Consider the following 56595-nt stretch of genomic DNA (forward strand, 5'->3'; position numbering starts at 1 on the left):
ACGGATGATCCACCTGCTGCCGGTGATCGATGCCCTCGACGACGCGCTCTACGCCCTTGAACGCAGAACGCCCGAGCTTGTGGATAAGTTCGCGCCGCTACTGACTGCGACCACCGAATGGCTGAATCACAAGGATGCCGACCTCGGCCGCTGGCAAACGCTGAGAAATCAACTTGAGGCCTTACAACCGTCCGCCGAAGCGCTGGATGACCGTAAGCAACTGCTGTTTTCCAACGCCCTGTATCGCCTCGGCGAGTGGATCGATGTGTGGCAAGACTGCCGCAGCCTGCAATACGCCATTCAGTGCGAAAGCCAGGACAGTTGGCGCGCGGTGTATCGGCATTGGCGCCTCGGTCGCCTGTCACCGTTTCTCGACCGTGGGCTGATGCTCTATTCGGCGGCGTCCACGGTGACCGCAATCATCGTCGCCTCGGTGCTGTGGATTCTGCTTGGCTGGACCGATGGCGGTTCCGCGGTGATTCTGGCGGCGGTGGCGTGCAGTTTCTTCGCCTCGATGGACGATCCGGCGCCACAGATTTTCCGGTTCTTTTTCTGGACCGCGATGTCGGTGGTGTTCGCCAGTCTTTATCTGTTCCTGGTCCTGCCCAACCTACATGACTTCCCGATGCTGGTGTTGGCGTTTGCCGTGCCGTTCATTTGCATCGGCACCCTGACGGTCAAGCCACAGTTTTACCTGGGCATGCTGCTGACCCTGGTCAACACCTCGTCGTTCATCAGCATTCAAGGCGCTTATGACGCGGATTTTCTCAGCTTTGCCAACTCCAACCTCGCCGGCCCCGTCGGCTTGCTGTTTGCTTTTGTCTGGACCTTGATCGCCCGGCCGTTCGGTGCGGAACTGGCGGCCAAACGCCTGACCCGTTTCAGCTGGCGCGACATTGTCAGCCTGACCGAGCCGGCCACGCTGGCCGAACACCGGCACCTGGGCGTGCAGATGCTCGATCGCCTGATGCAGCATCTACCGCGCCTGGCCATGACCGGACAAGACACCGGCATCGCGCTGCGGGAGGTGCGCGTAGCGCTGAACCTGCTCGACTTGCTGGCTTACACGCCGCGAGTGCTCGGCGCCCCGCAAGTGCTGCTGCATCAAGTGGTGGCCGAGGTTGGCGAGTACTTCAAGGCCTGCCTCAAGGCCGGCGAGCGATTGCCGGCACCGAGTCCGCTGTTGATGACCCTCGACCGCACCCGCCGCGCCCTCAGCACCGACTGCGATGACGGCGCGCGTCTGCACCTGTTGCATGCCCTGAGCGGTCTGCGCCTGTCGCTGCTGCCAGGGGTGGAATTCGTCGCCTCGGGCGAACTCGATGAACCGCTGCCCCATGGCATCGATGGAGCGCCTTTATGATCGGTGATCTGGATATCAGCGGGGTGTTCCTGCCCACGCTGCTGGTGCTGATGGGCATTACGTATCTGTTGTTCCTGTTGGTGCACGGGTTGCTGACGCGCCTGCACTTTTACCGTCTGGTCTGGCACCGGGCATTGTTCAACGTGGCTCTCTACGCCTTGCTACTTGGCGCTGTGGACTCACTCAGTCGATACCTGATGACATGAAAAAGCCTTTTTTGACCCTCGGCCGCGTGGTCCTGACCCTGCTGATCGTGACCTTCGCCGTCGTCGTGGTCTGGCGCATGGTGATGTATTACATGTTCGCGCCCTGGACCCGGGACGGGCACATCCGTGCCGACATCGTGCAGATCGCGCCGGACGTCTCCGGGCTGATCCAGAAAGTGCAGGTGCGTGACAACCAGTTGGTCAAACGTGGGCAGGTGCTGTTCAGCATCGACCAGGACCGATTCAAACTGGCCTTGCGTCAGGCGAAAGCGGCGGTCGCTGACCGTCAGGAAACCCTGGCCCAGGCGCAACGGGAAGCCAAGCGTAACCGTGGCTTGGGTAATCTGGTGCCGGGCGAGCAGCTGGAAGAAAGCCAGTCGCGGGTCGCTCGCGCCGAAGTGGCCTTGATGGAAGCCCAAGTGGCAGTGGACAGCGCCCAGCTCAACCTCGACCGCTCGACCATTCGCAGCCCGGTGGACGGTTACGTCAATGACCGCGCACCGCGTGCGCAGGAATTCGTCACCGCCGGGCGTCCGGTGTTGTCGGTGGTGGACAGCAATTCGTTTCATATCGACGGCTATTTCGAAGAAACCAAACTCGACGGCATTCATGTCGGCCAATCGGTCGACATTCGAGTGGTCGGCGACCGCGCGCGTTTGCGCGGTCATGTGGAAAGCATCGTCGCCGGCATCGAGGACCGAGACCGCAGCAGCGGCAGCAATCTGCTGCCCAACGTCAATCCGGCGTTCAGCTGGGTGCGCCTGGCCCAGCGGATTCCGGTGCGGATTGCCTTCGACGACGTACCGGCGGACTTCCGCATGATCGCCGGGCGCACCGCCACGGTATCGATCATGGAAGACCAGCCGCAGGAGCCCGCGAAATGAGCAGGGCCTCGGGTTTGGCCGTCGTCGGATTAGGCGTGTTGCTGTCGGCCTGTCAGGTGGTCGGGCCGGATTATCATCTGCCGGACGAGGCGGCCATCCACCGTGAAGACTTGCAGGGCAACTTGGCGGTGAACGGTAAAAACGTCGTTTCGGCCCCGGTGCCCGCCGATTGGTGGCGCCTGTATCAGGATCCGCGCCTCGATCAACTGGTGCAGCAGGCCATGGTCACCAATACCGATTTACGCGTGGCGGCGGCGAGCCTTTCCCGGGCCCGCGCTCAGGTTGACGAAGCGCAGGCGGCGGGCGGCTGGAGCGGCGGTGTGAAGATGGGCGCCCAGCGTTTGCAGGAGTCCGGTGAAGCCTTCTTGCTGCCGGAGAAAGTGCCGGTGGCCAACGTCGGCGACATTGGCATTACCACCTCGTATCAGTTCGACCTGTTTGGCACGTTGCAGCGCGGTATCGAAGCGGCCAAAGCCAATGCCGACGCGACTCAGGCTGCCGCCGATACCGCACGCATCACCTTGGTAGCGGATGTGGTCCGGGCGTACACCCAAGTGTGCGCGGCCAATGAAGAACGGGAAATCGCCCAGCATTCCCTCGACCTGCAAGCCCAAGGCACGACCCTGATCCAGCGTCTGCGCGACGCCGGGCGCGGCGATGAAACACAGGTCACTCGCTCGCAAACCCAATTCAAATCCTTGCGCGCCGACATGCCGCGTTATGAGGCCGCACGTCAGGCCGGGTTGTTCCGTTTGTCGATGCTGTTGGCCAAACCGGTCGATCAGTTGCCGGATGGGACTGCCACCTGCAACGAACTGCCGAAAATCACTCAATTACTGCCCGTCGGTGACGGCGCCACCTTGCTCAAGCGCCGCCCCGATGTGCGCCAGGCTGAACGCCGCCTGGCCGCCGCGACCGCCGGCATCGGCATTGCCACGGGCGAGTTGTACCCGGACATCAGCATCGGCGCGACGGTCGGCACCGTTGGTATCCTTGAAAACCTCGGCAAACCGGCAACCAACCGCTGGGGCTTCGGTCCGTTGCTGACCTGGACCGTGCCGTCCAACGGTTCCCGGGCGCGAATCCGTGAGGCAGAAGCGACGACCCAAGGCACGCTGGCGCATTTCGACGGCGTGGTGCTCAACGCCATCCGCGAAACCCAGACCAGCCTGGCGCAGTACTCCGCGCTGCTGCAACGCCGCGATGCGCTGGCCGATGCCGAACAATCGGCACAACTGGCCGCCGACCAGACCCACCGCTTTTTCCAGGCCGGTCGCGCATCGTTCCTGGCGGACCTGCAAGCGACCCGCACCTACACCGATGTGCGGGCGCAATTGGCCTCCGCGAACACGCAAGTTGCCATGAGCCAGATCGATCTGTTCCTCGCCTTGGGCGGCGGCTGGGAAAGCGGACGAACGCAAGCGTCACGGCCCGGCAAACCCTGAGGCCGTTGCTATGCTTTGATTTGATGAGGTCGCGCGTCGGGCTCATCAATCAAGGCTCGTGTTGGTCATGGGGATCTAATAATGAAAAACCCTTATGCTCCCGGCTTCTGGTGCGCTATTGCGGCATTGGTTTTGCTGTCGGCCACCTATTTCTACGGCATCATGCTGGCCCACCAGATCGACAAGGCTTTGGTGTTCCTCGACAGCGCAGCCGCGCTGATTGCGGTGATGGCAATCGTCGTGGTGGCCTGGGCTTCAGTCCAGGGCCAGCGCATCAAGAAAAGACAACTCGAACAAGGCAAGACCCTGGTGCTGATCTGGGACACCAAGGTGGCTTTGCGTCGCGTCGAAACGGTGTTCGACCGCTATTTCTGGGGCAGTTACTGGCAACCGGGGCGCACGTTCCAGGAAGTCATGGGCGAACTCACCGGCACGCCGCTGGAAAAAAGTCTCGAGACCCTTAAAAAGCAATGCCTGGCCTTGGATAAACAGGTTTCAGAAGACGGCCGGCACTGGCTCAGCAACGCCAGAGAACTCTCCGATGTCGCCACTGCCATGGCCCGCGAACGTTATCAGCTGGATTTCTGCGACCCGCGTGCGGACGTGACGGGCGGGGCGGTCATTAATCGCGATTTTGAAGTGCTGGTGTATACCTGGACGGCGCGGCTGAAAAGCTTTGATCATCAGCTGGATGAGATTGAGGTCCAGTATTCATGAGCCTGTGTTGTCGGGTCTGACGTCTTCGCGAGCAAGCCCGCTCCCACATTTACCGCGTCCTTATCCAGCGACTCGGTGAAATGTGGGAGCGGGCTTGCTCGCGAAGGCAGTCTAATGACCACTGAAACTCTCGACCCCTGTCAGTGGTCCACAAGCATCAGGGTTCTCTAGACACTCTTTAACCTTTAAACATTGGGCCGCCCGGTGCGCCTGATGCTAATCTCCCTCGCACTTTCAGCGCAGTCGTGACCGCAACCCGTCATGGGTTCAGGGAAGACGACCACATTTTCAACAACGGACATTGATCGGGTAATTCATGAATAAATCAGCAGGCGTGCTTCTTGGAATCGTCGTTGCCATCGGTGCAATCAGCGCTGGTGGAGCCTGGTACACCGGCACCAAAATCGAAGGCGTACTAAACACCTCGATCGCCGACGCCAACAAAGAGCTGAAAGCCGCGCTGGTCGGTTCCAATGGCACGGCATCGCTGGAACTGGTCTCTCTGGAGCGTCACATTTTCAGCAGCACCGCGCACTACCGCCTCAAGGGCGAAGGCGAAATGTTTGGCGAAGCGCCGGTCGAGTTACTGTTCGTCGACCGCCTCGAACACGGCCCGCTGCCGTTCTCGCGCCTGATGTCGCTGAAATGGTTGCCGGTCATGGCCACCAGTCATTACGAACTGGAAAGAACCCCGACGACGGAAAAATGGTTTGCCGCCGCCAAGGACCAATCGCCGCTCAAGGGCCTGGTCAATATCGGTTACGACAACTCCACCAACGGCACCCTTGAATTGCTGCCGCTGGACGTCGCGCTGGATGACAAGTCCAACTTGAAATTCTCCGGTCTGAACCTCGACGTCGCCGCCAGCGCCCAGGCGCAGAAGGTCAAGGCCAACGGCTACATGGACAGCATGACGTTGACCACGGTGGCTGAAGACCAGACGCCGGTGAAGGTCGAACTGAACGGCCTGACCGTGGCCAGTAACCTGACCAAAAGCCCCTACGGCTATTACATCGGCGACAACACCCTGGAGCTGACCGACAGCAAAACCACCTTCGGCGCCAAGCAATCGATTCTGGGTTTCAAGAAATTTGAAATGAAGAACCTGACCGAGGAAACGGGCACCAGTGGTTCGGGGCGTGCGGATTACAAGGTTGGCGAAGTGTCGCTGAATGGCAAGGCTGTCGGCTCGGCGCAGATGGCCATGAGCCTGAAAAACCTCGACATGCCGGCGGCCATGGCCTTGATGCAGATTTACCAGACCAAACTGCAGCCTTACGAAAAGGCTGCCGCTGAAGCCGCTGCCGCCGGTGAGCCGGCCCCGGAACTGGTCTTGACCCCGGAAGAAGAGGCGCAGGTCAAAACCGGCCTGGAAAAACTGCTCGCCGCTGGCCCGCAGGTGGCCCTGGAGAATCTGTCGTTCAAATCCACCAACGGTGAAAGCCGCGCCAACCTGGTGCTCGACCTGACCAAACCGAAGTCCATGGACCTGCCGCCAGACCAACTGACCCAACAGCTGATTGCACTGCTGGATTTCAATCTGAAAGTGTCCAAGCCAATGCTCGTTGACCTGCTCACCGTGCAATCGGAAATTGAGGGTCAGACTGACGCCAAGCTCGTTGCCGATCAGGCGACGGCGACTGCGGACATGTTCAGCAGCATGGCGGTCGGCACGCAATTGGCCAAACTGGAAGGCAACGACATCGTCACCCAGTTGCACTACGCCAACAATCAGGTGGAATTCAATGGCCAGAAAATGACAGTTGAACAATTTGTCGGCTTCGTGATGAGCAAGCTTGGCGGCGTTGCACCGATTCAGTAAAAACGCTCGCTTCAATGGAACGCCCGGCCTCTGCCCTACGCAGAGGCCGGGCGTTTTGCTGTCGGGCGTTTAAAACCTAATCCACGACCCGAATCAACAGCCATGCCTCATCCACCGGCAGCGGTTGTTTCATTCGTTCAGCGAGCATCGCCATTGCTCGCTCTTTTTCGCAGGCAACTGCCGCCGCAACCACGCCGTTCTTGCTGAACAGGCCGATAAAGGGTGGATGGTCAGGGTCACCCTTGAACTCGACTTCGTCCCAGGCTTCGGCATGTCCGAGGTAGTCGTAGTTTTTGCCGAAATGCCAGGTCCAGAAATACGGTACGTCGAGATAGTGTTCGTCGCCGCCCAGCATGTTCGCCGCGGCGATCCGCGCCTGTTGCTGGGCCAGGCGCCAGTGCTCGATCCGTTGTGGCTGGCCGTTGAGCGGGAAGGTCGCGATATCACCCGCCGCCCAGAGCCCTTCGGCCACGCGCATGCCGCCGTCTGCCAGCAGTGAACGGTCTTTTTCCTTGGGCAGGTCGGCAAACGGTTCCGTTGCCGGGCTGACACCGATCCCGACCAACACCAGATCGGCTGGCAAACGTTGACCGTTGTTCAGTTTCACCGCGTCGACCTTGTCCGTGCCTTCGATCTGTGCGGCTTCGCCATCGGTATGAAACACCACGCCGTTGGCTTCATGCAGGGCGCGAATCGCCTTGCCGACCGCCTCGCCGAACTGCTTGGCAAACGGCACCGCGTGACGGGCCAGCACGGTGACCTCCAAACCGTATTGGCGCAGGGCCGACGCGGACTCCAGGGCAATGAAGCTGTCGCCGATGATCACCGCCCGTTGGCCGGGTTTTGCAGCGTTCAGAATCCGCGTCGCCTGATCCTTGGAGCGCAGCAAAAAGACTTGTGGCAAGTCGGCGCCGGGGAGCTTGAGGGAGTTGGGTTTGCCGCCGGTCGCGAGTAACGCAGCGTCATAGGTCAGTGACTGACCGTCGGCCAGGCGCAGTGTTTTGTTGGCCGTATCCAGGCTCGCCACTTCACCGTTTATTCGCTCGATGCGCTGCTCGCGGTAAAAGCTTTCCTCTCGTAGCGGCGGGATTTCTGCTGGTGGCATTTCCCCGGCAATCACGAATTTGCTCAGCACCGTGCGGTCGTAACCGGCATCGGCTTCACGGTCGATCAATACGACGCGGCCGCCGAAGCCTTTCTCGCGCAATGCCGCCGCCCCCGCCGTGCCGGCGGCACCGGCACCGACGATCACAAACGTGCGCTCATCATCGGCCGGCGGGGTGTGGGGATCCGATAGCGGCTGATCGTCGACCCAGACCTCGTCATCGCGCATTTCCAGGGGGTAACGCTTGAGACTGTCCAGAGACGGCGGTTCACACAACCCGCCATCCTCGATCCGATACGCGGCCTTGTGCCACGGGCAGATCAGGCGCCCATGACACAGCGCACCCTCGGCCAGCGGGGCCCCGGCGTGGGGGCATTCGCCTTGATAGGCGCGCAATTGATCGCCGACCCGTAGCAAAACAATCTTGGTGTCCGCGATCCGTACTTCCAGGCCTCGGTTTTCGGGCACATCGGTAAAACGGGCGACGCGGTGCAGGGCCATGATCACTCTCCAGGCGGGCGTTTCACTTAAGAGTTTGGCGCGTAACCCGAGGTTCAGCCAATTCCCACTGCCACCGCACCAACGGTACGGCTATAGTTCGCAGGCCGACGAAGGCCCCATCCGCACAAGGTGCTTTGGAATGACCCGATTGACCTCTCTGAACCCTTGGCTGGCGGCCGTTGCAGTCGCCTTTTGCGTGCAATTTCCGGCGCAGGCCCAGGAGCGCTTTACCCTGAATATCCCGGGTGTTACGGATGACCGACTGTTCACCTCGGCCGCCGCCAGCGATGCCCCGGGTTGCGGCGGACACAATGCGTCACCGGCGCTGAACTGGAACGCTGGCCCGGCGGGCACTTTGAGCTACGCCATCGTCATGCACGATCCCGACGGCCAGAAAGGCCAGGGCGTCGATCACTGGGTGCATTACGGCATCAAAGCCACGACGCACCAGATTGCGGCGGGTGTTGGCGCAAAATCCGCCCTTGAAGGCGTCGGCGGCACCAACAGCAAAGGCACCACCGGTTACGTCGGTCCTTGCCCGCCCGTTGGCGACAGTGCGCATCACTACATTATTCAACTGTACGCCCTGGACTTCGCTCCGGACTCCTTGCCCGCCGGCCTGACGCGTGCGCAGCTGCTGGAGAAAATCAAAGGCCATGTGCTGAAAAACAGCAGCGTGGTACGGCGTTATCACCGCTGAGATTTATTTCTTGGCCGGGTTAACCCGAACCTGAACGGGGGCTCGTCTCAGAGGATGAATGGATCAATTTCCTCCTGAGGTCAGCCCCATGTCCCTCCCTCTGCATTTCCTCCGCCCGGCCGCCCAGGGTTTCACCGTCGGGTTGCTGCTGGCCGTTGCCGGTTGCGGCGTTTCCTCTAAACCTGAGTCCGCCGCTGTGTCGCCCCCGGCTCAAGGTGCAATGAAGACTGAAGCGTTGGTGCGCAGCGAGTCCGTTGCGGCGGATGCCACGATGGTCAAACGCAGCGCACGGCCGGCCCCCATGGCGGGCTTTGCGCCTGAGATGGCTGCGCCGGGTTATCGGGATGAGCAGCGCGAGCAATATCAGGCTCTGGCGGATAACCCGATTCACAGCGTGGCCGAGGCGCCGGTTTCGACCTTCAGTGCCGACGTCGATACCGGCGCTTACGCCAATGTCCGGCGCTTGCTGAATCAGGGACGCCTGCCCCCCGAAGGCGCGGTGCGCCTGGAAGAAATGGTCAATTACTTCCCCTACGACTACGCGCTGCCCACAGACGGCTCGCCGTTCGGCGTGACCACTGAACTGGCGCCATCGCCGTGGAATCCGCATACCCGTCTGCTGCGCATCGGCATCAAGGCCTCGGACCGTGCAGTCGCGGAACTGGCCCCGGCCAACCTGGTGTTTCTGGTAGACGTATCCGGCTCGATGGACCGTCGCGAAGGTTTGCCGCTGGTCAAAAGCACCCTGAAATTGTTGGTCGATCAACTGCGCGAGCAGGATCGGGTGTCGCTGGTGGTCTATGCCGGCGATTCGCGTGTGGTTCTTGAGCCAACTTCCGGACGCGAGAAAGCGAAGATTCGTACAGCGATTGATCAATTGACTGCCGGTGGCTCGACGGCGGGTGCCTCGGGCATCGAACTGGCCTATCAGATGGCGCAACAGGCCTTCATCCCCAAAGGCATCAACCGCATCCTGCTGGCCACGGACGGTGACTTCAACGTCGGCATCAGCGACTTCGACAGCCTCAAGCAAATGGCTGTGGATAAACGCAAGACCGGCGTTTCCCTGACCACCTTGGGTTTTGGTGTGGATAACTACAATGAACACCTGATGGAACAACTGGCCGACGCGGGCGATGGCAACTACGCCTACATCGACAACCTGCGCGAGGCGCGCAAGGTGTTGGTGGATCAGCTCGGTTCGACCCTCGCGGTGGTGGCGAAGAACGTGAAGCTGCAAGTGGAGTTCAACCCGGCGCAGGTCAGCGAATATCGGCTGCTGGGGTATGAGAATCGGGCGTTGAAACGTGAGGATTTCAGCAATGACAAAGTCGACGCCGGAGAAATCGGTGCAGGACACACAGTGACGGCGTTGTACGAAATCGTGCCCAAGGGCGAGAAGGGCTGGTTGGAGCCGTTGCGGTACGGCCAGTCTGGGTCGGTCGCTTCCGGTACAACCGGAGAATTGGCGATGCTGCGTGTGCGTTATCAGCTGCCGGAAGGTGGGAAAAGTCGCTTGATCGAACGGCCGATCGCAGGTGGTTCGGAAAGCAAGGCCAGTGACGACCTGCGATTTGCAGCGGCCGTGGCAGCGTTTTCCCAGCAGCTCAAGGACGGGCGTTACACCGGTGATTTCAGCCTGAAGGACACCGAAGCCTTGGCTCGCGGTGCCCGGGGCGATGATCGATTCGGTCTGCGTGCAGAGTTCGTGCAATTGGTGGAGTTGGCGCAGAGCCTGCGGACCACGACCGCCTCCAACAGTGAGCCGCTTAAAGGAGGCTACAACTGACATGTCAGCGCTTGAACCGAGCGACGAATCACTGCTGGCCCGGTATCGCGCAGGCGACGGGCCAGCGTTTGAGATTTTATACGCCCGTCATCGCCAGGGCCTCTACCGGTTCCTCTTCAGTTTGAGCGGCAAGCCCGAACTGGCCGAAGAGGTTTACCAGGACACCTGGCTGAGCCTCATCCGTAGCACCAGTCAGCCACAAGGCCGGGCGAATTTCCGTACCTGGCTCTATCAGATTGCCCGCAACCGATTGATCGATCACTGGCGCAAACATGGCATTCACAACCCTTTGCACGACAGCTACGACGAACAGACCCACGCCGTGATTGATGAGGCGACCGATCCCGAGCAACTGCTGAGCCTGAGCCGCGATAGCCAACGCCTCGAAACCGCGTTGCAAGACCTGCCGGCCGACCAGCGCGAAGTGTTCCTGCTCCGCGCCCATGGCGATCTCGACCTGCCGCAGATCGCCGCCCTCACCGAAACACCCCTGGAAACCGTCAAGAGTCGCATGCGCTACGCCCAGCAAAAACTGCGTCGGCTGCTGGCCGAGGAGGTACTGACATGACTGACGCCCGCAAAACACCAGAAGACGATGTGGTGAAGCATTTTCGTGAACACGCGGCGGGTGAACCACCGGCTCATCTGGATGCATTCATCCTGGCCACCGCACTCCGTGAAACGCCTGCTCACAAACCGAACCTGTGGCAACGCTGGGTCCAGGCCTGCCAGAAGCCTCGTTGGCAAGTCGCGTTCGCCAGCCTCGTTGGTGTGGCGCTGATGCTGGCGCTGGTGCAACGTACGCCTGAGCAAGTGCCCACCTACGATTCCACCCCGGCGCCCAAAACTTCGTCTTTTGCAGCCAAGAAAGAAGCCGCAGAAGCACCTGCATCAGTTGCCCGCTCCCTGGCGGCCCCGGCCGGCGCGATGTCCGCGCCTGCGCCTGTCGCGCCAATGGCCGACTTTGCCGCACCGGCGCAGAGCGAATCGATCAGCGCTGACAGGGCGGAAGAAGCAAAGGTGAGCAAGCGCCCGGCGGCAGCTCCGGCGAAGTTTATCGACGACCAATTACGTGAGGTCATTCGCCTGCAAAATGCCGGTCAAACCAAAGCAGCTGATGAGCTGATGGCGACCTTGCACAAACGCTTTCCCAAGGAAAACCTCACCGTGAAACTCAAGGAATTGCGGGGAAACTGATCGGCAGGGCGGTCAGCCATTTGGCAACGAGCCCCGAAAGCGCGCACTATCGGCCTATAGCCGATGCGTTGGAGGATGCCGTGGCAAAAAAAATCGACCGCATCGCCCAAATGCTCAACTGCCCGGAAAAGGGCGAGGAATTGCGGCGTGCTGTGACTGAGAGTCGTAAGGAGTTTCTGCTGGCGAAGCAGGCAGAGGAAGCGCTGGAGGAAGACGTCCTTGATGAGGAAGAGGTTGAGGACGAAGAGGATGATGAATACGACGAATTTGATTGGACGACTGAATGAAACAACCGCTTAGGCGGTTGTTGACCGGTGCAGTAGTTCGGTTAAACCGAACAACTGAATCTGTACTCAGTACGCCTTGGTCAGAGCGAACCAGCACCCACAAAAAAGCCCCAGACCCTACGGCCTGAGGCTTTCTCGTTTCTACTATATGGTGCACCAGGCGGGATTCGAACCCACGACCCCTGCCTTCGGAGGGCAGTACTCTATCCAGCTGAGCTACTGGTGCAAGCGGGCGCCATGATACTCATATGCACTGCGGGCGTCCATGCTGCTGAATCGACTGCGGTTTTAGCAACCGTAACAACCGTTTGCTACGTTGATCAGAAAAAATAGGCAAATGCGCCGTTTTCGTTCTTTTTTTCGAACGCCCTATTGTCCTTTCCCGGCATTGATCCTAGGATTCGTTCGAGATTTCAAACGCTCTTGTCTGGGTGCTGAACCGCACGAGTTTCGAACAGTGCGCTATTTATGTGCTTCAGCCCGGTGAATGATTTCCCTGACGGCAGCCTACAAGGCGCCTTTCTACAATCATAATTCGCTCCGCGCTGGCCGCGGTGCTGTTAAGGAAAGCCGACATGCAGCTTAAAGACACCCAGTTGTTCCGCCAGCAAGCCTTTATCGATGGCGCTTGGGTTGATGCGGACAATGGTCTGACGATCAAGGTCAACAACCCGGCAACGGGCGAAATTCTGGGCACTGTGCCGAAAATGGGCGCTGCCGAAACCCGCCGTGCAATCGAAGCCGCTGACAAAGCGCTGCCGGCCTGGCGTGCACTGACCGCCAAGGACCGCGCGAACAAGCTGCGTCGCTGGTTCGAGCTGATCATCGAAAACCAGGACGACCTCGCTCGCCTGATGACCCTGGAACAAGGCAAGCCATTGGCCGAAGCCAAGGGCGAAATCGTTTACGCCGCTTCCTTTATCGAGTGGTTCGCCGAAGAAGCCAAGCGCATCTACGGTGACGTGATTCCGGGCCACCAGCCAGACAAGCGCCTGATCGTGATCAAGCAGCCTATCGGCGTGACCGCTGCCATCACCCCGTGGAACTTCCCGGCCGCGATGATCACCCGTAAAGCCGGCCCGGCCTTGGCCGCCGGTTGCACCATGGTGCTCAAGCCTGCGTCGCAAACTCCTTTTTCCGCATTCGCGTTGGCTGAACTGGCTCAGCGTGCCGGCATCCCTGCCGGTGTGTTCAGCGTGGTGACCGGCAGCGCCGGCGACATCGGCAGCGAGCTGACCAGCAACCCGATCGTGCGTAAATTGTCTTTCACTGGCTCGACCGAAATCGGTCGTCAGTTGATGGCTGAATGCGCCAAGGACATCAAGAAAGTGTCCCTGGAACTGGGCGGCAACGCGCCGTTCATCGTGTTCGACGACGCGGACCTGGATAAGGCCGTGGAAGGCGCGATCATTTCCAAGTACCGCAACAACGGCCAGACCTGCGTATGCGCCAACCGTCTGTACATCCAGGATTCGGTCTACGACGCGTTCGCCGAGAAGTTGAAAGTGGCTGTGGCCAAACTCAAGATCGGTAACGGTCTGGAAGAAGGCACCACCACTGGCCCGCTGATCGACGAAAAAGCCGTGGCCAAGGTTCAAGAGCATATTGCTGACGCGATCAGCAAAGGCGCAACCGTTCTGGCGGGTGGCAAGGTCATGGAAGGCAACTTCTTCGAGCCGACCATCCTGACCAACGTGCCGAAGAACGCTGCCGTGGCCAAGGAAGAAACCTTCGGTCCATTGGCGCCTCTGTTCCGCTTCAAAGACGAAGCCGAAGTGATCGCGATGTCCAACGACACCGAGTTCGGCCTGGCCTCGTACTTCTATGCTCGCGACCTGGGTCGTGTGTTCCGTGTGGCCGAAGCCCTGGAATACGGCATGGTCGGCGTCAACACCGGGTTGATCTCCAACGAAGTCGCGCCGTTCGGCGGCATCAAGGCGTCGGGCCTGGGCCGTGAAGGCTCCAAGTACGGCATCGAAGATTACCTGGAAATCAAATACCTCTGCCTGGGCATCTAAGCCCGGCTAGGCATTGTTTCAAGCGGAAAGGGCACGAGAGCGCTGTCCCTTTCTGCGCTTCAAACGGAATTTTCTCTGTGGCCGGGAAAGCTGTGGCAGTCGATCATCGCATGCTGCCGTAGTTGCCTCCCCGCTGCATTTTCCTTGAACCACGCCGCCCGATGAGCGGTGAATGAGGACTTTATGAGCAAGACTAACGCATCCCTGATGAAACGCCGCGAAGCCGCTGTACCACGCGGTGTTGGCCAGATTCACCCGATCTTCGCCGAGTCCGCGAAGAACGCCACCGTGACCGACGTTGAAGGTCGTGAGTTCATCGACTTCGCCGGCGGTATCGCCGTACTGAACACCGGTCACGTACACCCGAAAATCATCGCCGCCGTGACCGAGCAGCTGAACAAGCTGACTCACACCTGCTTCCAGGTGCTGGCCTACGAACCCTACGTAGAACTGTGCGAAAAAATCAACGCCAAGGTGCCAGGTGATTTCGCCAAGAAAACCCTGCTGGTGACCACCGGTTCCGAAGCGGTAGAAAACGCCGTGAAAATCGCACGAGCCGCCACTGGCCGCGCCGGCGTGATCGCGTTCACCGGTGCTTACCACGGTCGCACCATGATGACTTTGGGCCTGACCGGTAAAGTCGTGCCTTACTCGGCCGGCATGGGCCTGATGCCAGGCGGCATCTTCCGCGCGCTGTACCCGAACGAACTGCACGGTGTGAGCGTCGACGACTCGATCGCCAGCATCGAACGTATCTTCAAGAACGACGCCGAGCCGCGTGACATCGCAGCCATCATCATCGAGCCGGTTCAGGGCGAAGGCGGTTTCTACGTCGCGCCTAAAGAGTTCATGAAGCGTCTGCGTGCCCTGTGCGACCAGCACGGCATCCTGCTGATCGCCGACGAAGTACAGACTGGCGCTGGCCGTACCGGCACCTTCTTCGCCATGGAACAGATGGGCGTTTCTGCCGACCTGACCACTTTCGCCAAATCCATCGCTGGCGGCTTCCCGTTGGCCGGTGTGTGCGGCAAGGCCGAATACATGGACGCCATTGCTCCAGGCGGCCTGGGCGGCACCTACGCCGGTAGCCCGATTGCGTGCGCCGCGGCCCTGGCCGTGATGGAAGTGTTCGAAGAAGAGCACCTGCTGGACCGTTGCAAGGCAGTCGGCGAGCGTCTGGTGACTGGCCTCAAGGCCATCCAGGCCAAATACCCGGTGATCGGTGAAGTCCGTGCCTTGGGCGCGATGATCGCGGTCGAGCTGTTCGTCGACGGTGACAGCCACAAGCCGAACGCTGCCGCGGTGGCATCGGTGGTGGCCAAGGCTCGCGACAAGGGTCTGATCCTGCTGTCCTGCGGCACTTATGGCAACGTTCTGCGCGTTCTGGTACCGCTGACCTCGCCGGATGAGCAATTGGACCAAGGTCTGGCAATCATCGAAGAGTGCTTCTCGGAACTCTGATCTAAAATGCTCACATGAGTGTGTGAGCTGATCGACAAAAAACCCGCTTCGGCGGGTTTTTTTGTACCCGAGACAAACTGCACCGTCCCGAATGCCCCGCATTGACTAAGGTACAAGCATCGCAAAGGGAGTATGCAGATGACCGCTGTGGTTTTACCTGCTGTACCGCGTGTGTTGATTGCCGAGCCTGACCCTTGGTCTCGTGACCTGATCAAACAAGTGTTGTTGAGCGTGCGCTGCGACGCACGACTTGATCTGTGTGCCGACGGTCAGGAAGCGTTGCGGCTGTTGGCGGAAAATCCTTACGACTTGGTGATCGTCGACTGGGAGCTGCCCGGTGTCGATGGCCTGAATGTCTTGCGCAACGTCCGCCAGCGCAAACGCAATCCGCCGCTGCCCTTCATTTTGATGAGCAGCCGTAACGACAGCGCCAGTGTGCGCGAAGCCTTGCCCCTGGCGCCCACGGCGTACCTGACCAAACCCCTGAACATGGAAAGCCTGACCCAGCGTCTGCAGGATCTGCTGCTGAACGCCGGTGAAGAGGTTTTCTGTGAAATGCCGACACTGGCGGCCGGCATGACTTTGTCGGTGTATCTGGAGCGCCGTCGCGAACTGGCGGAGGGGGCGCCGCTGATGGCCGATGTGCAGGTGGCGGTCAAAGCCAGCCTGAACACCCGCGGACTTGACCTGGTGCGGCTGGAAGAGGAAATCCGCACCGACCCGCACATCACCGCCGTGCTGATCGCGGCGTCTAACAGCGCAGCGCTGCACGTTGGCGATGCGGTCCAGACCTTGTCTCAGGCGCTGCGCCGCTTGGGTTCCGCGCAAAGCATGAACCTGATCCTGGGGTTGGCGCTCAAGCGTAGTGCCCGGCTCAGCGATCCGTTCCTGGCGGACTATGCCGAGCGCTTCTGGGACTTGTCGCTGCACACCGCCGAATACGCGCGCACGCTGGCACGGTTGCTGGATCTGAATCAGGAGCGCTGTTATTGCGCGGGCATGCTGCATTGCCTCGGCGACCTTGCGTTGCTGCTGTGTTTGCAGGAATGGAAGCAGGCCGGTGGCGAGCTGGATGAACGGGAGGAGGTGGGTAATGCCTTGGCCGAGTTCGGCGCAGCCTACGGTTCAGCACTGCGAACTCGCTGGCGGCTGCCGCTGGAGTTGCGGGAGCTGATTGCAGCGGCGTACCAGCTCGGTGGCGGGGTTTACTCTCGCGAAGCGCTGGTGATGAACATGGCCGCGCAACTGGCGCGCCTGACCGAGCATGAAGGCATTGAGGAATTGGCCAAAAGCCGGACTGCGCGGTTGCTCAAGATCGGTTTGCCGGAATTGATGCGGCTGCGCAAAAAGTAAACTTCACACAAAAACCTGTGGGAGCGAGCTTGCTCGCGATAGCGGTGTATCAGCCAGCGTAGAGGTTGACTGATACACCGCTATCGCGAGCAGGCTCGCTCCCACAGGGGTTTTGTGTTGGATTTGGGTTTGGGATCAGCCGGAAATGATGCGGTTTTTGCCTTGGCGCTTGGCCTCGTACATCGCGGCATCCGCGCGGGCGAACACGCTGTCGAGGGAATCGTCCTCCGCAATCAGGCTAGTCAAGCCCTGGCTGACGGTGATGCCGAACGTCTGGTCTTCATGGCTGAAGCTCAATTGCTGAATCTGCCGTTGCAGGCGCTCGGCGACTTGCATGGCCATATCGGGTGCGCAGCCCGGGAACACCGCTGCGAATTCCTCACCCCCGATCCGCCCGAATACATCTCCCCGGCGTAATGCGGCACGACCGCTTTCGGCGATTCGTTGCAGTACGTTGTCGCCCGCTTGATGACCGTAGGTGTCGTTGACCACTTTGAAATCATCGATGTCCAGTAACAGGAACGCCATTGGTGCACCTTGCTTGCGCGACTGAGCAAACTCGCGCTGGGCGCATTCAAAGAAGTGTCGGCGATTGCTGCTTTGCGTCAGCACGTCGGTGGTCGCCAGGCGCTGCAGCTCGGCCTCCATTCGTTTCTTTTCGGTGATGTCTTCGGCAATGCCGACGATGATCACCGGTTGGCCCGGCTCGGCCTGGCGGTTGATGAAGCATTTGTCGCTGAGCCAGCGCACCTGGCCATCGGCGGCGATGATGCGGTATTCGCGGTCTTCAACGGCGCCTTTGACCAGTACTTCGGCCAGGCTCCGCTCGGCGTAGTCGAGGTCGTCGGGGTAAATGCTGTCGCGCCATTCGTTGTAGTCGGACAGCAAACTGCCGGCGGAACGGCCAAAAATCCGGTCATAGGCCGGGCTGACGTAGAGCACCTGACGCGTTTCCCAATTGAAGGCCCAAAGCACCGCGTTGACGCTCACCAGCAGGGAGCTGAACAGTTGTTCGCGTTCGCTCAGGCGCGCGACTTCGCTCTGGGCGTGCATCAGCGCCATCAGGGTTTGAGCGGTGTCGGGCGATTGAGCGAAGGATGCGTCTTGCAGGTTTTTTGGGACCATCGGGACAACTCTCAAAGGCGTGCGCCGCTTGAGGTTCAGAAGCGGCAACAACGAAGCCCGCCGGGGTGTGGCGAAGTGTCTTTGAGATAGGGGATTTGGAGATTGGTTCCCGCCCTTCGTGGCGAGGGAGCTTGCTCCCGCCGGGCGGTATCTGAGACGCGCTTTTTCAGTTAAAACGCGTCGTCAGATTTTGCGACGACTTCGTCGCCGAACGGGGCAAGCCCCCTCGCCACAGGCATGCCTCTTTCCAGAGGCAAGCTTGTGACGCCAGGTCAGACAGCGGCTGGGCGCAGGGAGTAGGTTTTCAGCTGGTCGGCGAAGTCGCGCAGGGATTGAATCCCGCTGGCTTCCGCTTCGTGTACCCAATCCTTGATGGCAGCCAGCATGTCGTGACCATTTGAGCTGGTCTTGACCCAGATCTGCTGCAAGGCCAGGCGTTTCTCGTAAATTACCTTCAGCGCCTGGCTGTGCTCGAGCATGGTCTGGATGCGCAGGTGGTGATTGTCGTCCAGCAGGCTGGTTTCCCGCGAAAGCAGACGCTTGGCGCGGTGGAACTGGTGACGGACCGAGTGATCGACCTTTTCCAGCTCTTGCTTGACCAGTGGCGCGATTACCAATTTGCGGTATTGGGCCATGATCTGGAAGCGGTTGTTGAGGATCGCCATGGCGGTGTCCATGTCCAGGCTGCCTTTGCCTTCGACGCGGTGGGCGATCGGTGCAACCCGCTGGACCTTGGCCAGGCGGAAGAAACTGAAGACCTGGATCCAGGCCCAACCGAGGTCGAACTCCCACTTCTTCACCGACAATTTTGCCGAGTTAGGGTAGGTGTGATGATTGTTATGCAGTTCTTCGCCGCCGATCAGGATGCCCCAAGGCACCAGGTTGGTCGCCGCGTCGCGGCATTCGAAGTTGCGGTAACCGATGGCATGGCCCAGGCCATTGACCACGCCGGCGGCCCACACCGGGATCCACATCATCTGGATGGCCCAGATGGTGATGCCGATGGTGCCGAACAGCAGCAGGTCGATGACGCCCATGATCGCCACGCCCAGCAGCGGGAAACGGCTGTAGAGGTTGCGCTCGATCCAGTCTTCAGGGCAGTTCTTGCCGTAGATTCGCAGGGTCTCCGGGTTTTCCGCTTCGGCGCGGTACAGCTCGGCTCCTTTGCGCAGAACGGTGGACAGGCCCTTGATGACCGGGCTGTGCGGGTCATCGACGGTTTCGCATTTGGCGTGATGCTTGCGGTGGATAGCGGTCCACTCGCGGGTGTTCTGCGCCGTGGTCAGCCACAGCCAGAAGCGGAAGAAATGTTTCAGGCCAGCATTGAGCTCTAGCGAGCGATGGGCTGAATAACGGTGCAGATAGACCGTGACGCCGACGATCGTCACGTGGGTCATCAGCAGGGTGACTGCCACCAGTGACCAGGGCGACAAGCCGAGAAAACCTTCGTACCACATAGGCTATAGGGCCCTCGATAAATAAAAAACAGCCGTTGCATTATCACTAAGCCCACAGATAAAACCAGTCACCCTTTCAGATAAGAGTGGCTGAATGTTTCTTTAACCTATAATCCCATCCTTTTTGCAGGGACAAGGACGGCCAATGTCTGCCACCTATCGCGACGCGTTGAGTGCAGCGCTTCTTTATCTGTTGCTTTCCATGGTCTGGCTGCAGCTCAGCGGCTATTTATTAAACAGTTTCTTCGATAGCTCAGACGAACTGGTGCGTTGGCAACTGATCAACGGTTATGCCTGGGTCCTGCTGAGCGCCGGGTTGATTTTCATCGCCCGAGCGCGATTGTTCCGTTGCCTGGGGATCGGCAATACATTGCGTGAGCGTCAAGACGACCGCGAGCGTTTGAGTCAGGCGGCGGCGGTGTTCGATTGCACGCGTGAAGGTGTGTTGGTCACCGACAGCAACGGGTTGATCGTCCACGTTAACCGGGCGTTCATGGAGATCACCGGTTACTCGCAAGCGGAAGTGTTGGGGCAGCGACCGAGCCTGTTCAAGTCGGGCCATCACCCCGCGGATTTTTACCAGACGATGTTCGCGACACTCAAGAGCCTCGGCGAGTGGAACGGGGAAATCTGGAACCGCCGGAAAAGCGGCGAGATCTACCCGCAATGGCAGACGATCCGCGTCATTCACGACGACCGGGGCCAGCTCAGCCACTACGTCGCGGTGTTTTCCGACATTAGCGCAATCAAGAACTCCGAACATGAACTCAAGCGCCTGACTCATCACGACCCGTTGACGGACCTGCCTAACCGCTTGCTGTTCACCGACCGGACCGAGCAGGCACTGGCTTCGGCGCAACTCCACAAGCGTGGCTGTGCGTTACTGATGATCGATCTGGATCATTTCAAGATGATCAACGACAGCCTCGGGCACACGATCGGTGACGAACTGCTCAAAGCCGTGGCCGAACGAATGCAGGCCATGCTCGGCCCGGAGCTTACGTTGGCGCGACTGGGTGGCGATGAGTTCGCGGTGCTCGCCGAAAGCTGTCCGCAATTGATGCAGGCGGCGGCACTGGCGCAGCGGATCATTGAGGGCCTCAAAGAGCCGTTCCTGATCGGCGGGCATCAACTGTTCATCAATACCAGCATCGGTATCAGCCTGTTCCCCGGCGATGCCTTGAGCGCCGAACAGCTATTGCGCAACGCTGACTCGGCGCTGTTCAAGGCCAAAAGCACCGGTCGAGATGGCTACGCCCTGTATACCGAAGAACTGACCGCCCATGCCCAGAACCGGGTCGAGACGGCTGTTGAACTGCGCCGAGCGCTGGAGCAGCAGGAACTGCGCGTTTACTACCAGCCGGTTCACGACCTCAGGCCCCGTCGCTTGTTGGGCGCCGAGGCGCTGGTGCGCTGGGAGCATCCGCAACGTGGGCTGGTGCCGCCGGCAGAATTCATCCCCATCGCCGAACGCACCGGATTGATCGCGGAAATCGATGCCTTGGTGATGCGCCAGGCTTGTCAGCAAATGTGCTCGTGGCAGCAGGCTGGTGTGGCGTTATCGTTTATCGCAGTGAACGTCTCGTCTCGACTGTTCGCTCGCCGTGAGCTCTTTCAGCAAGTGGCGAAAGTGCTTCACGAAACCGGGCTCGATCCAGCGTTTCTGGAGCTGGAAGTCACCGAGAGCGCGGTAATGGAAGACCCGGAAGTGGCCTTGGAGCAGATGCATCGACTGCGCGAGTTGGGTGTACGGCTGGCCATCGATGATTTCGGCACCGGCTATTCGTCGCTGCTGCGGCTCAAGCGTTTGCCGGTGCAGAAGCTCAAGATCGATCAGGGCTTTGTTGCGGGATTGCCGTGGGATGAGGACGACGCGGCGATCGTGCGGGTGATTATCGCGTTGGCGCGCAGCATGGGGATGCAGGTGCACGCCGAAGGAATCGAGCAGGTCGAGCAGGCGCGTTTTCTGCTCGAACACGACTGCGATCTGGGGCAGGGCTACTGGTTTGGGCGACCGGTCCCGGCCGAGCAATTGGATTGGAAGCACACGCCGGAAATCAGGTAAGCCCGCGCCCCGTCAAATAATTTTATTTGGTTATATAAACATTCTTAAATAGTCTTTTTAAGAATATCCGCGCGTCTCTACTATTGCTCTCACGCCGCAAGCAGTGCCGCCACTGCCAGGCAACCTCTCAGTTGAAGGAGCAGCACCATGAGCGCATCCCTACGTAGCGTTGACGGTCAAGACGAAGCCACCATCTTGCGTGAGATCCAGAGCGCACTGCGCGACCTGCGTTTTGGCGCAGTCGAAATTACCGTGCACAACGCTCAGGTGGTCCAGATCGAACGCAAAGAAAAATTCCGTTTGCAGAACCCGAGCACCAAACCGAGCTAAACAAACCGGCAACCCGCGTCCAGCACACCATAAAAAAAAGCCAACACACCAAGAATTCCAGGAGCTTTCACCATGTCGTCGATTCGTCATTTCGCTTTGGCCGCCCTGGCCAGTGCCCTTTTTGCTGGTTCCGCGGTTGCCAAGGATTACGAGTTGCTCAACGTGTCGTATGACCCGACTCGCGAGCTGTATCAGGATTACAACGCCGAGTTCGTCAACTTCTGGAAGAAGGACCACGCTGGCGATAACGTGAAAATCCAGCAGTCCCACGGTGGTTCCGGCAAACAAGGCCGGGCCGTGATCGATGGTCTGCGCGCCGACGTAGTAACCCTGGCCCTGGCCGGTGACATCGACGAAATCGCCAAGCTCGGCAAGACCCTGCCGGCCGACTGGCAGAAGCGTCTTCCCGAGGCGAGTACCCCTTACACCTCGACCATCGTGTTCCTGGTGCGCAAGGGCAACCCTAAAGGCATCAAGGATTGGGGCGATCTGGTCAAAAACGATGTGTCGGTCATCACCCCAAACCCGAAAACCTCCGGCGGTGCGCGCTGGAACTTCCTCGCGGCCTGGGCTTATGGCCTGAAAGCCAACGGCGGTAACGAAGCCAAAGCCAAGGAATACGTGCAGACCCTGTTCAAACACGTTCCGGTTCTGGACACCGGTGCTCGCGGCTCGACCATCACCTTCGTCAACAACGGTCAGGGTGATGTGTTGCTGGCCTGGGAAAACGAAGCATTCCTGGCGTTGAAAGAAGACGGCGGCGCGGACAAGTTCGAAATCGTCGTGCCTTCGTTGTCGATTCTTGCTGAGCCACCGGTGGCAGTGGTCGACAAAAACGCCGAGAAAAAGGGCAACACCGAGATCGCCGAGGCGTACCTCAAGCACCTGTACAGCCCGGCCGGCCAGGAAATTGCGGCGAAAAACTTCTATCGTCCACGTGACAAGGATGTGGCCGCCAAGTACAGCAAGCAGTTCCCGACCCTGGACCTGGTGACCATCGACAAGGACTTCGGCGGCTGGAAAACCGCTCAACCGAAATTCTTCAATGATGGCGGTGTGTTCGACCAGATCTATCAGGCGCAGTAATTTTAAATAGCCATCAACGAGCCCCGGATTTACATTCGGGGCTTTGCGCGTTCTCAACCAAGGACTTTTATGTCGCGTCGTATCTCCCCCGTCATACCCGGCTTCGGGCTGACGCTGGGCTACACCTTGGTGTACCTCAGCCTGATTGTGCTCATTCCACTGGCGGCGATGTTCGTACATGCCGCTCAACTCACCTGGGATCAGTTCTGGGCGATTATCTCGGCGCCACGGGTGCTGGCGGCGTTGAAACTGAGCTTCGGCACCGCGCTCTATGCCGCGATCATCAACGGCATCATCGGCACGCTGCTGGCCTGGGTGTTGGTGCGCTATACCTTCCCTGGACGCAAAGTCATCGATGCGATGATCGACTTACCCTTCGCATTGCCCACCGCCGTGGCCGGTATCGCGCTGACTGCGCTATACGCGCCCAATGGTTGGGTAGGTCAGTTTGCAGCGGACCTGGGTTTCAAGATCGCGTATACCCCCCTCGGCATCACCCTTGCCCTCACTTTTGTGACGCTTCCATTCGTAGTACGTACCGTACAGCCAGTATTGGCTGATATCCCGCGTGAAGTGGAAGAAGCGGCGGCGTGCCTGGGCGCAAAACCGCTACAGGTTTTCCGCCATATTCTGGTGCCCGCGCTGCTGCCAGCCTGGCTGACCGGCTTCGCGTTAGCCTTTGCCCGCGGGGTCGGCGAGTACGGTTCGGTGATTTTCATCGCCGGCAACATGCCGATGAAAACCGAGATCCTGCCGCTGCTGATCATGGTCAAGCTCGACCAGTACGATTACACCGGCGCCACGTCCATTGGTGTACTGATGCTGGTGGTTTCCTTCGTCCTGTTGCTGCTGATCAACTTGCTGCAGCGGCGCATCGAAACCCCATAAGGAGGCGCAGAAATGTCCCAATCGTCTATTGCTGCTGCTTCCTCGAACGCCGCCCGCCGTGGCAGTGCTTCATCGCGGCGAATCCTGATCGGCCTTGGCTGGCTGGTGTTCGCCCTGTTCCTGTTGCTGCCGCTGGTGATCGTGGTGTCTCAGGGCCTGAAACTCGGAATCGGTGCGTTCTTCACCGCGATCTTCGAACCCGACGCGTTGTCGGCCCTGAAGCTCACGGTGATCGCCGTGCTGATTTCAGTGCCGCTGAACCTGGTGTTCGGTGTCAGCGCTGCATGGTGCGTGAGCAAGTACTCGTTCCGCGGCAAAAGTATGCTGGTCACGCTGATCGACCTGCCGTTCTCGGTGTCGCCGGTCATCGCCGGTCTGGTCTACGTGCTGATGTTTGGCGCCCAGGGCCTGTTCGGGCCGTGGTTGCAGGATCACGACATCCAGATCGTCTTCGCCTTGCCGGGCATCGTGCTGGCGACGATCTTCGTCACCGTGCCGTTCGTGGCGCGTGAGTTGATCCCGCTGATGCAGGAACAAGGCACGCAGGAAGAAGAGGCCGCGCGCTTGCTCGGGGCCAATGGTTGGCAGATGTTCTGGCACGTCACCGTTCCCAATATCAAATGGGGCCTGATCTACGGCGTGGTGCTGTGTACCGCGCGGGCGATGGGTGAATTCGGTGCGGTGTCGGTGGTTTCCGGGCACATTCGCGGGGTGACCAACACCCTGCCGCTGCACGTCGAGATCCTCTACAACGAATACAACCACGTGGCCGCGTTCGCCGTGGCGAGCCTGTTGCTGATCATGGCGCTCTTCATCCTGCTGCTGAAGCAGTGGAGCGAAAACCGTATTAACCGCCCGCGCGCCAGCGCCGCGGAGGAATAATTCATGTCGATCGAAGTGCGTAACGTCAGCAAGAATTTCAACGCGTTCAAGGCGCTGGACAACATCAGCCTGGACATTCAAAGCGGCGAGCTCGTGGCCCTGCTCGGCCCGTCGGGTTGCGGTAAAACCACGCTGTTGCGGATCATCGCCGGTCTGGAAACGCCTGATAAGGGCAGCATCGTGTTCCACGGTGAGGACGTTTCCGGCCATGACGTGCGTGATCGCAACGTCGGCTTCGTGTTCCAGCACTACGCGCTGTTCCGCCACATGACGGTGTTCGACAACGTCGCGTTCGGCCTGCGCATGAAACCGAAAAACCAGCGCCCGAGCGAAAGCCAGATCGCGGTGAAAGTCCACGAACTGCTGAACATGGTGCAACTGGATTGGCTGTCGGATCGCTACCCGGAACAACTCTCCGGTGGGCAGCGTCAGCGCATCGCGTTGGCCCGTGCCCTGGCGGTTGAGCCGAAAGTGCTGCTGCTCGACGAACCGTTCGGTGCGCTCGACGCCAAGGTCCGTAAAGAGCTGCGTCGCTGGTTGGCGCGGCTGCACGAAGACATCAACCTGACCTCGGTGTTCGTGACCCACGACCAGGAAGAGGCCATGGAAGTCGCCGACCGTATCGTGGTGATGAACAAAGGCGTGATTGAACAGATCGGCTCACCGGGCGACGTCTACGAAAACCCGGCCAGCGATTTCGTTTATCACTTCCTCGGTGATTCGAACCGTCTGCATCTGGGTGAAGACAAACACGTGCTGTTCCGCCCGCACGAAGTGTCGTTGTCGCGGCATGAGCTGGAAGATCATCACGCGGCGGAAGTGCGGGATATCCGTCCGTTGGGCGCGACGACTCGGGTGACGTTGAAGGTCGAAGGCCAGAGCGAGTTGATCGAAGCTGAAGTGGTGAAGGATCACGACAGCCTGATCGGCCTGGCGAAGGGCGAGACATTGTTCTTCAAACCGAAGGTCTGGCAGAAACTCGCCAACATCTAAGGCAAAAGCATCGCGGGCAAGCCTCGCTCCTAAAGGGGATCTATGGCGTACATAGATTCCCTGTAGGAGCGAGGCTTGCCCGCGAAAGCGATCTACGCAGCAGCGCGCTTCGGATTAATCCGAACACCCCCTACCCGCGCCTCGATCTGCTCTTTCAAATCCCGCCGCATCCCCAGCAAAAACGCCAGTTCCACAACCACAAACAACGGCCCGACAATCAACCCCGTCACATCATCGACAAACGCCGGTTTGCGCCCTTCATAGTGATGACCGACAAACTGAATCGCCCAGCCCACCACAAACATCCCGATCCCACTCGCCAACCACACCAGCGTACTTTGCTGCGCCAACACCTGGCCCGCCCAAACGCACAGCCCCAGCAACACCGTCATCAACACCCCGAGCCGCACCTCCAGGCGCAGGTAAAACCACGCCGAGGCCAGCGCCACCAGCACCGCCGGCGAAACCCAGCCTCCAACCCATTGCGGCCGTGACAGCAACACCGCTACCGCCACCACAATCAGCGGAATCCCGATAAAGTGGCTGGCGATATTGCGTGGGTCACGGTGGTAAGCGGCGTATTGACTGAGATGGTCAACGAGGCTTTTCATTGTTATTCCTCCTGTAGGGTGATTGATCATGCCTCGGGTTCACCGTTCGTTCTGTCAGGCAGGCGACAATCTCCAGGAGTTTCCATGGACATGCAGGTTTGGCGTTCGCGCCTGGAGTCGGGGCAGTGGTTCAGTCATTTACCTGTTCCACTACAGGATAGTCTGCTGGCAGCGGCCCGGCTGCGACGGTTGTCGACGGGGCAATTGTTGTTCAAGCGCGGTGACCCTCCGTGCGGTTTGTATGCGGTGCTCGAAGGCTCGGTGCGCATCGGCGCGGTCAGCGAGCAGGGCAAGGAAGCGTTGCTGAGCCTCGTGGAGTCGCCCCATTGGTTCGGCGAAATCTGCCTGTTCGACGGCCAGCCACGCACCCACGATGCCTTCGGTGTGGGCCAGTGCACGCTGCTGCATATCCCACAGGCCGCGCTGCTGGCGTTGCTCGACGAACAACCGGTGTATTGGCGGCAGCTGGCATTGCTGATGAGCCACAAACTGCGCCTGACCTTTATCAACCTCGAACAGCTGAGCCTGATGCCCGCCCCGGCACGCTTGGCTCATCGCCTGCTGATGATCGCCGAGGGCTACGGCGAATACGATCCGCCGCGCCGGGTGCTGCAACTGCCTCAGGAGCAATTGGCATCGATGCTGTCGCTGTCGCGCCAGACCACCAACCAGATCCTCAAGGACTTGCAGGGGCAGGGGATTCTGAATTTGAAGTATGGCGAGATCGAGATTGTCGATGCCGAGCGGTTGCGGGTTCTGGCGACAATCTGACGTGCGAGCAGGCTCGCTCCACAATTGATCAGTGTGAAAAAATATTTGATGGGCAACTGCTGCGAAGGCGCCTAGCCTGTGACGACGACAATCGAGGTGTGCCATGCGTGTGCTGTTAGTAGAAGACGAACCAGAGATCGCCAAACGCCTGGCCAACGGCCTGAACGAGGCGAGTTATACGGTCGACGTGGCGCTGAACGGAATGGACGGGCGTCGCTTTATCGAGTCCGGCGAATACGAACTGATCATCCTCGACGTGATGCTGCCGGGGCTCAACGGCTGGCAGTTGCTTCAACAGATCCGCAAGCTCGGCGAAACGCCGGTGCTGTTGCTGACCACCAAGGATGGCATCGAAGATCGCCTGCGTGGGTTGGAGCTGCATGAGGATGATTACTTGCTCAAGCCGTTTGCTGTGAGTGAACTGGTGACGCGGGTGCGCAAGTTGTTGCGGCGGGATCAGGGGCGTTAGGTTCGCGGGCCTCAGGTTAAAAAATGAGCTGGACTTAAGCGTTAAACTGCACTAAATACAATGCATATCCACGGTTTGTGGAAAATTGCACGGTATACGATGCAGGATGAGCAATGGAAAACCTTGGAAAACTCATTCAGTCTTTACGCAAAGAGCGAAAACTTTCTCAGGATGCACTGGCAAAACAGTACGGCATGAGCCGTTCCACGATTTCAGGCATCGAGAACAATACAATCTCCGAAATCGGTCTACGCAAGGTTGAGGCGATCCTCAACGGCTTCGGATACGAGCTCACCGCCGTGCCCCGTCAGTCGAAGCGTCCAACGCTGGACGCTCTGAAAAAGGCTAACTTCCATGAGTGAGCCGCAGGGAAAGGACAGGCTGCACATCAGCGTGTCCGCAACGGCCGTCGGCACGCTCGGTCGTGGTCAGTCCCGCGGCGATTCAGTCTTTACCTACGCTGAAAACGCGCAGGAGGAAAACGCAGTCTCGCTGACCATGCCAACTCGTCTTGAGAGTTACATGTGGGAGCAAGGTATACCGCCCATTTTCGAAATGAACCTGCCAGAGGGTGCACTACGCGATGAGTTGGTTCGCCGTTTCAGCAAAGCGGTCCGCGGGTTTGATGATTTTGCCATGCTGGCGATCGTTGGCCCGTATCAGCTTGGACGAGTGGGTATTGCGAACGCTCCAAATGCGAGTGAACAGCCCCCGGAAACCAGCCTCGCGGATCTTCTGGTGCATGACGGCGCGCAGGGCTTGTTCGATGATCTGTTGCACACCTATGGCCAGTACTCGGGTGTTTCGGGTGTGCAGCCGAAAGTGCTGGTCCGGGACAGTGCGACAACGATCGACCGGCTGACCCATCGAGGCGCGACGCACCTGGTCAAATCCTTTCGTCCAGAGGAATACCCCGAACTCGCCGCCAACGAATATTTCTGCATGCGGGCTGCGCTGCATTGCGGACTTGAAGTGCCGACATTTGAACTCAGCGAGCACGGCAAATTTCTGGTCGTTGAACGTTTCGATCTCAATGACAAAGGTTATTTGGGATTCGAGGATTTTTGTGTCCTCAATGCCTGGCCGTCGAAGGCCAAATACGATGGCTCGTATGAAGGTGCGGCGAAGCAAATCAAAGAATTCGTCTCCCCGCCATTGCTCAACCAGGCGCTTGAATCTTTTTTCAAAATCGTCGCGCTCTCTTCTGGAGTGAAGAATGGCGACGCTCACCTCAAGAACTTCGGCGTGCTGTACGAGCATTGCGCCGCCGATGCGCAGATCAGCCTTGCTCCGGCCTACGACATCGTCACGACATCGGTCTACATCAAGTCCGACAGCATGGCGTTGCTGTTGGGCGGATCAAAGGCTTGGCCCAAGTACAAGATGCTGATGCGGTTTGGTCGTTCGGCCTGCAACCTGACGGAAGGGCGTTGTAATGAACTGCTGCAACAGGTTGCTCATGGGATGGATGTGGCGATGGGTGAGATGGCTCACTACACTCGGGCTAACAGCGGTTTTGCCGAGGTTGGCAACGCGATGATGGATCAATGGAAATCGGGTGCTGCGCGAAGTCTGGTCAAAAGCTGAGAGGTTCCGTCGAAGAGGCGGGTCAATCCAACCCGGCTCTCAGATCAGTCACCGCAACCCATCCCGAAACTGCCCCGGCGTCATCCCGGTCCAGCGCTTGAACGCGCGGCTGAAGCTGCTGGTATCGGCGAACCCCAGCAAATAACTGATTTCGCTCAACGAGCATTGCGGGTCGCGCAGGTGCAGCAGCGCAAGGTTTTCGCGGCTTTCATTGAGCAACGTGTCGAATCGACAGCCTTCGTCCGCCAGATGCCGTTGCAGGCTGCGCAAGCTCAGGTGCAGGGCCTTGGCGATGTGTTCGGCGCTGGGTTCGCCCTCGGGCAATTGTTCTTCGATGGCATCGCGGACCTTGCGTTCCCAGGTCAGCGGCTTGAGTTGCGCGAGGGTGCGCTTGAGCACCGCTTCGTTGTGTTCGGCCAGCTCCGGGTTGGCATCGTCCAGGTGACTGTCGAAGTCCACGAGGGCAAATTCCAGTCGGTCCTCGTCGGCGGCGAAGTGCACCGGCGAACGAAAGACTTTGTGCCATTGATGCGGGTCGGCCGGTTCCGGGCGGCGCAGGTACACGGCCAGCGGGGCATATTCGCGGCCCAGGCGATTGCGGCAGGTGCGCACGTAAATCGCGGTGAAGGCATCGATGGCTTCGAACGCGGGGGCCGGGTTGCCGGCAGGGATTTTCAGGCAGAAGCGGTAGCGATCTTCAGCGCGGGTCAGCTCCAGTTCCAGCGCATCGCTGACCACCTGGTGATAACGCACGATGCGCTCGAACACTTCGCGCAGGCTGCCGCTGGCCACCAGCGCATAACCGAGCGCATGGAACGTGGTGGGGCTGACAAAGCGTGATACGCGCAGGCCGATCGCCGGGTCGCCGCTGACCTGCACCGCGATTTCCCACAGGCGCGTGGTACCCGACAACGGGTAACGGGCGTTCGGGTCGTCCATTAATTGCGGGTCGAGCCCCGCCTGTTGGCACAGGGCGGTGCTGTCGAGGCCCAGCGCATCGAGTTGCTTGCGCAGGGCGCGGGTCCAGCTGGCGAGGGAGGTCGGTTCAGTCATGCTGATTGGCGCTTCCGGTCAACAGGTTGGCGTTCACGGCTACCACGTTGCGAGGGTTCACAAGGCAGGATGCGAACATCAATAACCAGAGGATGGAAGCATGGACGGTACTTCTGCAAGTCCCCAGCGACTGAATGCAGCCCAGCGATCAGCCCATATTCGCGAAGTGGTGCTGGCCAGAGGGGTCGAACTGCGCAAACGCTACCCGATTCTCAACCATCAGGACGCTTTGGGCGCGGGCATTCTGGCCTTTGCACTGGCTGGAATGATCGGTTCCGCGGCGCTCTACCTGACCGGGCACATGGCCTGGTGGGTGTGCCTGCTGCTCAATGCGTTCTTCGCCTCGTTGACCCACGAGCTGGAGCACGACCTGATTCATAGCATGTACTTCCGCAAGCAACGTGTGCCGCACAACCTGATGATGGGCCTGGTGTGGCTGGCGCGACCGAGCACGATCAACCCATGGATTCGCCGGCATCTGCACCTCAATCACCACAAGGTGTCCGGTACGGAAGCCGACATGGAAGAGCGCGCGATCACCAACGGCGAACCTTGGGGATTCGCGCGGTTGTTGATGGTCGGCGACAACGTGATGTCGGCGTTCATTCGCATGCTGCGAGCCAGGACCTGGGCGCATAAATTCAGCATCATCAAACGCACGCTGAAGGTCTACGCGCCGCTGGCGTTGGTGCATTGGGGCGCCTGGTACGTGTTCCTCGGTTTTCATGGGGCGAATGGCATTGCCTATCTGCTGGGTACGCCGATCGAATGGTCGGCGACCACGTTGTCGGTGATGCAGGTGATCGATATCGCGGCGGTGGTAATCATCGGCCCGAACGTGTTGCGCACGTTTTGCCTGCACTTTGTCAGTTCGAACATGCATTACTACGGTGATGTGGAGCCGGGTAACGTGATTCAGCAAACCCAGGTGCTGAACCCTTGGTGGATGTGGCCGATGCAGGCGTTCTGCTTCAACTTCGGCAGCAGCCACGGGATTCATCACTTTGTGGTGAAGGAACCGTTTTACATCCGCCACATGACCGTGCCGGTGGCGCATGAGGTGATGCGCGAGATGGGTGTGCGGTTCAATGATTTCGGGACGTTTGGGCGGGCGAACCGGTTTGTGCGCAAGGAAACAGCAGAGGCGCAGGGGGTGCGTGCCGCTCAGGCTTGATCGAAGTTCTCGGAAACTCAAAACGGCAAAGGCGCCCGTCATCAATCTGACCCAAAGGGGCGGTACGTTATGACCCAAGCAGGATGGCTTGGTAGTTGTTGTATCGCTGATCTATATATGCATTTTGGATCTATTAAAGTAATTAAATATTCCTTTATCGGATAAGCGTTTCAGTCAATCATCGCATCCAGTGATGTTGATTAGCGCTAGCAGATTTTGAGTTTCCGGGGCCGTCTCCTTGGCAGGGTGCGGTCCCTTTTTTTGTCTATTCAAAACGGCTCCATATTCCTTATAGGTCTTAATAAATAGCTTCTTATTCCTTAGCGAATATAACTCTCCTCCCTATACTCGATCAGGAACAGACACGCAGCAGGAGAGTTCCCCCATGCGCAACGAATCAATTCGCTACCTGATTGTGCCGGGCTGGCAAGGATCGCCGGAAGATCATTGGCAGAGCCACTGGCAGAACAGTCTGCCGAATAGCGCGCGGGTGGAGCAGGCCGACTGGCTGACGCCGCGTCGTGAAGACTGGGTCGCGGCGCTGGCCGAAGCGATTGCTGCCGACAGCACGCCGGTGATCTTGATTGCGCACAGTCTGGGTTGCATTACGGTCGCCCATTGGGCGGCCACTGCGCCGCTGCATTTCTTGCGTCAGGTGCGTGGCGCCTTGCTGGTCGCACCGGCGGACGTTGAACGTCCGGCATGCGCTCCAGCCTTGCGCAACTTCGCACCGATTCCCACAACCCTTTTGCCCTTCCCGAGCCAGGTCGTCAGCTCCGACAACGACAGCGCCGTGAGTGCGCCGCGAGCCCTTGAACTGGCCCGCAACTGGGGCGCCGAGGCGGGGATTCTGGCGGGTGCCGGACACATCAACGTGAAGTCTGGTCACCAGCGCTGGGAGCAGGGCTTTGCCTATCTCTATCGCCTGCAAAACCGAATGGAACACCACGCCCTGCGACGCGCTTGAACCTTTTTATTTTTTAGAACGCCTACCCGTCTCCCGGCGGTTTTGGGCGGGAGTCTGCCATGAGTTTTGAAGCCTTCGGCCAGCCACTGCTGACCTTTCCCGACGCAGAAAAAAGCCCCCTGAGCATTCGCGCCAAGGCGCTGGTGTTTGTCGATCCACGGTCCCGGCAGTTGCGCCAGGAGCTTGAACAACTGGCGCCGCGCTCGATCTCGGTGCTGATCCGTGGTGAAACCGGCAGCGGCAAGGAATTGCTCGCGCGGCACATCCATCGTGCGAGTGATCGCGGCGGGTTGTTCGTCTCGGTCAATTGCGGCGCCATCAGCCCGACCTATGCCGACGCCGAACTGTTCGGCTATGCCGCCGGCAGTTACAGCGGATCGGCCAGTAGCCGCGCGGGGTGGTTCGGTTCGGCCAACGGCGGCACGCTCTATCTGGATGAGATCGGCGACTTGCCGCTGCCGATCCAGATCAAATTGCTCGCCGCCCTGGAAAACCACGAAGTCACCCGCGTTGGCGCTCAGCAACCGAGCCCGGTGGACGTGCGCCTGGTGGCGGCCACCAGTATCGATCTGGCCCAGGCGGTGGCGGCCGGGAAATTCAATGAGCGGCTTTATCACTACCTCAGCGAAGGCCAGCTCGAACTGCCGGCATTGCGTGAGCGGGTCGGCGACATCCTTTCGTTGTCCGAATATTTCCTCGGCATCTACAGTCAGCGCCTCGACCTGCCGGTGCCGCTGATCAGCGAGGCTGCACAGCTTGTACTGGAGCGACACAGTTGGCCGGGCAATACCCGGGAGCTGGAGAACGTCATTCACTTTGCGCTGCTGGTCAGCACCGGCGACGAGATTTTGCCGGAGCATTTGAATCTGCCTGAAGTGCCTGTGTCGTTGGTGCAGATTGAGCGGCAATTCAAGCAGATTGTTGGAAGTGGTTCCGCCGCCGAGAAAGAAGCGTTGCAACAACTGCTCAAGCAGACCGGGCTTTTGTAGGAGCGAAGCTTGCTCGCGAAGCAGACGACCCGGTGTGTCAGGGATGACGCCTTCGCGGGCAAGTCGGATCGCCGCACCGCTCGCTCCTACAGGTAACCAGCGGGCTAGAGCTGTATGAACAAAATGGAATATGAAAGTGAATAAAAGATATTGTTCGGGAATAAAAAATCCCGGTATTGTCCGCTTCACGCCAGCGATAGCACTTCACTGGCACACGTACTAATAGCCGTCGTCGATGACGACCGTGATTTTCGATAAGGACACTGCATGAAAAAGGTTCTGTTGTTCACCGCACTGGCGGCTGCCCTGACCGCGGGCCTGGCCCAGGCTGGCGAGAAACTGGTGGTTGCGGCAACCCCGATTCCACACGCCGAGATTCTTGAACTGATCAAGCCAACCCTCGCCAAAGAAGGCGTGGACCTGGAAATCAAAGTGTTCACCGACTACGTTCAGCCGAACGTACAGGTCGCTGAAAAACGTCTGGATGCCAACTACTTCCAGACCAAGCCTTATCTGGATAGCTTCAACAAAGGCAAAGGCACCAACCTGGAAACCGTCATCGGTGTTCACGTTGAACCGTTCGGCGGCTACTCAAGCAAATACAAATCCCTGGCCGAGCTGCCAAACGGCGCGACCATCGCTCTGCCAAACGAAGGCAGCAACAGTGGCCGTGCCCTGCTCCTGCTGCAGAAGGCTGGCCTGATCGAATTGAAAGACCCGAAAAACGCCCTGTCCACTCCGAAAGACATCGCCAAGAACCCGCACAACTTCAAGTTCAAGGAACTGGAGTCGGCCATGTTGCCGCGCGTTCTGAAGGAAGTGGATCTGGATTTGATCAACACCAACTACGCGCTGGAAGCAGGCCTGAACCCGGCTAAAGACGCACTGGTGATCGAAGGTGCCGATTCGCCTTACGTGAACTTCCTGGTGGCTCGTCCGGACAACAAGGACAGCGTCGCCATCCAGAAACTGGCCAAAGCCTTGACCAGCCCGGAAGTGAAAGCATTCATCGCCAAGAAGTACAGCGGTGCGGTACTGCCGGCGTTCTGATTCGCGAGGTAAACCCCTTCAAGGTTTCGAACGCCGACGGCTAGCAATAGCGTCGGCGTTTTTTTGCGTGCGAGAAACCTGTGGCGAGGGAGCTTTTGTGGCGAGGGGGCAAGCCCCCTCGCCACAGGGGAATCTGCTCGCCTCACGAGCGTTAGGCCACTCTGGCCTCCAGCGCCCGGCGCAATGCCACCAATAACTTCACGATTTCCTGCGGATCCAACCGCTGTGGCACTTTCAAGTCAGCCATTTTTCTCTTCCTTGTGAGGGTTCGGCCAGGGAGTCTGGCCAAAAGCTGTGCGTCCTTGGAGGGGCTTTCTGAAAAAAAGATCCCTCCTACAGCTGCAAGGAAAATAGTCGTGTTCCTTCGCCACGGCAAATCCGCAGGATAGTTTTTTGCGTGATATCAATATGCTTTAAAGGTATTTAAATTCTTTTTTTTATACCTTTAAAGTCGGTTCCTGCCGGACAGTTATCCACTGCCCATTGACTGCACCACCGTCGCTTACCCCGCGACGTCCAGGATGTTCAATGAACTTCGATTACGCATTTATCCTCAGCACCCTGCCGGCGTTTCTCAAAGCCGTGGGCGTGACGCTGCAGGTCGGCTTTATCGCCATCGGCACATCGTTGCTGGTGGCCTTGATCAACGCAACGATTCTGGTGTTTCGCACGCCCTACCTGCAGCGGCTGGTCGGGCTCTACGTCGAGTTGGCGCGCAACACGCCGCTACTGATCCAGCTGTTCTTCGTTTACTTCGCCTTGCCGGCACTGGGCATCAAGGTCTCGGGGTTTGCTGCGGCGATCATCACCATGACCTTTCTCGGCGGCGCTTACCTGACCGAAGTACTGCGCGCCGGGGTCGATGCAGTGCCGCTGGCTCAACTCGAATCCGGCCGCTCCATCGGCTTGTCCCACGGGCAATTGTTGCGCTACGTAATCCTGCCGCAAGCCGGGATTCTCAGCCTGCCGTCGCTGTTCGCCAATTTCATCTTCCTGCTCAAGGAAACCACCGTGGTCTCGGCGGTGGCGGTGCCGGAGATTCTCTACACCACCAAGAGCTACATCGCGCTTTACTACAAAACCTACGAAATGCTCGCCGTGCTGACGCTGATTTGCGTGCTGCTGTTCTTGCCACTGTCGCTGCTGCTCAGCCGCCTGGAAAGGAGGCTCCAGCATGGCCAGTTCGGGTCTTGAGTTGCTTTGGGTGTCCTTGCCGCAACTGGGCAAAGGTGCGGCGCAAACCTTGTCGATCTCTTTTCTGAGCATCGCCATCAGCACCGTTGGCGGCGTGCTCTACGGTGTATTGCGCACGCTGAACGTCAAATGGCTGAACGCGATCCTGCGGGTCTACCTGGAACTGTTCCGGGCTATCCCGGTGCTGGTGTGGCTGTACCTGCTGTTTTTTGGCCTGCCGATCTTTTTCGGCCTGAGCATTCCAAGCTTCTGGTGCGCGGTGCTGGTGCTGTCGCTGTGGGGCGCCAGTGAAGTTGGCGAAGTGGTGCGTGGCGCGTTGCATTCGTTGCCACGCGGGCAGCGTGAAGCGGGGTTGTCGATAGGCCTGGACGGCCCGCAACTCTACGGCTACGTGCTCCTGCCCCAGGCGCTGAAACGCATGACGCCGCCGACCATCAACGTCTACACGCGCATCATCAAGACCAGCTCCCTCGCAGTGCTGATCGGTGTGGTGGACGTGATCAAGGTCGGCCAGCAAATCATCGAACGCACTTACGAATCCGTGCTGATCTACGGCGCGTTGTTCCTGTTTTTCTTTTTCATCTGCTACCCGCTGTCGGCCGCCTCGCGTGTGCTGGAGCGGCGCTGGACGCAAGCATGAGCGCATTGATCGAGTTCAAGGGTTTCAACAAGTTTTTCGGCGACCAGCAAGTGCTGGACGGTATCGACCTGCACGTGACGTCAGGCGAAGTGATCGTCATCCTCGGCCCCAGCGGTTGCGGCAAAAGCACCTTGCTGCGCTGCCTCAACGGCCTGGAAGTCGCCCACAGCGGCAGCCTGAACTTTGCCGGTCGCGAGTTACTGGACAAGGGCACCGACTGGCGCGAAGTGCGGCAGCAGATTGGCATGGTGTTCCAGAGTTATCACTTGTTCCCGCACATGAGCGTGCTCGACAACCTGCTGCTCGGCCCGATCAAAGTACAGAAACGCGACCGCCGCGAAGCCCGCGATCAGGCCGAAGCCTTGCTGGCGCGCGTGGGCCTGCTGGACAAGCGCGATGCTTTCCCGCGTCAGCTCTCCGGTGGCCAGCAGCAACGCATCGCCATCGTCCGTTCGCTGTGCATGAACCCCAAGGTCATGCTCTTCGACGAAGTCACCGCCGCCCTCGACCCGGAAATGGTCAAGGAAGTGCTGGAAGTCATTCAAGGCCTGGCCCGCGAGGGCATGACCCTGCTGATCGTTACCCACGAAATGGCCTTCGCCCGCGCCGTGGCAGACCGAATTGTGTTCATGGATGCCGGGCGAATCCTCGAACAAAACCCACCCGAGATTTTCTTTACGAACCCGCAAACCGCACGAGCGCAGCAGTTCCTGGAGAAGTTCTCCTATGTCGCCGCTTTACCCAAAACGACTCAAACAAAGGAACTGGAACCGCTATGAAAACTGCCAAGACTTCACTGCTGCTACTCCCGCTGCTCGGCCTCGCTTTGCTGGCCGGCTGCAACAAAACCGAAGAACCCGCCAAGCCTGCGGCCACCGCCAGTTATCTGGAAAAAATCAAGGCTCGGGACAAGCTGATCGTCGGCGTCTTCACCGACAAACCGCCGTTTGGTTTCGTCAATGAAGCCGGGCGTTATGTGGGTTTCGATACCGACATCGGCCGTCAATTCGCCAAGGACCTGTTGGGCGACGAGAACAAAGTCGAGTTCGTCGCGGTGGAACCTGCCAGCCGGATTCCCTTCCTGCAAAGCGACAAGGTCGACCTGATCCTGGCCAACATGACCGTCACCCCGGAACGCAAGGAAGCGGTGGAATTCACCAACCCGAACCTCAAGGTCGCGGTGCAGGCGCTGGTTCCGCAAGCCAGCACGGTGAAGAACCTCGATGACCTGGCGACTCGCACCACCATCGTCACCACCGGCACCACGGCCGATATCTGGCTGACCAAGAATCACCCGGACTGGAAACTGCTGAAATTCGAGAAAAACTCCGAGTCACTGCAAGCGCTGGCCAATGGGCGCGGCGATGCGTATGCGCAGGACAATCTGGTGCTGTTCAGTTGGGCCAAGCAGAACCCTGGCTATCGCGTGCTGAGCCAGACGTTGGGTGCCGAAGCACCGATTGCACCGGCGGTGAAAAAGGGCAACATCGAGCTGCGTGATTGGGTGAATGCCGAGTTGGCGAAGCTGGGCGAGGAGAAGTATTTGCTCAAGCTGTATGACCAATATGTGCGTAAAGAGCTGAGCGATGACACCAAGCCTGAGAGCGTGATTGTCGAGGGTGGGAAGTGGCAGGGCTGAGTCACTGACCTTTGCAGTGAGCTTGCGGCCGTCATCGCGAGCAGGCTCGCTCCCACATTGGACCGTGTCCGCCGGGACAACTCGGTCAACTGTAGGAGCGAGCCTGCTCGCGAAAGCGGTTTATCAGGCGCTGATTCAGTCCGGCCAATGCCAAGCTGGCTCATCCAGCATCCGCTGACCCACGATCCCTGTCTGGCCCAATGTTTTCTCCAGCACAATGCAATTGCACTCCAGGTCCTCCTGCAACGCCGAGATCAACCGCCGCGCATGGGATACCACCCACACCTGACACTGCTCCGACGCCCGGATAATCAACCGGGCCAACGCCGGCAACAGGTCCGGGTGCAAACTGGTTTCCGGCTCGTTCAGCACCATCAGCGTCGGCGGCCGAGGCGTCAGCAGCGCCGCCACCAGCAGCAAATAGCGCAAGGTCCCGTCCGACAACTCGGCCGCGGACAACGGTCGCAGTAACCCTTCCTGGAAAAACTCAATCGCAAACCGCCCACCCTGCAACGGCGCGATGTTCAATCGTGCGCCGGGGAACGCGTCGCTGATCGCGGACTGCAACGCCTCGGGATCGCCGATTTCACGAATCGTCTGCAACGCAGCGGCAAGGTCACGACCGTCGTGGTGCAACACCGGCGTGCGGGTGCCCAATTGTGGTTGGCGCACCGGCGCATCGGCATCGCTGCGAAAGTGATCGTAGAAGCGCCAGCGGCGGATGAATTCTCGCAGTTGCATGACTTCCGGGGAGGTACGGAAGCTGCCGACCTGATCGAACAGGCTGTCGAAATTCGGCGTGTGGTGGGCCAGCACGTCCCAGCCACGACCGGCCCGGTTGCGGATCATCGGGCCGTCGCGATCCACCAGCAGACTGGCCGGGCGGTAAAGCGGGCCGTTCCAGATGCATTCCTTCTTGATTTCCGGGTCCAGGGAAAACGCGGATTCGCTCGGCTCCGGCAACCCCAGGGCGATCGAATAGCTGAAATCCTCACCGGCAAACCCCAGGCGCAGGCGTTTGGCGCCGTGGCGCACGGTTGCCTCGATCGGGACTTCACCATTACTCATGCGCCGGGTGATGTTTTCCGGCCCGGCCCAGAACGTCGAATGCAGCCCGCCCTCGCGGGCCAGGGCATTGACGACGCCGCCCTGAGCGGTTTCCGCCAGCAGGCGCAACGCGCGGTACAGGTTGGACTTGCCGCTGCCGTTGGGGCCGGTGATCAGGTTCAACCGACCCAGCGGAATCACCAACTTGTTGATCGAGCGGTAATTGGCCACCGCGAGGGTTTTGAGCATGGGGAGCTTCCTGCTGCGTAGTCGGCCAGTTTGCCTTATTGTCGGGACATCGTGATCTTGTAGCAGCTGGCGAAGCCTGCGTTCGGCTGCGTAGCAGTCGTAAAACCGGGTTGCACGGTGCACCTGATGTACCGCAAGCGCTGATTTTACGACTGCTGCGCAGCCGAACGCAGGCTTCGCCAGCTGCTACAAGGATTGTGGTGTGATCGCTATATTTGTCGACGCCGGATGCACCCGTGGAACCCTGTTCTAAGCTCACAGTCGTATCGCCATTGGCACGTCCGTACAACGCAAAGGAGTCTGCATGGCTGGTCCCGGATTGAAAACAGTGGTTGGTCTGAGCCTCCTTGCGCTGCTGACCGCGTGTGGCGATAAAAAACCGGTAGAGAAGGACCGTCCACGGGTCTTCGTCCAGGAGGTCAAACCCTTGGATTACGCTGCGTCGGTGACGCTAACCGGCGATGTTCAGGCCAGGGTCCAGACCGAATTGTCGTTCCGCGTGGGCGGCAAGATCATTCAGCGCATGGTCGATGTCGGTGACCGGGTGTCGGCCAGACAAGTGCTGGCCAAGCTCGATCCCAAGGACCTGCAGACCAACGTCGATTCGGCCAAGGCCCAAGTCACCGCCGAACAGGCCCGGGTCAAACAGACCGCCGCCGCGTTCGTCCGCCAGCAAAAACTCCTGCCCAAGGGCTACACCAGCCAAAGCGAATACGATTCCGCGCAAGCCGCCTTGCGCAGCAGTCAGAGCGCGTTGACCGCTGCCCAGGCGCAACTCGCCAACGCCCGTGAACAGCTCGGCTACACCGCGCTGATTGCCGAGGCGCCAGGCGTGATTACGGCGCGTCAGGCCGAGGTCGGCCAAGTGGTGCAGGCGACGGTGCCGATTTTCAGCCTGGCGCGCGATGGTGAGCGTGACGCGGTGTTCAACGTCTACGAATCGCTGCTGGCCGAGGCGCCGGAGGATAAAACCATCGTGGTCAGCCTGCTCGACAACCCGGCGATCAAAACCACCGGCACCGTTCGGGAGATCACACCGGCGGTGTCCGCACAGACCGGCACCGTGCAAGTCAAAGTCACCCTCGACGGCCTGCCCGAGGGCATGCAACTGGGCTCGGTGGTGAGCGCCACGGCCAAGACACCAGGCAAGTCCGCCGTGGAATTGCCGTGGTCGGCCCTGACCAAAAACCTCAGCGATCCGGCGGTATGGCTGGTGGACGGTGAAGGCAAGGCGCAACTGCACACCGTAACGGTCGGTCGTTACCTGACCGGCAAAGTGATCATCAGCGCCGGCCTGAAGAGCGGCGAAAAAGTCGTCATCGCGGGCGGTCAGTTGCTGCACCCCGGCGTGAAAGTTGAAATCGCCGAAAACACCTACAAGGATCTCGCTGTGGAAGCCCAGCCATGAAGCGTCTGTTACTGGTGTGCACGGCGGTCATGCTGGCGGCCTGCTCGAAAGAAGAACCGCCGCCGGAGCCGATACGCCCGGTGCTGTCGGTCAAGGTCCAGCCGCTGGACGAGGAAAATCTCGGCCGCTTCGCCGGCAGCATCCAGGCCCGCTATGAAAGCAATGTCGGGTTCCGCGTGCCAGGGCGCATCGCCAGCCGTAACGTCGATGTCGGTGCCGAAGTCGAAAAGGGCGCGCTGCTCGCCACGCTGGACCCGACCGATCAGCAAAACCAGCTGCGTTCCGCCCAGGGGAACCTGGCCAGCATTCAGGCGCAATTCATCAATGCCCAGGCCAGTGCCCGGCGGCAGCAGGAATTGTTCGATCGCGGCGTCGGCGCCCAGGCGCAACTCGATGCCGCCCAGACCGACCTCAAGACCACCCAGGCCTCCCTGGATCAAGCGAAAGCGGCGGTCGATCAGGCCAAGGATCAGCTCAACTACGTCGAATTGCGCTCGGATCACAAAGCCGTGGTCACCGCGTGGAATGCCGAAGCCGGGCAAGTCGTCACCGCCGGCCAACAAGTGGTGACCCTGGCGCAGCCGGACATCAAGGAAGCCGTGATCGACCTGCCGGACACCTTGGTCGACCAGCTCCCGGCCGACGTCGTGTTTCAAGTCGCGGCGCAACTGGACCCGAGCATCAACACCACCGCCATCGTTCGTGAAATCGAGCCCCAGGCCCAGAGTGCGACCCGTACCCGTCGAGCCCGCCTGACCCTGACAGACACACCGCCCGGTTTTCGCTTGGGCACCGCGATCAGCGTCACCCTCAGTTCAGCGATCAAACCGCGTATCGAATTGCCGCTGAGCGCGCTGCAGGAAGTCGATGGCAAATCGCGCATCTGGGTCATCGATACGCAGACCCAGACCGTTTCCCCACGGGACGTCAGCCTGGTCAGCCGCACGGATTCAACGATGATCCTGGCCAGTGGCGTGAAGTCCGGTGAACGGGTGGTCAGCGCGGGTGTGAACAGCCTGAAACCCGGGCAGAAAGTGAAAATCGACGAGGACAGCCCCCAATGAAAGGGAGTTTCAACTTATCCGAATGGGCCCTCAAGCATCAGTCGTTTGTCTGGTATTTGATGTTCGTCGCGCTGCTGATGGGCGTGTTCTCGTACATGAACCTGGGCCGCGAGGAAGACCCGTCGTTCACCATCAAGACCATGGTCATCCAGACCCGCTGGCCGGGCGCGACCCAGGAAGAAACCCTCAAGCAGGTCACTGACCGCATCGAGAAAAAACTCGAAGAGCTCGACTCCCTCGACTACGTGAAAAGCTACACACGGCCCGGCGAATCGACGGTGTTCGTCAACCTGCGCGACACCACCAGTGCCAAGGACATCCCGGAAATCTGGTACCAGGTGCGCAAGAAGATCAACGACATTCGTGGCGACTTCCCCCAGGGCCTGCAAGGGCCGGGGTTCAACGACGAATTCGGTGATGTGTACGGTTCGGTCTACGCCTTTACCGCCGACGGCTTGTCGATGCGCCAGTTGCGCGATTACGTGGAACAGGTTCGCGCTGAAATTCGTGAAGTGCCGGGGCTTGGCAAGGTCGAGATGGTCGGTGAGCAGGATGAAGTCCTGTACCTGAACTTCTCCACCCGCAAACTGGCGGCGCTGGGCATCGATCAGCGCCAGGTGGTGCAAAGCCTGCAAACCCAGAACGCGGTGACCCCGGCCGGTGTGATCGAGGCCGGGCCGGAGCGCATCTCGGTGCGCACCTCGGGGCAGTTCGCTTCCGAGAAAGACCTGGCCAACGTCAACCTGCGGCTCAATGACCGCTTCTACCGCCTGGCCGACATCGCCGACATCAGCCGTGGCTACGTTGACCCGGCGACCCCGGAGTTTCGCTTCAACGGCCACCCGGGCATCGGCCTCGCCATTGCCATGAAGAAGGGCGGCAACATTCAGGAATTCGGCAAGGCGTTGCACCAGCGCATGACCGAGCTGACCGCGGACTTGCCGGTGGGCGTCGGTGTGTACACGGTGTCCGACCAGGCCGAAGTGGTGGAAAAAGCCGTCGGCGGCTTCACCAGTGCCTTGTTCGAAGCGGTGGTCATCGTGCTGATCGTCAGCTTCGTCAGCCTCGGTGTGCGCGCCGGGCTGGTGGTGGCGTGCTCGATCCCGCTGGTGCTGGCCATGGTGTTCATCTTCATGGAATACAGCGGCATCACCATGCAGCGGATTTCCCTCGGTGCGCTGATCATCGCCCTCGGCCTGCTGGTGGACGACGCAATGATCACGGTCGAGATGATGGTCACGCGCCTGGAAATGGGCGAGACCAAGGAGCAGGCGGCGACATACGCCTACACCTCCACGGCGTTCCCGATGCTCACCGGTACATTGGTGACGGTCGCCGGTTTCGTGCCCATCGGCTTGAACGCCAGCTCGGCGGGCGAGTACACCTTCACCCTGTTTGCCGTTATCGCGGTGGCGATGCTGGTGTCGTGGGTTGTCGCCGTATTGTTCGCTCCGGTGATCGGCGTGCACATTCTCAGCACCAACGTGAAACCCCATGCCGCCGAGCCGGGTCGCATTGGCCGCGCATTCAATTACGGGATGTTTTGGGCCATGCGTAATCGCTGGTGGGCGATCGGTATCACCATTGCGCTGTTCGTGGCCTCGGTGTTTTCCATGCAGTTCGTGCAGAACCAGTTCTTCCCGTCGTCGGACCGCCCGGAAATTCTCGTCGACCTGAACCTGCCGCAAAACGCCTCGATCGCCGAAACGCGCAAGGCGGTGGACAAGCTCGAAGCGACGCTCAAGGATGATCCGGACATCGTGCGCTGGAGCACTTACATCGGCGAGGGGGCGATCCGTTTCTACCTGCCCCTCGACCAACAATTGCAAAACCCGTACTACGCGCAATTGGTGATCGTCAGCAAAGGCCTGGAATCGCGTAACGCACTCAGCCAGCGCTTGCGCGAGCGGCTGCGCAAAGATTTCGTCGGCATCGGCAGCTACGTCCAGGCGCTGGAAATGGGCCCTCCGGTGGGTCGCCCGATTCAGTACCGGGTGAGCGGCAAGGACATCGATCAGGTGCGCAAGCACGCCATCGCCCTGGCCACCGAGCTGGACAAGAACTCGCACATCGGCGAGATCATTTACGACTGGAACGAACCCGGCAAAGTCCTGCGCATCGAGATCGCTCAGGACAAGGCGCGGCAATTGGGGCTGTCGTCGGAAGACGTGGCCAACCTGATGAACAGCATTGTGGTCGGCTCGCAAGTCACGCAGGTGGATGACGATATCTACCTGATTAACGTCGTGGGGCGCGCGGTGGACGCGGAACGCGGCACGCCGGAAACCCTGCAGAACTTGCAGATCGTGACCCCGAGCGGCACGTCGATTCCGCTGCTGGCCTTCGCCACGGTGCGCTATGAACTTGAGCAGCCGCTGGTCTGGCGTCGCGACCGCAAGCCGACCATCACCATCAAGGCGGCGGTGCGCGACGAGATTCAGCCGACCGACCTGGTGAAACAGCTCAAGCCTGATATCGACAAATTCGCCGCCAGTTTGCCGGTGGGTTACTCGGTCGCCACGGGCGGCACGGTGGAGGAAAGCGGCAAGGCCCAGGGGCCGATTGCCAAGGTGGTGCCGTTGATGTTGTTCCTGATGGCGACCTTCCTCATGATCCAGCTGCACAGCGTGCAGAAGCTGTTCCTGGTGGCCAGCGTCGCGCCGCTCGGCTTGATCGGCGTGGTGCTGGCGCTGATCCCGACGGGCACGCCAATGGGCTTTGTGGCGATCCTGGGGATTCTGGCGCTGATCGGCATCATCATCCGCAACTCGGTGATTCTGGTGACCCAGATCGATGCCTTGGAGAACGAGGGCGTTTCACCTTGGGATGCCGTGGCGCAGGCCACGGAGCATCGACGCCGACCGATTCTGCTGACCGCTGCGGCGGCCAGCCTGGGGATGATCCCGATTGCCCGGGAAGTGTTCTGGGGGCCGATGGCCTACGCGATGATTGGCGGGATCATTATTGCGACGTTGCTGACGTTGCTGTTTTTGCCGGCGCTTTACGTTGCCTGGTACAAAATCCGCGAGCCGAAAAAAGAGGTGCAGTAAGGCGAGCGCTGCGCGCTCATCGCGAGCAGGCTCGCTCCCACAGGGGGACCGCGTCCGTCTGGACAACTCGGTCAACTGTAGGAGCGAGCCTGCTCGCGATGGCGTCCTGTCAGGCTACACCGGCTTACGCCAAACACTCGCCAACCAAGGCTGCTGCTCCCGCGGCAGCCCCGCCGGCCGGTAGTAATGCTCCAACTCCACAAACCCCGCCTCAGTCAGCAATTGCTGCCAAGTCTCAAGATCGTGATACGCCCCATACCGCGGCCCGTTCCAGCCTTCCTGATTCTCGCCACGCGGATTGGAACTGAACAACACACCACCCGGCTTCAACGCCCCGCGCAATTCCTTCAACACCCGGGGCAATTCCTGGCGCGGGATATGAAACAACACCGCGTTGGCAAAAATCCCGTCAAAGCGTTCGGCCGGCAGATCCAGCTTCAGAAAGTCCTGCTGCCACACCTCGCATCCACTGTCCTCACGCGCCATTTGCGCAAACTTCTCTGAACCGTCGAGCCCGACAGCCGTGTGGCCCATGCGCGTGAACGTCTGCAAATCCCGACCCGGCCCACAGCCGAAATCGAGAACATCGAACGGCGCCTCGCCCTGAATATGCCGCAGCAGGGCGTCGATGTTCTGGCTGACGTCATGATCGCGAGTCCCTTCGCGAAAACCTTCGGCCACCGAGTTGTAATGGCTCAGGGTGGTGGCGGTGATCTTCTGGAGGTCGTCAGGGGTTTGTTTCATGGTCGGCTGCGCAGGCAATGGGGATTTGGCGAATATACGCCATGAGGCCGGTGGCTGCTGTGCAGCCAATCGCGGGCAAGCCCGCTCCCACAGTTGATCGCGCACACCTGTGGGAGCGGGCTTGCCCGCGATAGCGATGTAACTACCGACCGACGTCTCAGCCTTGCTTCATCCCCAAACAATCAATGGAGCGATCAACCATGGCTTTGGCAATCTCCAGCAAATGCCAAACGGAAAACACCATGGCTCGGTCCGCGCCTTTCAGGTGTTCACCACATTGATACGCCGAAACAGAAGCACAACGAAGCAGGTCAGCGAGGTAGAGCTGCGCATCTTCGAAACTGACATCTTCGCTGACGTTGTAGAACCGCAATTCATCCGGTGGAGAGGGCTGGTTGCCGGTGAGGTAGAAATCGATGGCGCGGTAAAGCGCGGAGCGATCTCTGAGTGGATCGGAGGGTTTGCTTTCGGTGGTTGTCTCGGGCGGTGGATCGGGGACAGATCTTTTCATTGGTAAAACTCCGGTGATTAGTTGGAGCCAACCGATCTCGCGACTAAACGAATTAGGGGTGGCGGCTGCACGCAGGTTAGTCGACCGGACACCGGGAACCGGCGCACCCGAAGGTGCCCTACGCACAGCCACCATTAAATTTCAGGCAAAGGAAATGCCTGAGAATGGGGGGCGCTATGCGTCCGGTCCGGGCGACTAAACCCGATCACTGATGAGCAGTGACGGACGGAGACTAGCCACGAGAATCCACCGGCGCAAGCGAGCGGAATGATCTAGGAAATGTCCTGCAAATGAAAGGGAACAGGGCTGTAGGCACACTGATTTTCCTGTGGGAAATGTTCCCCCTGTCACGAAGGAAGTTGCCTGTGTCGAGGGCGCTTTTGTGGCGAGGGAGCTTGCTCCCGCTGGGCTGCGAAGCGGCCCCAAGCCATTCAAAGAGGTGAGTCAGGTCAGATCAACCCGGTCTATAGATCTTGCGATTGCTGCGCAATCGAGCGGGAGCAAGCTCCCTCGCCACAAAAGCTCTACAACCTTGACCGTGTTCAGCGCTTATTGAGCCCCCGCGCCAACCGATCACCGCCGAGCTGGATAATCGCCACCAACACCACCAGCAGCACAATCACCGTCAGCATGATCTGGCTATCAAACCGCTGATACCCATACCGATATGCAATGTCCCCCAACCCGCCCGCGCCAATCGCACCGGCCATGGCCGACGAGTTGATCATGGTCACCAGCGTGATGGTGAAACCGCCGACAATCCCCGGCAGCGCCTCGGGCAACAACACATGCCAGACGATGTGCCAGCGCCGGCAGCCCATCGCTTGCGCCGCTTCGATCAAGCCGTGGTCCACCTCGCGCAAACTGACTTCTGCAATGCGCGCAAAGAACGGCGTGGCCGCAATCGTCAGCGGCACTACGGCGGCCCAGACACCGTATGTGGTGCCGACGATCAACCGGGTAAACGGAATCAGCGCCACCATCAGAATCAGGAACGGAATCGAGCGGAACAGGTTCACGAAGGCGCCCAGTACGCGGTTCAGCGCCGGCGCTTCGTAGATGCCGCCCTTGGAACTGGTGACCAGAATCACCGCCAGCGGAATGCCCGCCATTAGCGCAATCAGCGACGACACGCCCACCATCAGAAACGTGTCGATGAAGCCTTGCAGCAAGCGATCAAACCACATAACCGAGCACCTCCACCTGTTGCGCCCAGTGGCCGGCGCGCTGACGCAATTCTTCAGCGTCGAGCGACGAACCGGTCACCGCCAGCAGCAATTGCCCCAGCGCGTGGCCCTGAATGCGTTCCACGCCACCTTGCAGCAACCTCACACGACCACCGAGGGCGCTGAACAGTGCTGCCAGGTCCGGTTCGTCCGTCGCGCTGCCGGTGAAGCGCAAACGTAACAAAACCGCTGCGTCCGAGGACTGAGGTTGTGGGCGCAAACGGCTTTGCAGTTCTTCCGGAAGCGCATGTTGCAGCGGCGCGAGCAAGGTCTTGCTGACCTCATGCCGCGGGTTGCCGAACACTTCCCAGACCGGCCCTTGCTCGACGATTTTTCCGTGTTCGAGCACCACCACCCGATCGCAGATATCGCGGATCACCGCCATCTCGTGGGTGATCAGCACGATGGTCAAACCCAGCCGCTGATTGATCTCGCGCAGCAGGCCGAGGATCGATTGCGTGGTCTCCGGGTCCAGCGCCGAAGTGGCTTCGTCGCACAGCAGGATTTCCGGGTCATGCACCAGGGCGCGGGCGATACCGACGCGCTGTTTCTGTCCGCCGGACAGCTGCGCCGGATAGGCCTTGTGCTTGCCTTGCAGGCCGACCAGTTCCAGCAGTTCGCGGACTTTCTGTTCGCGTTTTTCCTTGGGCACGCCGGCGACTTTCAGCGGCAACTCGACGTTCTGCCAAACGGTCTTGGCCGACATCAGGTTGAAGTGCTGGAAGATCATGCCGATCCGTCGGCGTAGCGCGACCAGGCGGTCTTCATCGAACTCGCCGATGTCCACTTGATCAATCAGCACCCGGCCGCTGCTCGGTTGTTCGAGACGGTTGATGGTGCGGATCAGCGACGACTTGCCGGCGCCGCTGCGACCGATGATGCCAAACACCTCACCGCGCTGGATCGCCAGATCGATGCCGTGCAACGCCGCCACCGGACCCTGCTGGCCGGTGTAGGTTTTGCCCAGACCGATGAAGCGCACGTGAGCGCGGTTCAGGTCAGGGTGCAGTTCGGTCTGTTCGGCTTTATGTGGCTCTGGAATATCCAGTCGCCGTTGGATCGCAGCCGTCATCCTCAGCTTTCCCAACCGGCTTGATAGAGTTTGCCGTGGGCCTTGTCCAGCGCCGCACGAACGGCCGGCGAATGCTGGTAGATATCGACAAACTTGATCAGGCGCGGGTCGGTTTTGCTTTTCGGCTGGATCACGAACTGGATCACGTATTCCTTGTGATCGAGGCCATCAAACAGCAACGCCGAACCGGCATCGAAGGTCTTCGACAACCGGATGTAGGCCGGGTAGCCCTGCACCAGATCGGCGTCGTCATAGGCACGCACCAGTTGCACGGCTTCAACCTGGAGGATTTTGATTTTCTTCGGGTTGGCGATGATGTCTTCTTCGGTGGCCTTGTAGCCGACGCCCGGTTTGAGGGTAATCAGGCCAGCCTTGGCCAGCAGTTGCAGGCCGCGACCGCTGTTGATCGGGTCGTTGGCAATGGCGACGCTGGCGCCTTGCGGCAACTCGTCAAAACTTTTGTATTTTTTCGAGTAGAGGCCGACGTTGTTGATGATCCCCGGCGCGAACGGCACCAGGTCAAAACCGGCGGCGGCTTTGGCGTTTTCGAGGAACGGGACGTGCTGGAAGTAATTCACGTCGATGTCGCCGGCCGCGAGGCTGACGTTGGGGGCGATCCAGTCGCTGAACTCCACGAGGTCGACTTGCAGGCCTTGTTTTTTGGCTTCCTCGACGGCGGCTTCCAGCGGGATGGCGAAGGCGGCGGTGGTGCCGACTTTCAGCGGCGCGTCGGCGGCGAAGGTGACAGAGCTGAAGAGGCCGAGGGCCAGGGCCAGTGCTTTGACTGGGTGGGAGAGGGAATTCTTTTTCATGAGGTTTTTTCCAGTCAGGGCATAATTTTGGAGTGTTTGTCAGGGCCTCATCGCCAGCAAGCCGGCTCCTACAGGGGAATGCGTTGTCCTTGTAGGAGCCGGCTTGCTGGCGATGCTTTTAGCGGCGAAACGCCGAGCCCGTATGTTGCTCAGGCAAATACGCCTCGCCGTGAAACAGCTTTTCCCGCAGGCTGCCGTCGTCATAAGCGGTCTTGTACGACCCACGCCGCTGCAACTCAGGAATCACCAGCTCAATGAAATCCACATAGCTTTCCGGCGTGACAATCCGTGTCAGGTTGAAGCCATCGAGCCCGGTTTCGGCGATCCACGATTCGAGTTCGTCCGCCACTTGCTCAGGCGAACCGACCACCGTGATGTAGCGGCCGCCGAGGGCGTGTTGCTCGAGCAATTTGCGCCGGGTCCAGTCGTTGTTCTGCAGGTTTTTGGTCGCTGACTGGATGGCGTTGCTCTTCACGTACTGGATCGGTTCGTCGATCTCGTACTCGGAGAAGTCGATCCCGGTCGACGCCGAAAAATGCGCGACACCGGCCTCGGCGCTGGCGTAGCTCAGGTACTCGGCGTGCTTGGCCCAGGCCATTTCTTCAGTGGCGCCGACGATCACGTTCAAGCCCATGAACACCTTGATGTCTTCGGGATTGCGCCCGGCTTCAACAGCGCTGGCGCGAACCTTGTCCACCTGAACTTTGGTCGACGGTTTGTTCTGCCCGCTGATGAACACGCACTCGGCGTGACGCCCGGCGAACAGCAAACCGCGATCGGAACTGCCGGCCTGGAACAGCACCGGCGTGCGCTGCGGCGACGGCTCGCAGAGGTGATAACCCTCGACCTGATAGAACTCGCCCTTGTGCTCGACCTTGTGCACTTTTTCCGGTTGGGCGTAGATCCGCTGGTGCGGGTCATTCAGCACCGCGCCGTTTTCCCAGCTGCCTTCCCAGAGTTTGTAGAGCACTTCGAGGTATTCATCGGCCTGGTCGTAACGGCGGTCATGTTCCACCTGTTCGCTCAGGCCCATGGCTTTGGCGGCGCTGTCGAGGTAGCCGGTGACGATGTTCCAGCCGACCCGGCCGCGACTCAGGTGATCGAGCGTCGACATGCGGCGGGCGAACAGGTACGGCGGTTCGTAAGTCAGGTTGGCGGTGAGGCCGAAGCCGAGGTTTTTTGTCACCGCCGCCATGGCTGAAACCAGCAGCAGCGGGTCGTTGACCGGTAGCTGGATCGACTCTTTCAGCGGCACGTCGACCGAGTTCTGGTAGACGTCGTAAACCCCGACGATATCGGCGATGAACAGGCCGTCGAACAACCCGCGCTCCAGCAACTGCGCCAGTTCGGTCCAGTATTCAATGGTTTTGTACTGGGTGGAGGTGTCCCGTGGATGCGTCCACAGGCCGTGGTTGATGTGCCCGATGCAGTTCATGTTGAACGCGTTGAGCAGGATCTTCTTTTTCGCCTCGGCCATCAGAGGGTCCCTCGCAGCGGAGGGTTTTCATCGTTGAGGTAGTAGTTGCCGACGGCGTGATACTTCCAGCGCACCGGGTCGTGCAGCGTGTGCACCCGGGCGTTGCGCCAGTGGCGATCGAGGCCGTGTTCGATCAGCGTCGCCTGGCTGCCGGCCAGTTCAAACAACGTGCTGCCGGCGGCGAGGGAGATTTCGGTGCTAATGGCGCGGGCTTCGGCAACGGCAATCGAGGCGGCGGCGACGGTCTCGGCGTTGGTGTTGGCCTGGGCCTTGTCGAGGAATTCGCCGGAGCGTTCCAGCAAGGCTTCGGCGGCGTGCAGGCGAATGCTCAGGTGGCCGAAACTCTTGATGGTCAGCGGGTCATCAGTGGCTTTTTCATGGGTGGCGTCGATCCACGGCCGAGTTTTGGTGCGCACGAAGTGCAGGGCATCTTCATAGGCGGCGCGGGCGATGCCGGTGTCGATGGCAGCGTGAAGAATCTGTGCCAGCGGGCCAACGGTGGTCGGGCGCTCGAACGCACTTTGAAACGGGATGACGTCTTCGGCGGCGACGTAGACGTCTTCGAACACCACCGAACCGCTGCCGGTGGTGCGCTGGCCGAAACCGCTCCAGTCGTCGATGACGGTCAGGCCTTTGCTGTTGTGGGGGACGAACGCCAGTTGCTGCACGCCGTTTTCATCCACCACCGACGTCGGAATGCGTTGCGCGTAGATCGCGCCGGTCGCGTAGAACTTGCGACCGTTAATGCGATAACCGTCACCGTCGCGGGTCAGGCTGGTGACGCGGTCGTGGGCGGTTTTGGTGCCCAGTTCCGCCAAGGCATTGCCGAAGCGCTGGCCGGCGAGCACTTCGGCGTACAGGCGTTGTTTCTGCTCTTCGCTGCCGTTCACGCGCAGCACTTCGAGGGCGTAGAAATGGTTCTGCGGGATCTGTCCAAGCGAGCCGTCAGCCTGGGCAATCAGTGCGATCACTTTGGCCAGGGTGACGTTGGAAACGCCCGCGCCGCCGTACTCCTTGGGCACGCTGATGCCCCAAAGACCTGAGCGGGAAAACACTTCCAGCTCCGGGTGCGGCAGGCGACGTTCGCGGTCGCGCAGGGCGCTGTCGCGTTTGAAATCTTCGGCCAGATCGGTAGCGATGATCAGGGCTTGCTCATCGCTGGTTATGACCGCGACGTGGTGAGAAAGAGTCATGTGTTTCTCCAGAGATCTGGTCAAAAGTGTTCTGGTCGTTAGATCCAGGAGTGGCGAGCGGGCAGCGTGCCGTTGAGGTGGTAAGTGCCGACGGCGTGATACTTCCAGCGCACCGGGTCGTGCAACGTGTGCACGCGGGCGTTACGCCAGTGGCGGTCGAGGTTGAACTCGGCAAGGGTCGCGCGGCTGCCGGCCAGTTCGAAGAGCTTTTCGCTGGCGAGCAGCGAGATCTCGGTGGTCAGCACTTTGGCTTCGGCCACGGCGATCGAGGCACGCGCGGCGGACTCGACAGTGAGTGGCGCAGCGTTGACCTGATCGAGCACTTGTCCGGCCTTGCGCAGCAGCGCTTCGGCGGCGTGCAGTTCGATTTTCAACTTGCCGATATCGGCGATGACGTAGAGGTCATCGCTGGCCCGTTCGACCTTGGCGTCGATCCACGGCCGGGCACGGGTTTTCACGAATTCGATGGCGTCGTCGATGGCACCGCGGGCGATGCCCGCGTCGATGGCGGCTTGAATCAATTGCGACACGGCACCCTGGATGTTCGGGCTGTCGTTGATCTTCCAGTTGTCCACCACCAGCTCGGCGTCGACCCGCACGTTGTTGAGCAAAATGGTTCCGCTGGCGGTGGTGCGCTGACCGAAGCCCGACCAGTCATCCACGATGCGCAGGCCCGGTGTGCCGCGACGGACGAAGGCCAGCACTTGCTTGCCGTCGTCGTTCAGCGCCTTGACCGCCACCCAATGGGCGAACAGTGCGCCGGTGGAGTAAAACTTCTGCCCGCTGATGACAAAACCATCCCCGTCTGCGGTGATCCGCGCTTTGAGTTCCAGGGTGTTTTTGGTGCCGCGTTCCGGCCCGGCATTGCCGATGCGCCAGCCTTCGAGCACGCTTTTGAACAGCTGTTTTTTCTGCGCCTCGGTGGCGCTGCCGAGTACCAGGTTCAGAATGCCGAACTGGTTCTGCGGGATCTGTCCCAGTGCCGGGTCTGCCGCGGAAATGATCGCGAAAACTTCGGCCAGGGTGACGAACGAAACTTGTGGGCCACCGTACTCGCGCGGGATGGCAATGCTGCCCAATCCGCTGCGTGTGAACTGTTCGATTTCCGACCATGGCAACTTGCGCTGCCGGTCACGTTTGGCCGCTTGCAGGCGGGCGACTTGCGCCAGCTCATGGGCGGCCTTGATGGCTTGTGCGTCGTTGCGCAAGACCTGCGCGGGCAACAACAGGGGGGCGATGTCCAGATCACTCTGAACGATTGCATCTGCCAGACTGGACATCAGTGCCGCTCCTTGGCTGCACGCAATGCCCTGGCGATCTGCACTGGGGTGATTGTGTTCCGGACCATACCTACCTCACATCTCATGGGTCGCCGCGATGGTTGCGGCGAAATAAAAACAAGAATGTCCGGTGGTCCGGTGCATATACCGTAAGCGCGTATAAAAATTAAATAAACTAACTTTTAGGAATATGCATAGAAGGGTGTCAGCGCCCACTGTTTGTGGAACAACACTTGCCTTGTAGCAGCTGCCGAGCTTGCGAGGCTGCGTTCGGCTGCGAAGCAGTCGCAAAACCAGCCAACTCGGTATTTCATAGGACCGCGTGCTCAGTTTTAACGACTGCTGCGCAGCCGAACGCAGCCTCGCAGGCTCGGCAGCTGCTACAGGGGATCTCAGGGTTTGCGCGTTTCGGCGGCTTTCAATTCTTCTTTGAACGGCACTTTAAGATAGGGATTGGCGCAACCGATCTTGAGCCTGCGCGGCGGTGCCCAGCCGGAGTTGTTGCCCACCCGATCGAGGATGCAATAAGTCACCTCCAGCCGAAGGTCTTCGCCGGCTTCGAGAATGATCGCCGGCGGCACCCAGACCTGAACGGGCTGGCCCACCTCATCGGCTTTGAGCTGCGGCAGGTCCATGCGCACATCACCCCAGCGCAGGGTGATTTCATCGTCGACGGCCATGTTCAGGTAAGGCTCGATGGTCAACGGTACGCCGCGCTTTATCTGGTTCGGATTGACCCCCTGACGGCGAATGGTTTCGGGGATGCCCACCGGTGCCAGGTACTCGTTTTCGTGACCGCACAGCGTGAGTGGCTGACCACCCGGGCAATCGAGCTTGATCTGTACCCGCGTGGCGAGCGACAGCGCCGGCCCTTGTCCGACCTGCATGACGCGGTAGTGAATGCAGGAGGAGCCATTGGCGATAAAGCTTTGCGGCACACGCAGGCTGACGACTTCGCCGACATCATCGGCCGTGAGGACGCGGGAAGCGACGTAGCAGTTGTCCCAGAACAATTCGATCAGGTCGCCTTCGTCCATGCCGGGGTAGGGCGCCACATCGATCAGCAGATGGGCCGCCGAAGTGACATTGATGCCAGTCTTGTGGGATTGCGCCAGGGTAGGGGCCGCAAGTCCGGATTTATTCGAGGTGCTTGTCATGGGTTTCTCCTTGAAGCCTTGCAGCGAAGTCCGTTTCTGAAAACTCAAAAGGCGTGTATTACCGAGCAACAAAGTTGTTCACTATTTGCAAGTTTCAATAATGGTTTGGAACGGTGGTTGACGCCTGCTGGAGACTAGATAAGAGTGCGCTTGAATAGGTGTCAATAGAGCTGGCTAGTTAAGTAGTGTATTTAGTGCTATTCAGAAAAGTCCTACACCTTGAAGTTAATAAGCCGCATCGCTCCGTCGAATTTCGCCGCGTATTTGTCGATTTTCAAGGGTGGGTGGCGGCGACCGTGTGCTCATCGAGGGCACTGGATTTGGCGGATTTTAGGCGCGTTGAATCTGTTGCAGGACATATATATGTACCACATGCAGTTGTAAAAACTGATCTATTGTTCGAATGAACGAAAAGAGAGTGTCGAACGATGTGGGGGGTGGGGAAGTTGTCACTTCCATCCATGGAAGTTAACAAGTAGTGAAGCGATATTAATGGTGGGCGTTATTCAGGAACTTGCTGAGGAACTGTTTAGTCCGTTCTTCTTTCGGGTTGGCAAACAACGCCTTGGCTTCGCCTTGCTCGACGATCACACCCTTGTCGAAAAACACCACACGGTTGGCCACGTCCCGGGCAAAGCCCATTTCGTGGGTGACGATCACCATGGTGCGCTTCTCTTCGGCCAGGCTGCGGATGGTCGCCAGCACTTCACCCACCAGCTCCGGATCGAGCGCCGAGGTGGGTTCATCGAACAGGATCACTTCCGGCTCCATCGCCAGCGCACGGGCAATCGCCACACGCTGTTGCTGACCACCGGAAAGGCGTCGCGGGTAAGCGTCTTCCTTGCCCGCCAGGCCAACCCTGGCCAACAGCTTTTTACCCAGGGCAACGGCGTCGGCGTGCGGGATCTTCTTCACGATGATCGGGCCTTCGATGACGTTTTCCAGAGCGGTGCGATGGGGGAACAAGTTGAAGTTCTGAAACACGAATCCGACATGCTGACGCAAGCGCCGCACCAGGTTCTGCTGCTGATTCAACGGGCGGCTGCCATCGATCTCGATGTCACCGACCTTGATCCGGCCGCTGGTGGGTTCTTCCAGGAAATTCAGGCAGCGCAGGAACGTGGTTTTACCCGAACCGCTCGGCCCGATGATCGCGACGACCTCACCTTCCTTCACTTGCAGATCGATGCCGTTGAGCACGACTTGACCCTTGAACTGCTTTGTCAGTTTTTCCACGACAATCATTGGGTCAGGACTCCTGGTCGTGCCGATTGACCCGCTCTTCCAACTTGTTCTGCAGGTGCGAGAGCACCGTGGCCAGAATCCAGTAGATCAGCGCGGCGGCAAGGTACATGGTGAACACTTCGAAGGTGCGTGCTGTGATCAGCTGCGCCTGGCGGAACAGCTCCGGTACCTGGATGGTGGCGGCCAGCGCGGTGTCCTTGACCAGCGAAATGAAGCTGTTGCCCAGCGGCGGCAATGCGGTGCGCATCGCTTGCGGGATGATGGCCCGGCGCAGGGTCTGCGCACGGGTCATGCCGATGCTGGCGGCAGCTTCCCACTGACCGCGCTCGATGGAGCTGATCGCGGAACGCAGGATTTCACAGGCGTAAGCGGCCATGTTCAGCGAGAAGCCGATCAGGGCCGCCGGCAGCGGATCGAGTTCCATGCCCAATTGCGGCAAGCCGTAATAGATCACGAACAGTTGCACCAGCAACGGCGTGCCGCGAAAGAACGACACGTAGATGCGGGCGATCCAGCTCACCAGCTTGAAGCGCGACAGGCGCATCAGTGCCAGGCCGAAGCCCAGCATGAGGCCGAAGAACATCCCGCCCAGGCTCAAGATGACCGTGTAGTAGGCCCCCTTGAGCAGGAAAGGCAGGGAGTCCAGTGCAAGTTGGAAAGCTTCTTCCATTATTGAGTGACGTCAGCGCTGAAGTATTTTTCCGAAAGCTTTTTCAGCGTACCGTCGGCACGCAGCTTGTCGATGGCTTTGTTCACCGCAGCCAGCAGCTCAGGCTCGCCTTTGCGCAGGGCAATACCGGCTTCCTGGCGGGAGAACGCTTCGCCGGCGGCGGTGGTGTCCTTGGCTTTCTTGGCGTATTCCAGTGCGGCGAGGCGGTCGATCAGAATGGCGTCAATGCGGCCGACGCGCAGGTCTTGGAACTTGGTCGGATCATCGTCATAGGTCTTGATGATGGCTTTAGGCTGATTGTCTTTGAGCCATTGCTCGTAGTTGGTGCCCAGGCCTACGCCGACTTTCTTGCCGGCCAGATCGGCGGCAGTCTTGATGTTCAGCTCCGCAGCCTTCTTGGTCAGCACCAGCGCCTGAATCCCGGAAACGGTGTACGGCTCGGAGAAGTCATACTTCTTCTTGCGCTCTTCGGAGATAGTCACCTGGTTGATCACTGCGTCCAGACGCTTGGATTCCAGCGCCGCGAGGATGCCGTCCCATTTGGTCGGTTGCAGTTTGACCTTCACGCCCAG

53 protein-coding genes and 1 tRNA gene (2 of these 54 running past the window's edge) are annotated in these 56595 nt (G+C 59.8%); 35 read left to right on the plus strand and 19 right to left on the minus strand.

Translation table 11 applies throughout. The features are described 5' to 3' along the window. The 6 genes from ACA075_RS00775 to ACA075_RS00800 all read left to right on the plus strand — a co-directional run. On the plus strand, positions 1-1363 hold the 3' portion of the coding sequence (locus ACA075_RS00775; protein WP_497296889.1) for an FUSC family protein. It extends 710 nt beyond the left edge of the window; only the last 1363 of its 2073 coding nucleotides appear in the window; the start codon falls outside the window, past its left edge; its stop codon occupies positions 1361-1363. Continuing rightward, positions 1360-1569 (plus strand): DUF1656 domain-containing protein, encoded by a 210-nt coding sequence (locus tag ACA075_RS00780; RefSeq protein WP_010464893.1) that lies wholly within the window; start codon positions 1360-1362, stop codon positions 1567-1569. Before ACA075_RS00775 ends, ACA075_RS00780 begins: the two co-directional genes overlap by 4 nt. After that, positions 1566-2453, plus strand: a complete 888-nt coding sequence (locus ACA075_RS00785) for an efflux RND transporter periplasmic adaptor subunit (RefSeq protein ID WP_497296890.1) — start codon at positions 1566-1568, stop codon at positions 2451-2453. The genes ACA075_RS00780 and ACA075_RS00785 overlap by 4 nt, the downstream gene beginning before the upstream one ends. Further along, complete coding sequence (locus ACA075_RS00790; protein WP_497296891.1) at positions 2450-3898, plus strand: efflux transporter outer membrane subunit; 1449 nt, start codon at positions 2450-2452, stop codon at positions 3896-3898. Before ACA075_RS00785 ends, ACA075_RS00790 begins: the two co-directional genes overlap by 4 nt. Before the next feature lie 81 nt (positions 3899-3979). Further along, on the plus strand, positions 3980-4615 hold the full coding sequence (locus ACA075_RS00795; protein ID WP_497296893.1) for an NADH:ubiquinone oxidoreductase subunit N: 636 nt from the start codon (positions 3980-3982) through the stop codon (positions 4613-4615). A gap of 316 nt (positions 4616-4931) precedes the next feature. Then, positions 4932-6437, plus strand: coding sequence for a YdgA family protein (locus tag ACA075_RS00800; RefSeq protein WP_497296894.1), 1506 nt, complete (start codon positions 4932-4934; stop codon positions 6435-6437). 76 nt (positions 6438-6513) lie between these two features. Here the strand turns inward: ACA075_RS00800 and ACA075_RS00805 are convergent, their stop codons facing one another. Then, on the minus strand, positions 6514-8043 hold the full coding sequence (locus ACA075_RS00805) for an FAD-dependent oxidoreductase (RefSeq protein WP_497296895.1): 1530 nt from the start codon (positions 8041-8043) through the stop codon (positions 6514-6516). A 139-nt stretch (positions 8044-8182) separates the two neighbouring features. Between ACA075_RS00805 and ACA075_RS00810 the strand changes: the two genes are divergently transcribed. The 5 genes from ACA075_RS00810 (at position 8183) to ACA075_RS00830 (ending at position 12016) form a co-directional block, all read left to right on the plus strand. Next, positions 8183-8743 (plus strand): YbhB/YbcL family Raf kinase inhibitor-like protein, encoded by a 561-nt coding sequence (locus ACA075_RS00810; RefSeq protein ID WP_497296896.1) that lies wholly within the window; start codon positions 8183-8185, stop codon positions 8741-8743. An 88-nt stretch (positions 8744-8831) separates the two neighbouring features. Further along, positions 8832-10532, plus strand: coding sequence for a vWA domain-containing protein (locus tag ACA075_RS00815; RefSeq protein WP_497296897.1), 1701 nt, complete (start codon positions 8832-8834; stop codon positions 10530-10532). Between the two features lies 1 nt (position 10533). Beyond that, the gene (locus ACA075_RS00820) at positions 10534-11100 is read left to right on the plus strand and encodes an RNA polymerase sigma factor (RefSeq protein WP_497296898.1); all 567 of its coding nucleotides are present in this window, start codon (positions 10534-10536) and stop codon (positions 11098-11100) included. Next, positions 11097-11729 (plus strand): hypothetical protein, encoded by a 633-nt coding sequence (locus ACA075_RS00825; RefSeq protein ID WP_497296899.1) that lies wholly within the window; start codon positions 11097-11099, stop codon positions 11727-11729. Before ACA075_RS00820 ends, ACA075_RS00825 begins: the two co-directional genes overlap by 4 nt. A gap of 20 nt (positions 11730-11749) precedes the next feature. Next, positions 11750-12016: a hypothetical protein gene (locus tag ACA075_RS00830; RefSeq protein ID WP_497296900.1), complete on the plus strand. Its 267-nt coding sequence runs from the start codon at positions 11750-11752 to the stop codon at positions 12014-12016. Between the two features lie 149 nt (positions 12017-12165). Here the strand turns inward: ACA075_RS00830 and ACA075_RS00835 are convergent. Continuing rightward, a tRNA-Arg gene (locus tag ACA075_RS00835) sits at positions 12166-12242 on the minus strand. A gap of 349 nt (positions 12243-12591) precedes the next feature. Between ACA075_RS00835 and gabD the strand changes: the two genes are divergently transcribed. The 3 genes from gabD to ACA075_RS00850 all read left to right on the plus strand — a co-directional run bounded on the left by gabD (position 12592) and on the right by ACA075_RS00850 (position 16848). Then, positions 12592-14034 carry an NADP-dependent succinate-semialdehyde dehydrogenase gene (gene gabD / locus ACA075_RS00840; RefSeq protein ID WP_010464868.1) on the plus strand — a complete coding sequence of 481 codons (1443 nt, stop codon included), beginning with the start codon at positions 12592-12594 and terminating at the stop codon, positions 14032-14034. A gap of 183 nt (positions 14035-14217) precedes the next feature. Beyond that, the gene (gabT, locus tag ACA075_RS00845) at positions 14218-15495 is read left to right on the plus strand and encodes a 4-aminobutyrate--2-oxoglutarate transaminase (RefSeq protein WP_497296902.1); all 1278 of its coding nucleotides are present in this window, start codon (positions 14218-14220) and stop codon (positions 15493-15495) included. Positions 15496-15633: 138 nt separating this feature from the next. Continuing rightward, positions 15634-16848, plus strand: a complete 1215-nt coding sequence (locus tag ACA075_RS00850; RefSeq protein ID WP_497296904.1) for an HDOD domain-containing protein — start codon at positions 15634-15636, stop codon at positions 16846-16848. Between the two features lie 135 nt (positions 16849-16983). Here the strand turns inward: ACA075_RS00850 and ACA075_RS00855 are convergent, their stop codons facing one another. Both ACA075_RS00855 and desA read right to left on the minus strand, forming a co-directional pair. Next, a complete protein-coding gene (locus ACA075_RS00855) occupies positions 16984-17973 on the minus strand; it encodes a GGDEF domain-containing protein (protein WP_497296905.1) in 990 nt (329 codons plus the stop codon). A gap of 272 nt (positions 17974-18245) precedes the next feature. Beyond that, on the minus strand, positions 18246-19430 hold the full coding sequence (desA, locus tag ACA075_RS00860) for a delta-9 fatty acid desaturase DesA (RefSeq protein ID WP_497296906.1): 1185 nt from the start codon (positions 19428-19430) through the stop codon (positions 18246-18248). A 145-nt stretch (positions 19431-19575) separates the two neighbouring features. Between desA and dibA the strand changes: the two genes are divergently transcribed. The 6 genes from dibA to ACA075_RS00890 all read left to right on the plus strand — a co-directional run bounded on the left by dibA (position 19576) and on the right by ACA075_RS00890 (position 25674). Next, entirely contained in the window at positions 19576-21495 is a 1920-nt protein-coding gene (gene dibA, locus ACA075_RS00865) for a phosphodiesterase DibA (RefSeq protein WP_497296907.1), read from the plus strand. A gap of 147 nt (positions 21496-21642) precedes the next feature. Then, positions 21643-21825 (plus strand): sulfur starvation response protein OscA, encoded by a 183-nt coding sequence (gene oscA / locus ACA075_RS00870; RefSeq protein ID WP_219093160.1) that lies wholly within the window; start codon positions 21643-21645, stop codon positions 21823-21825. Positions 21826-21897: 72 nt separating this feature from the next. Then, positions 21898-22911 (plus strand): sulfate ABC transporter substrate-binding protein, encoded by a 1014-nt coding sequence (locus ACA075_RS00875; RefSeq protein WP_497296908.1) that lies wholly within the window; start codon positions 21898-21900, stop codon positions 22909-22911. 69 nt (positions 22912-22980) lie between these two features. Continuing rightward, positions 22981-23799 carry a sulfate ABC transporter permease subunit CysT gene (gene cysT / locus ACA075_RS00880; RefSeq protein ID WP_007899634.1) on the plus strand — a complete coding sequence of 273 codons (819 nt, stop codon included), beginning with the start codon at positions 22981-22983 and terminating at the stop codon, positions 23797-23799. 12 nt (positions 23800-23811) lie between these two features. Further along, positions 23812-24681, plus strand: a complete 870-nt coding sequence (gene cysW / locus ACA075_RS00885; RefSeq protein ID WP_497296909.1) for a sulfate ABC transporter permease subunit CysW — start codon at positions 23812-23814, stop codon at positions 24679-24681. A gap of 3 nt (positions 24682-24684) precedes the next feature. After that, positions 24685-25674, plus strand: a complete 990-nt coding sequence (locus ACA075_RS00890; protein WP_497296910.1) for a sulfate/molybdate ABC transporter ATP-binding protein — start codon at positions 24685-24687, stop codon at positions 25672-25674. Positions 25675-25766: 92 nt separating this feature from the next. On the opposite strand, the gene ACA075_RS00895 is transcribed toward ACA075_RS00890, so the two are convergent. Next, the gene (locus tag ACA075_RS00895; RefSeq protein ID WP_497296911.1) at positions 25767-26285 is read right to left on the minus strand and encodes an Mpo1 family 2-hydroxy fatty acid dioxygenase; all 519 of its coding nucleotides are present in this window, start codon (positions 26283-26285) and stop codon (positions 25767-25769) included. Between the two features lie 84 nt (positions 26286-26369). Between ACA075_RS00895 and ACA075_RS00900 the strand changes: the two genes are divergently transcribed. The 4 genes from ACA075_RS00900 to ACA075_RS00915 all read left to right on the plus strand — a co-directional run bounded on the left by ACA075_RS00900 (position 26370) and on the right by ACA075_RS00915 (position 29112). Further along, positions 26370-27056 carry a Crp/Fnr family transcriptional regulator gene (locus ACA075_RS00900; RefSeq protein ID WP_497296913.1) on the plus strand — a complete coding sequence of 229 codons (687 nt, stop codon included), beginning with the start codon at positions 26370-26372 and terminating at the stop codon, positions 27054-27056. A gap of 103 nt (positions 27057-27159) precedes the next feature. Next, positions 27160-27525, plus strand: coding sequence for a response regulator (locus ACA075_RS00905; protein WP_497296914.1), 366 nt, complete (start codon positions 27160-27162; stop codon positions 27523-27525). A 113-nt stretch (positions 27526-27638) separates the two neighbouring features. Further along, entirely contained in the window at positions 27639-27887 is a 249-nt protein-coding gene (locus tag ACA075_RS00910) for a helix-turn-helix domain-containing protein (protein WP_497296915.1), read from the plus strand. Continuing rightward, positions 27880-29112: a type II toxin-antitoxin system HipA family toxin gene (locus tag ACA075_RS00915; RefSeq protein ID WP_497296916.1), complete on the plus strand. Its 1233-nt coding sequence runs from the start codon at positions 27880-27882 to the stop codon at positions 29110-29112. Before ACA075_RS00910 ends, ACA075_RS00915 begins: the two co-directional genes overlap by 8 nt. Before the next feature lie 48 nt (positions 29113-29160). On the opposite strand, the gene ACA075_RS00920 is transcribed toward ACA075_RS00915, so the two are convergent. Continuing rightward, positions 29161-30165: an AraC family transcriptional regulator gene (locus tag ACA075_RS00920; protein ID WP_497296917.1), complete on the minus strand. Its 1005-nt coding sequence runs from the start codon at positions 30163-30165 to the stop codon at positions 29161-29163. A gap of 100 nt (positions 30166-30265) precedes the next feature. On the opposite strand from ACA075_RS00920, the gene ACA075_RS00925 reads away from it, so the two are divergent. From ACA075_RS00925 to ACA075_RS00960, 8 genes are all read left to right on the plus strand, one after another. Beyond that, on the plus strand, positions 30266-31339 hold the full coding sequence (locus ACA075_RS00925; protein ID WP_497296918.1) for a fatty acid desaturase: 1074 nt from the start codon (positions 30266-30268) through the stop codon (positions 31337-31339). Positions 31340-31724: 385 nt separating this feature from the next. Further along, positions 31725-32306 carry an alpha/beta hydrolase gene (locus ACA075_RS00930; RefSeq protein WP_219093173.1) on the plus strand — a complete coding sequence of 194 codons (582 nt, stop codon included), beginning with the start codon at positions 31725-31727 and terminating at the stop codon, positions 32304-32306. Positions 32307-32365: 59 nt separating this feature from the next. Beyond that, positions 32366-33295: a sigma 54-interacting transcriptional regulator gene (locus tag ACA075_RS00935; protein ID WP_497296919.1), complete on the plus strand. Its 930-nt coding sequence runs from the start codon at positions 32366-32368 to the stop codon at positions 33293-33295. A gap of 267 nt (positions 33296-33562) precedes the next feature. Then, the gene (locus ACA075_RS00940; RefSeq protein ID WP_219093176.1) at positions 33563-34345 is read left to right on the plus strand and encodes a MetQ/NlpA family ABC transporter substrate-binding protein; all 783 of its coding nucleotides are present in this window, start codon (positions 33563-33565) and stop codon (positions 34343-34345) included. Between the two features lie 528 nt (positions 34346-34873). Continuing rightward, the gene (locus tag ACA075_RS00945) at positions 34874-35539 is read left to right on the plus strand and encodes an amino acid ABC transporter permease (RefSeq protein WP_489265058.1); all 666 of its coding nucleotides are present in this window, start codon (positions 34874-34876) and stop codon (positions 35537-35539) included. Beyond that, the gene (locus tag ACA075_RS00950) at positions 35520-36179 is read left to right on the plus strand and encodes an amino acid ABC transporter permease (RefSeq protein WP_403107649.1); all 660 of its coding nucleotides are present in this window, start codon (positions 35520-35522) and stop codon (positions 36177-36179) included. The genes ACA075_RS00945 and ACA075_RS00950 overlap by 20 nt, the downstream gene beginning before the upstream one ends. Beyond that, positions 36176-36958 carry an amino acid ABC transporter ATP-binding protein gene (locus tag ACA075_RS00955; RefSeq protein WP_497296920.1) on the plus strand — a complete coding sequence of 261 codons (783 nt, stop codon included), beginning with the start codon at positions 36176-36178 and terminating at the stop codon, positions 36956-36958. Before ACA075_RS00950 ends, ACA075_RS00955 begins: the two co-directional genes overlap by 4 nt. Continuing rightward, positions 36955-37818, plus strand: a complete 864-nt coding sequence (locus tag ACA075_RS00960; RefSeq protein ID WP_497296921.1) for a transporter substrate-binding domain-containing protein — start codon at positions 36955-36957, stop codon at positions 37816-37818. Before ACA075_RS00955 ends, ACA075_RS00960 begins: the two co-directional genes overlap by 4 nt. 135 nt (positions 37819-37953) lie before the next feature. Here ACA075_RS00960 and ACA075_RS00965 read toward each other — a convergent pair whose 3' ends face one another. Then, positions 37954-39114: an AAA family ATPase gene (locus tag ACA075_RS00965; protein WP_497296922.1), complete on the minus strand. Its 1161-nt coding sequence runs from the start codon at positions 39112-39114 to the stop codon at positions 37954-37956. A 304-nt stretch (positions 39115-39418) separates the two neighbouring features. Here ACA075_RS00965 and ACA075_RS00970 point away from each other — a divergent pair, with 304 nt between their 5' ends. From ACA075_RS00970 to ACA075_RS00980, 3 genes are read left to right on the plus strand one after another with little or no spacing between them, the layout of a single operon-like run. Next, the gene (locus ACA075_RS00970; RefSeq protein WP_497296923.1) at positions 39419-40522 is read left to right on the plus strand and encodes an efflux RND transporter periplasmic adaptor subunit; all 1104 of its coding nucleotides are present in this window, start codon (positions 39419-39421) and stop codon (positions 40520-40522) included. After that, complete coding sequence (locus ACA075_RS00975; protein WP_497296924.1) at positions 40519-41586, plus strand: efflux RND transporter periplasmic adaptor subunit; 1068 nt, start codon at positions 40519-40521, stop codon at positions 41584-41586. The genes ACA075_RS00970 and ACA075_RS00975 overlap by 4 nt, the downstream gene beginning before the upstream one ends. Next, the gene (locus ACA075_RS00980; protein WP_497296925.1) at positions 41583-44636 is read left to right on the plus strand and encodes an efflux RND transporter permease subunit; all 3054 of its coding nucleotides are present in this window, start codon (positions 41583-41585) and stop codon (positions 44634-44636) included. Before ACA075_RS00975 ends, ACA075_RS00980 begins: the two co-directional genes overlap by 4 nt. A gap of 114 nt (positions 44637-44750) precedes the next feature. On the opposite strand, the gene ACA075_RS00985 is transcribed toward ACA075_RS00980, so the two are convergent. The 12 genes from ACA075_RS00985 to tcyJ all read right to left on the minus strand — a co-directional run. Continuing rightward, positions 44751-45380: a class I SAM-dependent methyltransferase gene (locus ACA075_RS00985; RefSeq protein WP_497296926.1), complete on the minus strand. Its 630-nt coding sequence runs from the start codon at positions 45378-45380 to the stop codon at positions 44751-44753. A gap of 157 nt (positions 45381-45537) precedes the next feature. Next, entirely contained in the window at positions 45538-45891 is a 354-nt protein-coding gene (locus ACA075_RS00990) for a DUF6124 family protein (protein WP_497296927.1), read from the minus strand. Positions 45892-46433: 542 nt separating this feature from the next. Then, positions 46434-47078 (minus strand): methionine ABC transporter permease, encoded by a 645-nt coding sequence (locus ACA075_RS00995; RefSeq protein WP_497296928.1) that lies wholly within the window; start codon positions 47076-47078, stop codon positions 46434-46436. Further along, the gene (locus ACA075_RS01000; protein ID WP_497296929.1) at positions 47068-48189 is read right to left on the minus strand and encodes a methionine ABC transporter ATP-binding protein; all 1122 of its coding nucleotides are present in this window, start codon (positions 48187-48189) and stop codon (positions 47068-47070) included. The genes ACA075_RS00995 and ACA075_RS01000 overlap by 11 nt, the downstream gene beginning before the upstream one ends. A 2-nt stretch (positions 48190-48191) precedes the next feature. Continuing rightward, a complete protein-coding gene (locus ACA075_RS01005; protein ID WP_219093198.1) occupies positions 48192-49001 on the minus strand; it encodes a MetQ/NlpA family ABC transporter substrate-binding protein in 810 nt (269 codons plus the stop codon). Between the two features lie 118 nt (positions 49002-49119). Then, the gene (locus ACA075_RS01010) at positions 49120-50478 is read right to left on the minus strand and encodes an LLM class flavin-dependent oxidoreductase (RefSeq protein ID WP_497296930.1); all 1359 of its coding nucleotides are present in this window, start codon (positions 50476-50478) and stop codon (positions 49120-49122) included. Beyond that, entirely contained in the window at positions 50478-51671 is a 1194-nt protein-coding gene (locus tag ACA075_RS01015; protein WP_497296931.1) for an SfnB family sulfur acquisition oxidoreductase, read from the minus strand. Before ACA075_RS01015 ends, ACA075_RS01010 begins: the two co-directional genes overlap by 1 nt. Positions 51672-51709: 38 nt before the next feature. Continuing rightward, a complete protein-coding gene (locus ACA075_RS01020; RefSeq protein WP_497296932.1) occupies positions 51710-52951 on the minus strand; it encodes an SfnB family sulfur acquisition oxidoreductase in 1242 nt (413 codons plus the stop codon). 392 nt (positions 52952-53343) lie between these two features. Further along, positions 53344-54108 (minus strand): hypothetical protein, encoded by a 765-nt coding sequence (locus ACA075_RS01025; protein ID WP_497296933.1) that lies wholly within the window; start codon positions 54106-54108, stop codon positions 53344-53346. A 489-nt stretch (positions 54109-54597) separates the two neighbouring features. Beyond that, positions 54598-55353 carry an L-cystine ABC transporter ATP-binding protein TcyN gene (tcyN, locus tag ACA075_RS01030; protein WP_497296935.1) on the minus strand — a complete coding sequence of 252 codons (756 nt, stop codon included), beginning with the start codon at positions 55351-55353 and terminating at the stop codon, positions 54598-54600. A 4-nt stretch (positions 55354-55357) separates the two neighbouring features. Continuing rightward, positions 55358-56023 carry a cystine ABC transporter permease gene (tcyL, locus tag ACA075_RS01035; protein WP_010464804.1) on the minus strand — a complete coding sequence of 222 codons (666 nt, stop codon included), beginning with the start codon at positions 56021-56023 and terminating at the stop codon, positions 55358-55360. Continuing rightward, a protein-coding gene (tcyJ, locus tag ACA075_RS01040; RefSeq protein WP_219093208.1) for a cystine ABC transporter substrate-binding protein crosses the window boundary here: on the minus strand, positions 56023-56595 show its 3' portion. It continues 228 nt past the right edge of the window; the window shows 573 of its 801 coding nt (coding positions 229-801); its start codon lies off the right edge, out of view; its stop codon occupies positions 56023-56025. Before tcyJ ends, tcyL begins: the two co-directional genes overlap by 1 nt.

Source organism: Pseudomonas sp. LBUM1663 (assembly GCF_059695905.1).

Excerpts from the sequence above, each read along its gene's own strand:
- ACA075_RS00780 (WP_010464893.1), top strand. The coding sequence starts at position 1,360 with ATGATCGGTGATCTGGATATCAGCGGGGTGTTCCTGCCCACGCTGCTG.
- ACA075_RS00785 (WP_497296890.1), top strand. The coding sequence starts at position 1,566 with ATGAAAAAGCCTTTTTTGACCCTCGGCCGCGTGGTCCTGACCCTGCTG.
- ACA075_RS00790 (WP_497296891.1), top strand. The coding sequence starts at position 2,450 with ATGAGCAGGGCCTCGGGTTTGGCCGTCGTCGGATTAGGCGTGTTGCTG.
- ACA075_RS00795 (WP_497296893.1), top strand. The coding sequence starts at position 3,980 with ATGAAAAACCCTTATGCTCCCGGCTTCTGGTGCGCTATTGCGGCATTG.
- ACA075_RS00800 (WP_497296894.1), top strand. The coding sequence starts at position 4,932 with ATGAATAAATCAGCAGGCGTGCTTCTTGGAATCGTCGTTGCCATCGGT.
- ACA075_RS00805 (WP_497296895.1), bottom strand. The coding sequence starts at position 8,043 with ATGGCCCTGCACCGCGTCGCCCGTTTTACCGATGTGCCCGAAAACCGA.
- ACA075_RS00810 (WP_497296896.1), top strand. The coding sequence starts at position 8,183 with ATGACCCGATTGACCTCTCTGAACCCTTGGCTGGCGGCCGTTGCAGTC.
- ACA075_RS00815 (WP_497296897.1), top strand. The coding sequence starts at position 8,832 with ATGTCCCTCCCTCTGCATTTCCTCCGCCCGGCCGCCCAGGGTTTCACC.
- ACA075_RS00820 (WP_497296898.1), top strand. The coding sequence starts at position 10,534 with ATGTCAGCGCTTGAACCGAGCGACGAATCACTGCTGGCCCGGTATCGC.
- ACA075_RS00825 (WP_497296899.1), top strand. The coding sequence starts at position 11,097 with ATGACTGACGCCCGCAAAACACCAGAAGACGATGTGGTGAAGCATTTT.
- gabD (WP_010464868.1), top strand. The coding sequence starts at position 12,592 with ATGCAGCTTAAAGACACCCAGTTGTTCCGCCAGCAAGCCTTTATCGAT.
- gabT (WP_497296902.1), top strand. The coding sequence starts at position 14,218 with ATGAGCAAGACTAACGCATCCCTGATGAAACGCCGCGAAGCCGCTGTA.
- ACA075_RS00850 (WP_497296904.1), top strand. The coding sequence starts at position 15,634 with ATGACCGCTGTGGTTTTACCTGCTGTACCGCGTGTGTTGATTGCCGAG.
- ACA075_RS00855 (WP_497296905.1), bottom strand. The coding sequence starts at position 17,973 with ATGGTCCCAAAAAACCTGCAAGACGCATCCTTCGCTCAATCGCCCGAC.
- desA (WP_497296906.1), bottom strand. The coding sequence starts at position 19,430 with ATGTGGTACGAAGGTTTTCTCGGCTTGTCGCCCTGGTCACTGGTGGCA.
- dibA (WP_497296907.1), top strand. The coding sequence starts at position 19,576 with ATGTCTGCCACCTATCGCGACGCGTTGAGTGCAGCGCTTCTTTATCTG.
- oscA (WP_219093160.1), top strand. The coding sequence starts at position 21,643 with ATGAGCGCATCCCTACGTAGCGTTGACGGTCAAGACGAAGCCACCATC.
- ACA075_RS00875 (WP_497296908.1), top strand. The coding sequence starts at position 21,898 with ATGTCGTCGATTCGTCATTTCGCTTTGGCCGCCCTGGCCAGTGCCCTT.
- cysT (WP_007899634.1), top strand. The coding sequence starts at position 22,981 with ATGTCGCGTCGTATCTCCCCCGTCATACCCGGCTTCGGGCTGACGCTG.
- cysW (WP_497296909.1), top strand. The coding sequence starts at position 23,812 with ATGTCCCAATCGTCTATTGCTGCTGCTTCCTCGAACGCCGCCCGCCGT.
- ACA075_RS00890 (WP_497296910.1), top strand. The coding sequence starts at position 24,685 with ATGTCGATCGAAGTGCGTAACGTCAGCAAGAATTTCAACGCGTTCAAG.
- ACA075_RS00895 (WP_497296911.1), bottom strand. The coding sequence starts at position 26,285 with ATGAAAAGCCTCGTTGACCATCTCAGTCAATACGCCGCTTACCACCGT.
- ACA075_RS00900 (WP_497296913.1), top strand. The coding sequence starts at position 26,370 with ATGGACATGCAGGTTTGGCGTTCGCGCCTGGAGTCGGGGCAGTGGTTC.
- ACA075_RS00905 (WP_497296914.1), top strand. The coding sequence starts at position 27,160 with ATGCGTGTGCTGTTAGTAGAAGACGAACCAGAGATCGCCAAACGCCTG.
- ACA075_RS00910 (WP_497296915.1), top strand. The coding sequence starts at position 27,639 with ATGGAAAACCTTGGAAAACTCATTCAGTCTTTACGCAAAGAGCGAAAA.
- ACA075_RS00915 (WP_497296916.1), top strand. The coding sequence starts at position 27,880 with ATGAGTGAGCCGCAGGGAAAGGACAGGCTGCACATCAGCGTGTCCGCA.
- ACA075_RS00920 (WP_497296917.1), bottom strand. The coding sequence starts at position 30,165 with ATGACTGAACCGACCTCCCTCGCCAGCTGGACCCGCGCCCTGCGCAAG.
- ACA075_RS00925 (WP_497296918.1), top strand. The coding sequence starts at position 30,266 with ATGGACGGTACTTCTGCAAGTCCCCAGCGACTGAATGCAGCCCAGCGA.
- ACA075_RS00930 (WP_219093173.1), top strand. The coding sequence starts at position 31,725 with ATGCGCAACGAATCAATTCGCTACCTGATTGTGCCGGGCTGGCAAGGA.
- ACA075_RS00935 (WP_497296919.1), top strand. The coding sequence starts at position 32,366 with ATGAGTTTTGAAGCCTTCGGCCAGCCACTGCTGACCTTTCCCGACGCA.
- ACA075_RS00940 (WP_219093176.1), top strand. The coding sequence starts at position 33,563 with ATGAAAAAGGTTCTGTTGTTCACCGCACTGGCGGCTGCCCTGACCGCG.
- ACA075_RS00945 (WP_489265058.1), top strand. The coding sequence starts at position 34,874 with ATGAACTTCGATTACGCATTTATCCTCAGCACCCTGCCGGCGTTTCTC.
- ACA075_RS00950 (WP_403107649.1), top strand. The coding sequence starts at position 35,520 with ATGGCCAGTTCGGGTCTTGAGTTGCTTTGGGTGTCCTTGCCGCAACTG.
- ACA075_RS00955 (WP_497296920.1), top strand. The coding sequence starts at position 36,176 with ATGAGCGCATTGATCGAGTTCAAGGGTTTCAACAAGTTTTTCGGCGAC.
- ACA075_RS00960 (WP_497296921.1), top strand. The coding sequence starts at position 36,955 with ATGAAAACTGCCAAGACTTCACTGCTGCTACTCCCGCTGCTCGGCCTC.
- ACA075_RS00965 (WP_497296922.1), bottom strand. The coding sequence starts at position 39,114 with ATGCTCAAAACCCTCGCGGTGGCCAATTACCGCTCGATCAACAAGTTG.
- ACA075_RS00970 (WP_497296923.1), top strand. The coding sequence starts at position 39,419 with ATGGCTGGTCCCGGATTGAAAACAGTGGTTGGTCTGAGCCTCCTTGCG.
- ACA075_RS00975 (WP_497296924.1), top strand. The coding sequence starts at position 40,519 with ATGAAGCGTCTGTTACTGGTGTGCACGGCGGTCATGCTGGCGGCCTGC.
- ACA075_RS00980 (WP_497296925.1), top strand. The coding sequence starts at position 41,583 with ATGAAAGGGAGTTTCAACTTATCCGAATGGGCCCTCAAGCATCAGTCG.
- ACA075_RS00985 (WP_497296926.1), bottom strand. The coding sequence starts at position 45,380 with ATGAAACAAACCCCTGACGACCTCCAGAAGATCACCGCCACCACCCTG.
- ACA075_RS00990 (WP_497296927.1), bottom strand. The coding sequence starts at position 45,891 with ATGAAAAGATCTGTCCCCGATCCACCGCCCGAGACAACCACCGAAAGC.
- ACA075_RS00995 (WP_497296928.1), bottom strand. The coding sequence starts at position 47,078 with ATGTGGTTTGATCGCTTGCTGCAAGGCTTCATCGACACGTTTCTGATG.
- ACA075_RS01000 (WP_497296929.1), bottom strand. The coding sequence starts at position 48,189 with ATGACGGCTGCGATCCAACGGCGACTGGATATTCCAGAGCCACATAAA.
- ACA075_RS01005 (WP_219093198.1), bottom strand. The coding sequence starts at position 49,001 with ATGAAAAAGAATTCCCTCTCCCACCCAGTCAAAGCACTGGCCCTGGCC.
- ACA075_RS01010 (WP_497296930.1), bottom strand. The coding sequence starts at position 50,478 with ATGGCCGAGGCGAAAAAGAAGATCCTGCTCAACGCGTTCAACATGAAC.
- ACA075_RS01015 (WP_497296931.1), bottom strand. The coding sequence starts at position 51,671 with ATGACTCTTTCTCACCACGTCGCGGTCATAACCAGCGATGAGCAAGCC.
- ACA075_RS01020 (WP_497296932.1), bottom strand. The coding sequence starts at position 52,951 with ATGTCCAGTCTGGCAGATGCAATCGTTCAGAGTGATCTGGACATCGCC.
- ACA075_RS01025 (WP_497296933.1), bottom strand. The coding sequence starts at position 54,108 with ATGACAAGCACCTCGAATAAATCCGGACTTGCGGCCCCTACCCTGGCG.
- tcyN (WP_497296935.1), bottom strand. The coding sequence starts at position 55,353 with ATGATTGTCGTGGAAAAACTGACAAAGCAGTTCAAGGGTCAAGTCGTG.
- tcyL (WP_010464804.1), bottom strand. The coding sequence starts at position 56,023 with ATGGAAGAAGCTTTCCAACTTGCACTGGACTCCCTGCCTTTCCTGCTC.